Origin of the sequence: Duganella fentianensis (assembly GCF_964031615.1) — a bacterium.
Lineage (GTDB): Bacteria > Pseudomonadota > Gammaproteobacteria > Burkholderiales > Burkholderiaceae_D > Rugamonas > Rugamonas fentianensis_A.
In genome coordinates this window covers 285377-343047 of sequence record NZ_CAXIQN010000019.1, presented here as the reverse complement: position 1 = coordinate 343047, position 57671 = coordinate 285377, and the positions used below count along the sequence as shown (strand labels likewise).

47 protein-coding genes, 1 tRNA gene and 1 pseudogene (2 of these 49 running past the window's edge) are annotated in these 57671 nt (G+C 56.4%); 23 read left to right on the top strand and 26 right to left on the bottom strand.

Features of this window, described 5'->3' with window-relative positions; all coding sequences use genetic code 11:
- Nucleotides 1-346 carry the final stretch of a response regulator gene (locus ABNT42_RS14175; protein ID WP_348697959.1) on the top strand. It extends 2753 nt beyond the left edge of the window, so 346 of the gene's 3099 nt are visible here — the last part of the coding sequence; its start codon lies off the left edge, out of view; it ends in the stop codon at nt 344-346.
- An 87-nt stretch (nt 347-433) separates the two neighbouring features.
- Here ABNT42_RS14175 and ABNT42_RS14170 read toward each other — a convergent pair whose 3' ends face one another.
- Genes ABNT42_RS14170 through ABNT42_RS14155 form a run of 4 tightly spaced genes read right to left on the bottom strand, consistent with a single transcriptional unit; the run spans nt 434 to nt 6225 of the window.
- Entirely contained in the window at nt 434-1696 is a 1263-nt protein-coding gene (locus ABNT42_RS14170) for a TolC family protein (protein WP_348697958.1), read from the bottom strand.
- Entirely contained in the window at nt 1693-2013 is a 321-nt protein-coding gene (locus ABNT42_RS14165; protein ID WP_348697956.1) for a DUF3240 family protein, read from the bottom strand. Before ABNT42_RS14165 ends, ABNT42_RS14170 begins: the two co-directional genes overlap by 4 nt.
- A complete protein-coding gene (locus ABNT42_RS14160; protein WP_348697954.1) occupies nt 2003-5092 on the bottom strand; it encodes a CusA/CzcA family heavy metal efflux RND transporter in 3090 nt (1029 codons plus the stop codon). Before ABNT42_RS14160 ends, ABNT42_RS14165 begins: the two co-directional genes overlap by 11 nt.
- Nucleotides 5092-6225, bottom strand: a complete 1134-nt coding sequence (locus tag ABNT42_RS14155; RefSeq protein WP_348697952.1) for an efflux RND transporter periplasmic adaptor subunit — start codon at nt 6223-6225, stop codon at nt 5092-5094. The genes ABNT42_RS14160 and ABNT42_RS14155 overlap by 1 nt, the downstream gene beginning before the upstream one ends.
- 205 nt (nt 6226-6430) lie before the next feature.
- Between ABNT42_RS14155 and ABNT42_RS14150 the strand changes: the two genes are divergently transcribed.
- From ABNT42_RS14150 to ABNT42_RS14140, 3 genes are all read left to right on the top strand, one after another.
- Nucleotides 6431-7117 (top strand): response regulator transcription factor, encoded by a 687-nt coding sequence (locus ABNT42_RS14150; RefSeq protein ID WP_348697950.1) that lies wholly within the window; start codon nt 6431-6433, stop codon nt 7115-7117.
- The gene (locus ABNT42_RS14145) at nt 7114-8496 is read left to right on the top strand and encodes an ATP-binding protein (protein ID WP_348697949.1); all 1383 of its coding nucleotides are present in this window, start codon (nt 7114-7116) and stop codon (nt 8494-8496) included. Before ABNT42_RS14150 ends, ABNT42_RS14145 begins: the two co-directional genes overlap by 4 nt.
- A 159-nt stretch (nt 8497-8655) precedes the next feature.
- Nucleotides 8656-9288: a protein phosphatase CheZ gene (locus tag ABNT42_RS14140; protein WP_348697947.1), complete on the top strand. Its 633-nt coding sequence runs from the start codon at nt 8656-8658 to the stop codon at nt 9286-9288.
- 15 nt (nt 9289-9303) lie between these two features.
- Here the strand turns inward: ABNT42_RS14140 and ABNT42_RS14135 are convergent, their stop codons facing one another.
- Nucleotides 9304-9909 carry a helix-turn-helix domain-containing protein gene (locus ABNT42_RS14135; RefSeq protein WP_348697945.1) on the bottom strand — a complete coding sequence of 202 codons (606 nt, stop codon included), beginning with the start codon at nt 9907-9909 and terminating at the stop codon, nt 9304-9306.
- Nucleotides 9910-10005: 96 nt separating this feature from the next.
- Between ABNT42_RS14135 and ABNT42_RS14130 the strand changes: the two genes are divergently transcribed.
- The 8 genes from ABNT42_RS14130 to ABNT42_RS14095 all read left to right on the top strand — a co-directional run bounded on the left by ABNT42_RS14130 (nt 10006) and on the right by ABNT42_RS14095 (nt 17097).
- Complete coding sequence (locus ABNT42_RS14130) at nt 10006-11283, top strand: FAD-dependent oxidoreductase (protein WP_348697944.1); 1278 nt, start codon at nt 10006-10008, stop codon at nt 11281-11283.
- The gene (locus ABNT42_RS14125) at nt 11280-12083 is read left to right on the top strand and encodes a DUF1365 domain-containing protein (RefSeq protein ID WP_348697941.1); all 804 of its coding nucleotides are present in this window, start codon (nt 11280-11282) and stop codon (nt 12081-12083) included. The genes ABNT42_RS14130 and ABNT42_RS14125 overlap by 4 nt, the downstream gene beginning before the upstream one ends.
- Nucleotides 12080-13285, top strand: a complete 1206-nt coding sequence (locus ABNT42_RS14120; protein ID WP_348697940.1) for a cyclopropane-fatty-acyl-phospholipid synthase family protein — start codon at nt 12080-12082, stop codon at nt 13283-13285. Before ABNT42_RS14125 ends, ABNT42_RS14120 begins: the two co-directional genes overlap by 4 nt.
- A 14-nt stretch (nt 13286-13299) precedes the next feature.
- Nucleotides 13300-14082 (top strand): SDR family NAD(P)-dependent oxidoreductase, encoded by a 783-nt coding sequence (locus ABNT42_RS14115; protein WP_348697938.1) that lies wholly within the window; start codon nt 13300-13302, stop codon nt 14080-14082.
- A complete protein-coding gene (locus tag ABNT42_RS14110; protein ID WP_348697936.1) occupies nt 14079-14501 on the top strand; it encodes a nuclear transport factor 2 family protein in 423 nt (140 codons plus the stop codon). Before ABNT42_RS14115 ends, ABNT42_RS14110 begins: the two co-directional genes overlap by 4 nt.
- Nucleotides 14502-14568: 67 nt before the next feature.
- The gene (locus ABNT42_RS14105; protein ID WP_348697934.1) at nt 14569-15063 is read left to right on the top strand and encodes a TspO/MBR family protein; all 495 of its coding nucleotides are present in this window, start codon (nt 14569-14571) and stop codon (nt 15061-15063) included.
- Between the two features lie 2 nt (nt 15064-15065).
- The gene (locus tag ABNT42_RS14100; protein WP_348697933.1) at nt 15066-16598 is read left to right on the top strand and encodes a cryptochrome/photolyase family protein; all 1533 of its coding nucleotides are present in this window, start codon (nt 15066-15068) and stop codon (nt 16596-16598) included.
- A 94-nt stretch (nt 16599-16692) separates the two neighbouring features.
- The gene (locus ABNT42_RS14095; protein ID WP_348697931.1) at nt 16693-17097 is read left to right on the top strand and encodes a response regulator; all 405 of its coding nucleotides are present in this window, start codon (nt 16693-16695) and stop codon (nt 17095-17097) included.
- Between the two features lie 26 nt (nt 17098-17123).
- Here ABNT42_RS14095 and ABNT42_RS14090 read toward each other — a convergent pair whose 3' ends face one another.
- Nucleotides 17124-18395 (bottom strand): aminotransferase class I/II-fold pyridoxal phosphate-dependent enzyme, encoded by a 1272-nt coding sequence (locus ABNT42_RS14090; protein ID WP_348697930.1) that lies wholly within the window; start codon nt 18393-18395, stop codon nt 17124-17126.
- Nucleotides 18396-18591: 196 nt separating this feature from the next.
- Here ABNT42_RS14090 and ABNT42_RS14085 point away from each other — a divergent pair, with 196 nt between their 5' ends.
- Nucleotides 18592-19902, top strand: a complete 1311-nt coding sequence (locus tag ABNT42_RS14085; protein WP_348697928.1) for a DASH family cryptochrome — start codon at nt 18592-18594, stop codon at nt 19900-19902.
- Here the strand turns inward: ABNT42_RS14085 and ABNT42_RS14080 are convergent.
- The 6 genes from ABNT42_RS14080 to ABNT42_RS14055 form a co-directional block, all read right to left on the bottom strand.
- Nucleotides 19899-21311, bottom strand: coding sequence for a sugar porter family MFS transporter (locus ABNT42_RS14080; protein ID WP_348697926.1), 1413 nt, complete (start codon nt 21309-21311; stop codon nt 19899-19901). The genes ABNT42_RS14085 and ABNT42_RS14080 overlap by 4 nt on opposite strands.
- Nucleotides 21312-21469: 158 nt before the next feature.
- A complete protein-coding gene (locus ABNT42_RS14075; RefSeq protein ID WP_348697924.1) occupies nt 21470-22366 on the bottom strand; it encodes a TIGR01777 family oxidoreductase in 897 nt (298 codons plus the stop codon).
- A gap of 12 nt (nt 22367-22378) precedes the next feature.
- Complete coding sequence (locus ABNT42_RS14070; RefSeq protein WP_348697923.1) at nt 22379-22534, bottom strand: DUF2256 domain-containing protein; 156 nt, start codon at nt 22532-22534, stop codon at nt 22379-22381.
- A gap of 4 nt (nt 22535-22538) precedes the next feature.
- Nucleotides 22539-22964: a BLUF domain-containing protein gene (locus ABNT42_RS14065; protein WP_348697921.1), complete on the bottom strand. Its 426-nt coding sequence runs from the start codon at nt 22962-22964 to the stop codon at nt 22539-22541.
- A gap of 10 nt (nt 22965-22974) precedes the next feature.
- A complete protein-coding gene (folE, locus tag ABNT42_RS14060; RefSeq protein WP_348697919.1) occupies nt 22975-23679 on the bottom strand; it encodes a GTP cyclohydrolase I in 705 nt (234 codons plus the stop codon).
- Nucleotides 23680-23831: 152 nt separating this feature from the next.
- The gene (locus ABNT42_RS14055) at nt 23832-25037 is read right to left on the bottom strand and encodes a DUF4861 family protein (RefSeq protein WP_348697917.1); all 1206 of its coding nucleotides are present in this window, start codon (nt 25035-25037) and stop codon (nt 23832-23834) included.
- Nucleotides 25038-25296: 259 nt separating this feature from the next.
- On the opposite strand from ABNT42_RS14055, the gene ABNT42_RS14050 reads away from it, so the two are divergent.
- Complete coding sequence (locus ABNT42_RS14050; protein ID WP_348697916.1) at nt 25297-27135, top strand: glycoside hydrolase family 28 protein; 1839 nt, start codon at nt 25297-25299, stop codon at nt 27133-27135.
- Between the two features lie 15 nt (nt 27136-27150).
- Nucleotides 27151-28530 carry a glycoside hydrolase family 88 protein gene (locus ABNT42_RS14045; RefSeq protein WP_348697914.1) on the top strand — a complete coding sequence of 460 codons (1380 nt, stop codon included), beginning with the start codon at nt 27151-27153 and terminating at the stop codon, nt 28528-28530.
- A gap of 61 nt (nt 28531-28591) precedes the next feature.
- Here the strand turns inward: ABNT42_RS14045 and ABNT42_RS14040 are convergent, their stop codons facing one another.
- The 11 genes from ABNT42_RS14040 to dpdE all read right to left on the bottom strand — a co-directional run bounded on the left by ABNT42_RS14040 (nt 28592) and on the right by dpdE (nt 49694).
- Nucleotides 28592-28996 carry an SRPBCC domain-containing protein gene (locus tag ABNT42_RS14040; protein ID WP_348697913.1) on the bottom strand — a complete coding sequence of 135 codons (405 nt, stop codon included), beginning with the start codon at nt 28994-28996 and terminating at the stop codon, nt 28592-28594.
- Between the two features lie 467 nt (nt 28997-29463).
- Nucleotides 29464-30639 carry a DGQHR domain-containing protein gene (locus ABNT42_RS14035; protein ID WP_348697911.1) on the bottom strand — a complete coding sequence of 392 codons (1176 nt, stop codon included), beginning with the start codon at nt 30637-30639 and terminating at the stop codon, nt 29464-29466.
- 18 nt (nt 30640-30657) lie between these two features.
- Nucleotides 30658-31467, bottom strand: coding sequence for a hypothetical protein (locus ABNT42_RS14030; protein WP_348697909.1), 810 nt, complete (start codon nt 31465-31467; stop codon nt 30658-30660).
- 300 nt (nt 31468-31767) lie between these two features.
- Nucleotides 31768-34014 (bottom strand): protein DpdD, encoded by a 2247-nt coding sequence (dpdD, locus tag ABNT42_RS14025; protein ID WP_348697906.1) that lies wholly within the window; start codon nt 34012-34014, stop codon nt 31768-31770.
- Nucleotides 34001-34546: a phospholipase D-like domain-containing protein DpdK gene (gene dpdK / locus ABNT42_RS14020; protein ID WP_348697904.1), complete on the bottom strand. Its 546-nt coding sequence runs from the start codon at nt 34544-34546 to the stop codon at nt 34001-34003. Before dpdK ends, dpdD begins: the two co-directional genes overlap by 14 nt.
- Nucleotides 34543-39099 carry a protein DpdJ gene (gene dpdJ, locus ABNT42_RS14015; protein WP_348697902.1) on the bottom strand — a complete coding sequence of 1519 codons (4557 nt, stop codon included), beginning with the start codon at nt 39097-39099 and terminating at the stop codon, nt 34543-34545. Before dpdJ ends, dpdK begins: the two co-directional genes overlap by 4 nt.
- A 12-nt stretch (nt 39100-39111) precedes the next feature.
- Nucleotides 39112-39816: a hypothetical protein gene (locus tag ABNT42_RS14010; protein WP_348697901.1), complete on the bottom strand. Its 705-nt coding sequence runs from the start codon at nt 39814-39816 to the stop codon at nt 39112-39114.
- A complete protein-coding gene (gene dpdH / locus ABNT42_RS14005; RefSeq protein WP_348697900.1) occupies nt 39810-42938 on the bottom strand; it encodes a protein DpdH in 3129 nt (1042 codons plus the stop codon). Before dpdH ends, ABNT42_RS14010 begins: the two co-directional genes overlap by 7 nt.
- The gene (dpdG, locus tag ABNT42_RS14000) at nt 42935-43831 is read right to left on the bottom strand and encodes a protein DpdG (protein WP_348697899.1); all 897 of its coding nucleotides are present in this window, start codon (nt 43829-43831) and stop codon (nt 42935-42937) included. Before dpdG ends, dpdH begins: the two co-directional genes overlap by 4 nt.
- The gene (dpdF, locus tag ABNT42_RS13995) at nt 43828-46401 is read right to left on the bottom strand and encodes a protein DpdF (protein WP_348697897.1); all 2574 of its coding nucleotides are present in this window, start codon (nt 46399-46401) and stop codon (nt 43828-43830) included. Before dpdF ends, dpdG begins: the two co-directional genes overlap by 4 nt.
- Nucleotides 46398-49694 carry a protein DpdE gene (dpdE, locus tag ABNT42_RS13990; protein WP_348697895.1) on the bottom strand — a complete coding sequence of 1099 codons (3297 nt, stop codon included), beginning with the start codon at nt 49692-49694 and terminating at the stop codon, nt 46398-46400. The genes dpdF and dpdE overlap by 4 nt, the downstream gene beginning before the upstream one ends.
- 374 nt (nt 49695-50068) lie before the next feature.
- Here dpdE and ABNT42_RS13985 point away from each other — a divergent pair, with 374 nt between their 5' ends.
- From ABNT42_RS13985 to ABNT42_RS13950, 8 genes and pseudogenes are all read left to right on the top strand, one after another.
- Complete coding sequence (locus ABNT42_RS13985; RefSeq protein WP_348697893.1) at nt 50069-50959, top strand: DUF6884 domain-containing protein; 891 nt, start codon at nt 50069-50071, stop codon at nt 50957-50959.
- A 4-nt stretch (nt 50960-50963) separates the two neighbouring features.
- Complete coding sequence (gene dbpB, locus ABNT42_RS13980) at nt 50964-52097, top strand: DGQHR domain-containing protein DpdB (protein ID WP_348697891.1); 1134 nt, start codon at nt 50964-50966, stop codon at nt 52095-52097.
- Entirely contained in the window at nt 52094-53383 is a 1290-nt protein-coding gene (gene dpdA / locus ABNT42_RS13975; RefSeq protein WP_348697889.1) for a tRNA-guanine transglycosylase DpdA, read from the top strand. The genes dbpB (ABNT42_RS13980) and dpdA overlap by 4 nt, the downstream gene beginning before the upstream one ends.
- Nucleotides 53380-54468, top strand: a complete 1089-nt coding sequence (dbpB, locus tag ABNT42_RS13970) for a DGQHR domain-containing protein DpdB (RefSeq protein ID WP_348697887.1) — start codon at nt 53380-53382, stop codon at nt 54466-54468. The genes dpdA and dbpB (ABNT42_RS13970) overlap by 4 nt, the downstream gene beginning before the upstream one ends.
- Nucleotides 54469-54482: 14 nt before the next feature.
- Nucleotides 54483-55193, top strand: a complete 711-nt coding sequence (gene queC / locus ABNT42_RS13965; protein WP_348697885.1) for a 7-cyano-7-deazaguanine synthase QueC — start codon at nt 54483-54485, stop codon at nt 55191-55193.
- Between the two features lie 58 nt (nt 55194-55251).
- A complete protein-coding gene (locus tag ABNT42_RS13960; RefSeq protein ID WP_348697883.1) occupies nt 55252-55614 on the top strand; it encodes a 6-carboxytetrahydropterin synthase in 363 nt (120 codons plus the stop codon).
- 46 nt (nt 55615-55660) lie between these two features.
- The gene (locus ABNT42_RS13955) at nt 55661-56095 is read left to right on the top strand and encodes a hypothetical protein (protein ID WP_348697881.1); all 435 of its coding nucleotides are present in this window, start codon (nt 55661-55663) and stop codon (nt 56093-56095) included.
- A 66-nt stretch (nt 56096-56161) separates the two neighbouring features.
- Nucleotides 56162-56433 (top strand): annotated as a pseudogene (locus tag ABNT42_RS13950) (DUF1153 domain-containing protein).
- 200 nt (nt 56434-56633) lie between these two features.
- Here the strand turns inward: ABNT42_RS13950 and ABNT42_RS13945 are convergent.
- The 3 genes from ABNT42_RS13945 to rnhA all read right to left on the bottom strand — a co-directional run.
- Nucleotides 56634-56708: transfer RNA gene (locus ABNT42_RS13945), tRNA-Val, on the bottom strand.
- Between the two features lie 56 nt (nt 56709-56764).
- Entirely contained in the window at nt 56765-57484 is a 720-nt protein-coding gene (gene dnaQ / locus ABNT42_RS13940) for a DNA polymerase III subunit epsilon (RefSeq protein WP_348697879.1), read from the bottom strand.
- Nucleotides 57485-57531: 47 nt separating this feature from the next.
- Nucleotides 57532-57671, bottom strand: the end of a protein-coding gene (rnhA, locus tag ABNT42_RS13935; RefSeq protein ID WP_348698115.1) for a ribonuclease HI. Its footprint extends 301 nt past the window's final position; 140 of the gene's 441 nt are visible here — the last part of the coding sequence; its start codon lies off the right edge, out of view — the gene reads right to left on this strand; its stop codon occupies nt 57532-57534.

Sequence of the window (57671 nt, the reverse complement as noted above, 5' to 3'; positions counted from 1 at the left end):
CCATCCGCGCCCCGACGAAGCAGCCAGCTTCGACTACGCCAAGGCGCTGCGCGAAACTGAACAGGAAGTGCTGGAGATCGTCGGTGAACAGGCGCTGGAAATCTTCCCGCAGGATTTCGCTTCGCTGCGCGCAGCCGTCGCAGCCGGGGATCAAGCCACGGTTACCCGTATGGCGCACTCGATCAAGGGCAATGCGGCGATCTTCTACGCCCAGCCACTGGCCGACATGGCCAACCAGATCGAACAGGGGCTGGCGGGCAGCCAGCTGGAACCCCGTATCGACGCCATGGAGCAGGAGTTCGCGCTGCTAGCGCAGGCGCTGCGCAGCGCGCTGGGACTGCACTAGGGCGTTACCAGCAGCGGGCCGGCGGCGCCTGGGGATGGGCAGCGCACGGCAGCCGGCTAGCGTTGTGCGCGCCAGCCGAGATCCGCTTTAGCGGTGCTTGGGCTCGTCGATCGACCAGATCTCGTGCGCATCCAGCCGCACCCGGGCTTCCGCCTGTAGCGCATCGATCTGCGCACTTTGCGCTGCCAGCAGCGCCTCCAGTGCCAGCCGGCGCCCCGTCAGTGCTTCGGCCAGTGTCAGTTCACCGGCCTGATAGGCGCGCAGCATCAGGCTGGCCTGTTGCTGCGTCTGTTGCGCTACCTGTTCCAGCGTCTGCCACACGGCCACACTGCGCACACCTTCCGTCGCGGCGCGGCGCGCATCGGCGGCCACTTTGCGCTGTACCAGTGCCAGCCGCTCGCGCGCCATGCCAGCCCGCGCTACGGCCGCATCACGCTCGGCCGAACGGACGGCGCCGCCCAGCGGAATCGACAGCGATAGGCCCAGCAGACGTTCTTGCCCATCCCGCTCACGCACGGCACGCAATGACACGGTAGGGTCGGGCATACGCTCGCGCTCCTGGCGGCGCGCCCGCAACTGCGCCAGCTCGGCGCCCGCTTCCGCCAGTTCCACCTCGTGGTTGTCATCGAGTATGCGCGCCTGCAGGGTATCAATTTCGGCATTGCCATATTCCGGCACAGGCAACTGGGTCGCTTGTGGTAGCGGCAGACCACGGTAGTTCAGCTGCAACTGTCCCAGCACCTGTTCCAGTCGCAAGCGCGCCTGCTGCAACTGGGCGCTGACGCGGCCATACTCGGCTTGCGCCTGCAGCAGATCGAGCCGGGCGGCATCGCCCGCCTTGACCCGCTTTTCAACCAGCACCTGCAACTCCAGCGCCAGTTGCTGCTGTTCCTGCCAGCGCGCTACCGCAACTTGCTCGCGTAGTGCTTCGAACCAGTCGGCTAGCAGCGTACGCCCCGCCTCATGCCAGGTGTCAGCGCGCTGGGTGGCGGCGAGCGCCACCGTCTGGGCACCGATCGCTTCATCCTGTCCCGCTTTGCCAAACCAGCGTACGCTACGTTCCAGCCCCAGTTCCTGCTCCAGATAGCGTTCGCCACCCGTGATCCGGCGCTGGCTCTGGCCTGCCCGCAATATCCATTCATGCGGGCCGGCGGCCAGCTTTTTCTGTTCGGCGCGGGCCAGATCGCTCTCCAGCGTACTGGCGCGCAGTTGCGGCAGATCGGCCAGTGTCGCGCGCACTGTCGCATCGGGCGGCAGCAGACTCAGTGCCCCTGCGGCGACCCAGCTACTGTGGCCTGTCAGCCCCACGGCCAGCAGCAAGGCCGGTAAGTGTTTCAGCGCGCGCTTCATGCCAGCCTCCCGAATTCCGTCATGGGCAGCAGCCAGTAGCTGACTTCACTGCTGGGGATCTGCTGCGCCAGCGCAGCGAGCAACTGGCGCAATTGCGCGCCTTCGCCGGCGATCGCCACCTGACGGCTGCGCCGCCGCCCCTGTACCTGTTCCATGGTACTACTGAGGCGCATGCCGCGTCCCATACCTTGCGCCTCCGTTACCGTGTAACCACCGGCCCATTCAGGGTGATCCAGTAAAAAGTCCAGCACATCGTCTTCCAGTGCTGCGGGTAGCGTCAGCGTCAGCAGCGTATCAAATCTCGTCTCAGGTTTCATCGGTCACTCCGGCAGTTCGGGCTTGCGGCGCTACACCAAAGCGCCGGTACAGTATCGGTAGCAGTATCAGGGTCAGCAAAGTGGCGCTCAGCAAACCGCCGATCACCACGATCGCCAGCGGCTTCTGGATTTCCGAGCCGGGGCCCGTTGCCAGCAGCAGCGGCACCAGTCCCAGCGCCGTAATCGAGGCGGTCATCAGCACCGGACGCAAACGGCGCTGGGCGCCCTGCTGCACCACCTGTGCCAGTGCCATGCCCCGCGCCAGCAACTGGTTAAAGCAGGTAATCATCACCAGCCCGTTCAGCACCGCTATCCCCATCAGGGCAATAAAGCCCACGGAGGCCGGCACCGACAGGAACTCGCCGCACACGGCCAGCGCCATCACGCCCCCTATCAGGGCGAACGGAATGTTGACAAACACCAGTGCTGCCTGCCGTACGCTATGCAGCGTGCTAAACAGCAGCAGGAAGATCAGTGCCAGCGCCACGGGCACCACCACCGCCAACCGCGCCGCAGCGCGCTGCTGGTTCTCGAACTGGCCACCCCAGGCCATGCGGTAGCCGGAAGGCAGCTTGACGCTGGCGCCAATGCGGGCCTTGGCTTCATCGACGAAGCCTACCAGATCGCGCCCGTTCACATTGGCGCGCACCACCACCATGCGGCTGCCGTTTTCGCGCTCGACTTTGACGGGGCCATCGACCTGCTGCAAGCGGGCCAGCTGCGACAATGCCACCGCACTGCCATCGGCCAGCGGCAGCTGCAACTGGGCGAAGCGTTCCGGCGCCATGCGCAAGCCTTCCTGCCCCCGCAGCAGCAGCGGCAGGCGACGGCCGCCTTCGACCACCACGCCGGCTATCCGGCCTTCGATCAGGGTACGCAGATCGGCCTGCACCTGCTCCACATTCAGGCCCAGCCGACCGGCCGCCAGCCGGTCCACTTCCACCTGCAGATACTGCACGCCTTCGTTCTTCACGGTCAGCACATCTTCGGCGCCCTGGATAGCCTGCACCTGCTGCACGATCTGTGCCCCCAGCGCATCAAGCTGCGCGGTATCCGGGCCATACACTTTGATGGCCACGTCGCCCCGCACACCAGACAGCATTTCCGAAGTGCGCATTTCGATCGGCTGGGTAAAGCTCAGATTGATGCCGGGGAAGCTGGCCGTGGCCTTGCGCAGCGCTTCCAGCAATTCTTCCTTGTTCCGGCTGCGCCATTGCTCACGGGGCTTGAGCACCATGAAGGTATCGGTCTCATTCAACCCCATCGGGTCCAGCCCCAGTTCATCGGAACCAGCACGCGCCACGATACGCAGCACATCGGGCACCTCGGCCAGGATGGCGCGCTGGATCTCGCTATCGAGGCGCACCGATTCGGCCAGACTGACGGATGGCAGCTTTTCGATCTGCATAATGATGTCGCCTTCGTCCAGCGTCGGCATGAAGGATTTACCCACCACCATGAACAGGCCCAGTGCCACCAGCAGCGCCGCGCCAGCCGCAGCCAGCACTTTGCGTTCGGCCGCCATGGCGCGCTGCAGCCAGCGGGCATACGCCTGTTCCAGATATTGCACCAGCCGGGGCGTGGCATGCTGGTGACTGCCCATCAGCAGCGAAGCCAGTACCGGTATCACTGTCAGCGAACACAATAAGGAGGCCCCTAGCGCGAAGATGATGGTCAGCGCCACCGGCGCGAACAGCTTGCCTTCCAGTCCCTGCAACGACAGCAGCGGCAGGAAGACGATCATGATCACCAGCATACCGGCCGTCACGGGCAGCGCCACTTCGCGCACTGCGCGATAGATCACGTGCAGCCGCGCCATGCCGCGCGCGCCACCATCGCCATGCGCTTCGATATTCTCCACCACCACCACGGCCGCATCGACCAGCATACCGATGGCGATCGCCAGTCCGCCCAGCGACATCAGATTGGCACTCAGTCCATAGCTCTGCATCAGCACGAAGGTGCCCAGTGCTGCCAACGGCAGAATACAGGCCACCACCAGCGCCGAACGCACATTACCAAGGAAAACGTAGAGCAGCACGACTACCAGCACGGTCGCTTCGGCCAGCGCCTTCACGACCGTATTAACGGCGCGTGAAACCAGATTGCCACGGTCATAAAACGGGCTGATGGTGGTGCCTTTCGGCAGCGTCGGCGCCAGTTCGGCCAGCCGGCTGCGTACCTGTGCCAGCACCTGCTGGGCATTCGCGCCCCGCATGGCCAGTACCAGCCCCTGCACCGCTTCGCCGGCACCGTTCTGGCTCACCGCGCCATAACGGGTTAGCTGGCCTTCACGCACAGTGGCGACCTGCCCCAGCGTCACCACCTGCCCTTCGGTACTGCGTACCACGATGGCGCGCACGTCATCAAAAGTACGCACGCTGCCATCACTACGGATCAGCAAGGATTCTTCGCCATCATTCAGCCGGCCTGCGCCATCGCTACGGTTATTCGCTTCCAGCGCCTGCTGCAACTGGGTCAGCGAGATACGGCGTGCTGCCAGCGCAGCCAGATCCGGCACTACCTCGAAGCTGCGTGCCAGTCCGCCCAGTGCATTGACATCGGCCACGCCGGGAATATTGCGCAACTGGGGACGGATCACCCAGTCCAGCAGACTACGCTTCTCCATCTGGCTCAACGGCCCTTCGATGGTGAACATGAAGATTTCGCCCAGCGGCGTGGTGATCGGCGCCAGCCCGCCACTGACGGCAGGCGGCAAATCCTTCATCACACCGGCCAGACGTTCGCTGACCTGCTGGCGCGCCCAGAACACATCGGTCCCTTCTTCAAAGTCCAGCGTAATGTCGGCAATCGCATATTTGGACTGGGAACGCAGCATGGCCTGTTTCGGTATGCCCAGCAACTCCTGCTCGATAGGCGCGACAATCCGGGCTTCCACTTCGCCGGGAGTCATGCCCGGTGCCTTCATGATGATCTTTACCTGGGTACTGGAGACATCGGGAAAAGCGTCAATCGGCAAACCACGGAAAGCCTGCACGCCCGCCGCCATCAGCAGCACGGTCAGCACCAGTACCAGCAGCCGCTGCGCCAGCGACAGTGCAATCAGACGGGCCAGCATTATTTAGCTCCTGCGCCGGGCGCCGCTGCAGCAGCGGCCGCCGCCTCGTGCCCCAGCCCTGCCCAGCTACCCTTGAGCACCACCAGCCCCTTCACCGCCACGGCATCCCCTGCCGCCACCTTGCCCGTCAGGCGCACCAAGTCGCCACCGGCCTGCACTGCCTGTACCGGCGTCGCCATGAAGCCGGCCGCGTTCTGCACGAACACATAGGTTTCGGCACCGCGCCGCACCAGTGCGGCCGCCGGCACCAGCACCCCGGCCGGTGCCGCTGCACCGGCCTTGGCACTCGGTGCCATACGCGCTTCCACGTAGGAGTTCAGCTTCAGGCAATCGCTACTGCCTTGCTGTTCGGCGCGTACCGGCACGCTCTGGTTGGCCGTACTGACGGCAGTCCCGACGGCGATGACGCGGGCGCTACCACAACCCTGTACCATCAGCATCTCGCCCACGCGCAAGCGCTCCGCCTGCGCGCGACTGGCCTGCAACTCGATCCACAGGGGACCCGTGCGACTGATGCGCGCCAGCGGCATGCCCGCTTCGATGCGTGCGCCCGGCTCGGCTGCCAGTTCCAGCAAAGTACCGGCGCGGGGTGCGCGTAATACCAGTTCCGGCGTCAAGGCACGGCTGCGCAACAGCGCGCTGATGGCATGACTATCCCAGCCACCCGCGCGCAGGGCCTGCGCCCGTTCGTCCGCTGCCAGACGGGCCAGCATGGCGGCGCTACGGCTTTCTTCCAGCCGGGCGGCGGCGATAATGCCATCCGCATGCAGGCTGCTATCGCGCTGCGCCCTGGCTTCGGCCAGACTGGCCTGCGTGGCGGCCTGCAGGTAATCGCGCTGGACTTCCAGCCACTGCTGGCTGTACAAGGTCAGCAACGGCGCCCCCTGACGCACACCCTGCAGGCTGCTGGCATGCACCTGCTGCACCACACCGCCATACGGTGCGCTGGCGACCGCTAACAAGGCCGGCGGTGCCACCACCGTGCCAGCCAGTGCCAGATCATTGGCGCCGCCATGGCCGGCCGCTTCGGCACTGGCCGCAACGGCGGCAACCGTGCTGATACCGCTGCGACTACGCTCGGCGGCGCTGATACGGATCTGCTGGCTAGACCGGGGCTCGCTGGCCGCCAGCACGGGACTGGCCGCTAGCGTCGATAGCAGAATTGCCGCTAAGATGCTCGTAATGGTGGGCTGAGGCGATAATTCCCTGCAAAATAGGCTGGATTTCATAGTGTGGCTTAGCAGTTGGACGATGCTGGCCATAGTGAAATCCAGTTGTTAAGAAGTTCTTAACAAGCGGAAATTAGTATCTCTTCCATGATCAGAGCAGGAGTGCAAAGTGAGGATACTACTGGCAGAAGATGACCCGCAACTGGGCCGCGCCACCCAGATCGGACTGGAACAGAGCGGCTATGCGGTGGACTGGGTGCGCAACGGCGAGAGCGCGCTGACGGCAGCCCGTCTGCATCAATACGGCTGCGTGCTGCTCGATCTGGGACTACCCGACCGTGACGGCATGAGCGTGCTGGCCAGCTTGCGCGCGAGCGCCTACGAAGGCGCCATCCTGATTGTGACGGCGCGCGATCAGGTGCCGGACCGGATTGCCGGTCTGGATGGCGGCGCCGACGACTTCATCATCAAACCCTTCGATCTGGACGAACTGACGGCGCGCATCCGCAGTGCGGCCAGACGTGCCACGGGACGCAGCCGCGCCACCTTCAGCCACGGCGATATCGTGATCGACGTGGCTGACCGCCATGTGCGCAAGGCCGGCGTGGAAGTGCCGCTGACGATACGCGAATACAGCATCCTGCTCACCCTGATCGAAAACCGGGGCCGCATCCTGAGCCGGCTGCAACTGGAAGAAAGCCTCTACGGCTGGGGCGAAGAAGTGGAGAGCAATGCCATACAGGTGCATATCCACCATCTGCGCAAGAAGCTGGGGCGCGATCTGATCCGCACCGTGCATGCGATCGGCTACTGCATCGATAAACCGGACACTGCCAGCAATGGTGCCGCCGCATGAGCAGCCAGCCCGTCTGGTCGCTGCGCAATGCACTGTTCCGCTGGCTGATCGGGCTGACGCTCGCCCTATGGGCACTGAGCGCCGTAATCGTGTATGTGGAAGCCGATAACGAAAGTCAGGAACTGTTTGACCAGTCGCTGGAAGAAACGGCCCACCTGCTGCTGTCGCTGGCCGAGTACGAGGTACGCGAACATGGCAGCGCTTCGCCCATCATCGTGGCCGTACCCGCCGAGCTCAATCACCGCCAGTACCTGCTCTACCAGATCTGGGACGATCAGGGGCGCCTGCTGTATAAAAATCCCGGTGCACCCGACCAGCCTATCTGGCCCCGCGCCGATAGCGGCATGCGCTGGCTCGATAGTGCCGACGGGCGCCAGCGCGTCTACGCCAGCTGGAGCAATAGCGGCCAGTTGCAGATACAGGTGGCCGAACCCATCACCCATCGCAAAGACATTTCCCACCGTTTCGCCTACAAACTGGCCGGTTTCGCGCTGGCGCTGCTGGCGCTGGCGGCGCTGGCCATCTGGTGGAGCGTACGCCGCCTGTTCCACGGCCTGCAGCAGAGCACTGGCGAAGTGGCCAGCCGCACCCCCAACGATCTGGCCTCCGTCAGTCTGGCCGGTGTACCGCGCGAAGTCTTGCCCCTGCTGGAGGCGATCAACCGTCTGTTCGAGCGGGTACGGCGCGCCATGGAACGCGAACAGCGCTTCACGGCCGACGCAGCGCATGAACTGCGCACTCCGCTGGCTGCCATCAAGACTAACTTGCAGGTGATACAGCGGGCACGCAATGATGCTGAACGCGACGAATTTGTCAGCGCGCTAGGCATCAGCGTCGATCGGGCCAGCCGGCTGGTCGATCAGTTGCTGACCCTGTCACGACTCGATCCCCTGTATCAGCGCAATAGCACACTGGTCGCCGCCGATCTGGCCGGCCTGATCGGCGAGGCTTTGCCTGCATGGCGCGAGACGGCAGCCCGCCAGCAGCGCCAGCTGCAAGCGACACTGGCACCGGCACCCTGCCTGATCAATCCGGATGCCATGCTGATCTTGCTGCGTAATCTGCTGGAAAATGCCATGCGTTATACAGCGGAGGGTGGCCACATCGAATTGCGCTGCGGTGTGCAGCAACAGCAGGCCGTACTGGAAATCAGCGACGACGGGCCCGGCATTCCAGCAGCCATGCGCGAGCGCGTCTTCGAACGCTTTGTCCGGCTGGCCGATGCCAGTCTGCCCGGCTCCGGTCTGGGCCTGTCGATCGTGCGTCAGATCGTGGAAATGCACGGTGCCAGCATCACCTTGGGGGTGGCAGCAAACGGCCACGGCTTGCGCATACAGATCCGCTTCCCGCATCCCGACACAACTATGCAAATCAGTTAAATCCAACAAATTTATTGAATTATTTGTTGAATTGGCGCATTATTACGCCTATTGTGGTTTCCACAGGATAATATTGATGTATAGGATAGCAATTATCCCGCCTGCGCTGACACCACAACCACCAGTTCAATAAGCTGTTCGATCAATAAGGATGCTGGCATGACCGGGACTAAAACCTCCGCTGTACCAACGACCAACAACGCAGCCGTATTCAGCCGGCTGGGTCTGATTGTGCGCGACCTGCACGATGCCTTGTGCGAGCTGGGCGCCGATGAAGCGCTGGCCGATGCCGTGTGCGAACTGCCCTCGGCGCGCGAGCGACTGATACACATCGGCGAACTGACGGAGCGCGCCGCCAATACCGTGTTAAACAAGGTCGAACACGTGCAGCCGATACAGGAGGCACTGGCCAGCCAGGCCAGCGATCTGCAACAGCAATGGCAAGCCATGTCGGGCGATGCCCAGCTACCTGTCCAGATGCAGACCCTGATGGCGCAAACCCTGAGCTATCTGGCGCAAGCTCGCGCCGACCACGACACTACCCACGCAGCCCTGTCGGAAATCATGCTGTCGCAGGACTTCCAGGACCTTACGGGACAGCTAATCAAGAAAGTGGTAAGCGTACTGGAGCGGACGGAAAACGACCTGCTCAAACTGCTGATCGACGCTGCACCGCCGGGTGCGCTCACCCGTATCAACAAGGAAGAACTGCTGGCCGGCCCGGGCGCGGCAGGCGGGATTGCACTCAAGCAGGACGATGTGGACGACCTGCTGGCCGATCTGGGCTTTTAAACCGCACGGCAGCGTCTAACGCAAACCTTCGAAGCAGACTTTCAGCATATTGCTGACGATATCATCGGTCGACATCTTGCTGAATTTCTGCAGATATTCCACGGCCGGATCGCAGGTGCGGGCGTAATAGCTGAACAGAATCACATCGCTAGGCAGTTGCGCATTCAGCAGTCCCTGCTGCTGCGCCTGCTTCACAAGCCCCTCCAGCTGACGGTTCAGCTTGAGCACCTTCATCATATACTTCACGTTGCGCATCAGCATATCGCGCACATGGGCACTGGTGGACGGCAGAAACGGCAAGCCCCCTTCCAGGCGCACGCGCAAGGCCCATTCCAGCAGCGCCTGCAGTTTCTCCAGTGGACCCAGCGCCTTATCCAGCCCCGCCATGAATTCCAGCGCGCCATCGAGTAGCCGGATCAGCGCTTCACCAACCAGTTCTTCCTTCGATTTGAAGTGCTTATACAGGCTGGGTTTGGAGATGCCGACGGCACCGGCGACATCATCCATCGTCATCAGATCGTAGCCTTTGCTGCTCAAGACAGACGTCGTTGCGTCGAGAATGGCGTGCTCACGCAACTTAAATGCCTGATTTTTAAAGCTTAATTTGTTGAAGATACTCATTGGTAAAATTTCGCTACTAATCAGTAGCATTTTGGTTTGGCTAGTAGTAATATTAGCACGCCGGTAGTGAAACGGCCTACACCAACCCAAGCGACTATGACTTCGACACCACAACGCATTGCCATCATCGGCGCCGGCATCAGCGGGCTCGCCAGCGCCTACTTCCTCAACCGCCGCCATCAGGTGGTGCTGTATGAAGCGGGCAGCTATCTGGGCGGCCACACCAATACGGTGGACGTCACACTGGATGGACATACGCACGGTGTCGATACCGGCTTTTTGGTCTACAACGAACGCACCTACCCGAATCTGATCGCACTGTTCGAAGAACTGGGCGTGGCCAGCACCGCCAGCGACATGTCTTTTGCCGTGTCGATGGCGCATGGCGCGCTGGAATGGGCCGGCACCAGTTTATCGACCGTATTTGCCCAGCGCCGCAATCTGTTCAAGCCCAGCTTCCTGCGCATGGTGCGCGACATCCTGCACTTTAACGGCAACGCCACGCGCTTTCTGGCCGAGGCTGAACAGCAGCCTTTGACGCTGGGGCAACTGCTGGCACGACATGGCTATGGCGAGACTTTCCGCGATGCCTATCTGCTGCCTATGGCGGCGGCCATCTGGTCTAGTTCGCCTAGCGACATTCTGCAGTTCCCCGCCACCACCTTCCTGCGCTTCTGCCTCAATCATGCGCTGCTGCAGGTAAACAACCGGCCACAGTGGCGCACCGTACAAGGTGGCGCCCGCAACTATGTCAGCAAGATCGCGGCCACCCTGCCCGACTGCCGCCTGAATAGTCCGGTGCTGAAGGTACAACGCCATGCAGAAGGTGTGACTGTCACGACGGCGCAAGGGAGCGAAGAATATGACGCCGTGGTGTTTGCCACCCACGCCCCCACCACGCTGGCCATACTCGATGCCAGCGCCGAGGAGCGCGCGCTGCTGGGCCGCGTGCGCTACCAGCCGAACACCGCCTACCTGCATACCGATCTGGCACTGATGCCGCGCTTGCGTAAAGTCTGGTCGGCGTGGAACTACCTGTCTGCGCCGCTACAGGGTGGCCAACGCCCCGTGTGCGTGAGCTACTGGCTCAACCAGTTGCAGCAACTGCCATTCAGCACGCCCGTGATGGTAACGCTTAACCCGCCAACCCCGCCGGCCGCCCAGCACACGCTGGCCTGTTTCCACTACGAGCATCCCATCATGGACCAGCCGGCCATCGATGCCCAGCAGGGACTGGGTCAGATACAGGGCAAGGACCGTCTCTGGTTTGCCGGCGCGTGGACCGGTTACGGCTTCCACGAAGACGGCCTCAAATCGGCCCTGCGCATCGCCCGGGCGTTTGAAGTCGCACCGGCATGGACCACGCTGCCATGAATCAGCCCACCGTCCATCAGTCCCCCATCCGGCACGCCGCCCAGCTGATGCAGGGACAGGTCATGCATGCGCGCCTGCGACCTGCCCTGCACCGCTTTGTCTATCCGGTGTTCTATGTGCGCCTGAATCTGGCGCACATAGAACAGGCCGGCACGCGCTGGTTCGGCATCGACCGCTGGCGCCCACTGTCCGTGCGTACGCGCGACTACGGTCCGCGCGATGGCTCCAGTCTGGAAGCATGGATGCGCAAGCTTCTGGCCAGTCACGGCGTACAGGCCGACGGCGAGATCTGGCTGCAGACCTTTCCGCGCGTGTTCGGCTATGTCTTCAATCCCGTCAGTTTCTGGCACTGCTACGCTGCCGACGGACAGCTGCGCGCCGTACTGGCCGAAGTCAACAGCACCTTTGGCGAAACCCACCGCTATCTGCTGACGCTGGGCGCGGCCGATGGCCAGCACCGCAGCGTACAGGCCAGCAAACAGATGCACGTTTCACCGTTCTGCGCGGTCGAAGGACATTACCGTTTCCGCTTCCGGCTGGCGCAGCACGCGCATAGCACCAGCATCGACTACTACGACCGCCAAGGCCTGCTGCTGCGCACCAGCGTCAGCGGCAGGCCACAAGCGCTGGACGATCGCGCCGTACTGACTGCATTAGTGCGTTTCCCTCTACTTGGGCTAGGCATCGTTGCCCGCATCCACTGGCAAGCATTGCGCCTGTGGCTGAAACGGGTGCCTTTCTTCCGCCAGCCAGCGGCGCCGCTTCAATCGACCACCGTGCATCAGGAGTTCACGCTATGACCCATACACTGACCAATCCCGCCAGCAGCATTCCTGCCGGCGCGCGCCTGTTTCTTAGCCTGCTGGGCAAACTGCGTCATGGCCATCTGGAGCTGATTACGCCGGACGGCACCCGCATGCTGTACGGCGATGCCCACAGCGGCATCCATGCGGTCCTGCAGATCCACGACTGGCGCGGCTGTCAGCGCATGCTGCAGGCCGGCGATATCGGCTTTGCCGAAGCTTATGCTGCGGGCTGGATTAGCACGCCCGAACTGACGCCGCTGCTGCGGCTGGCGCTGCGCAATGAAGATGCGCTCGATCAGGTGCTGTTCGGCGGCGTGCTGGCACGCTGCTGGTATCGGCTGCGCCACTGGCTGCGCCCCAACACACGTAAAGGCAGCCAGCGCAATATCCATGCCCACTACGATATCGGCAATGATTTCTATCGCCTGTGGCTCGATAGCAGCTGGACTTATTCCAGTGCGCTGTTCAATGGCGACTACAGTATGACGCTGCGCGAAGCCCAGCGCCGCAAATACCAGCGCATCATCGACACACTGCAACTGCGCCCCGGTGACCGCGTACTGGAAGTGGGCTGTGGCTGGGGCGGTTTTGCCGAGCAGGCCGCGCTGCAAGGCATCCATGTACATGGCGTGACGATCTCGCCATCGCAACTGGCGATCGCCAGCCAGCGCCTGCAGGCGCTGGGGCTGCACGACCGCGCTCAGGTAGAACTGTGCGACTACCGCGACCTGCAAGGCAGTTACGATGCCATCGTTTCAATCGAAATGTTCGAGGCCGTGGGCGAACAGTACTGGCCCGAATACTTCCGCACCCTGCAAGCCAGATTAAAGCCCGGTGGACAGGCGCTGGTGCAATCGATCACCATCGCCGAACAGCATTTCGACCGCTATCGCAGTAGTACCGATTTCATACAGGAGTACATCTTCCCCGGCGGTATGCTGCCTAGCGTGGAACGCTTCGAAGCCGGTGCACTGCGTGCCGGTCTGCAGCCGCAGGGCCGCCACGCGTTCGGACGCGATTATGCCGAAACCCTGCGCCGCTGGGACCAGCAATGCCGCGCCACCCGTACCCAAATCATGGAGCAAGGATTCGACGAGCGCTTCCTGCGTATCTGGCATTTGTACTTCGCCTATTGCGAAGCGGCCTTCGATGAAGGCCGTACCGACGTGGTGCAGTTCCATCTGCGCAAAGTCTGAGCGGGAATAGCGCCATGCCCTTCCAACTCAACGCCCGCATCACCGATTGGTCGCAGCAGCGGGTCTGGCTGATCGGCGCCTCCAGCGGCATCGGCGCTGCCCTGGCGCAGGAACTGCTGGCCGCCGGTGCCCGGGTGGCCCTGTCGGCGCGCCGCGTCGACCGTCTGCAGGCAGTTGCCGCCGCCGCGCCGCAGGCACTCGTCGCGCCTTTCGACATCGTCAGTCAGGACGACTGGCAGCAGCGCTATCAGGAAGTCTGCCAGCGCTTCGGCGGGGTGGACCTGATCATCTTCTGCGCCGCCGATTACCACCCCGAACGTAGCTGGCAGGTCAGCGCCGAAGGCGCGGCCCATACGCTGGCGGTGAATCTGGGCAGCGTCTACACGGGGCTGGCCACGGTACTGCCGGATATGCTGGCACGCGGTAGCGGCGGCATTGCCATCGTCGCTAGCGTAGCCGGCTATATCGGTCTGCCGAATGCCACGGTGTATGGCCCTAGCAAGGCGGCGCTGATCAATCTGGCGGAACTGCTGTACGCCGATCTGCGTCCGCGCGGGCTGGGTGTCTACCTGATCAACCCCGGCTTCGTGCAGACCCCGCTGACGGCCAAGAACGATTTCGCCATGCCGGCCCTGCAAACCCCGCAGGCGGCTGCGCAGGCCATCCGCAAAGGCCTGAGCGCGGGCGCTTTCGAGATCCACTTCCCGCGCCGCTTCACCTTGGTGCTCAAGCTACTGCGCTGGCTGCCCTATCGCCTGCGCTTCGCCCTGATGACGCATTTTCTGGTACCCACATGACTATCGCTACTCCGCTGCTGGAATGGTATGCCAGCCTCACACCGCACACGCTGGCACAGGCGGCGCGCTATTACGCCGCCGATGCCCGCTTCCGCGATCCCTTCAACGATGTGCAAGGTGTGGCGGCGATCACTGCCATCTTCCGGCATATGTTCGCCACTACCGAACAGCCGCGCTTCGTTATTACCGGCTGCATCGTGCAGGAGCAGCAGGCGTTTGCCACGTGGATCTTCAGCTTCCGTCTGCGCGGCCAGTACTACGAGGTGGAAGGCGGCAGCCATTTGCAGTTTGACGCCGAGGGCCGCGTGACCCATCACCGCGACTACTGGGATGCCGCCGAGGAGTTGCTGCAGAAATTGCCCTTGGTTGGTGCGCCGATACGCTGGCTGCGCCGGCAGTTCCGCGTCCACACCAGTTAAAGCCGCACCAGCGCCGCGGCGGGCTTTAGTACGCCGACTTTTAATCAACCGCTCTATCCTGATTTTCATGACACTTACCACTCGCCCTAGCAAACTGCTGTCTCAACTGATCTGGTTTCCCCTCACTTTTGCCTGCGCCGCTATCGGCGCGCGCGCTTCGCTGTCCGCACCGACTTTTTACGCGGCCCTACAGCGGCCCGACTGGGCACCACCGGCATGGCTGTTTGGCCCCGTCTGGAGCGTACTCTACCTGCTGATGGCGATTGCGGCGTGGCGCATCAGCCGCCACCAGGGCGTAGGCAGCGGCAAAGCACTGCTGCTCTACGCGGCACAACTGGCACTGAATGCGCTGTGGAGCTGGCTGTTCTTCGGCTGGCATCAGGGCGCTCTGGCCTTCGTCTGCCTGCTGGCGATGTGGGCGCTGATCCTTGCCACCATCCTCCAATTTGGCCGGCTGGATCGCCTAGCCGGTATGCTGCTATGGCCTTATCTTTGCTGGGTTAGCTTTGCCGGCGCGCTGTGCTTCGCGATCTGGCAGATGAATCCTGCGCAGCTGGGTTAAGCATGGCCACCACGCTGAAACTGATACTGGGCGACCAGCTTAACTGCGAGCATAGCTGGTTCCGCACCACTGATCCTGAGGTGGTTTTCGTGCTGATGGAAGTGCGGCAGGAGACCGACTACGTGCTGCATCATGCGCAGAAAATCATCGCGATTTTCGCCGGCATGCGCGAGATGGCCAGACAGCTACAGGAGGCCGGCCACCGCGTGCATTATCTGCGTATCGATGACGTCGACAATCGGCAGTCGCTCACCGCCAATCTGGACTTTCTGATCGCGCGCTATCAGGCGGGCGCCTTGCACTGGCAGGCGCCGGACGAATACCGGCTGGACCAGCAGCTGCAGAACTATGCTGCGCAACTTTCGATAGCGGCGCAGATGGACGACAGCGAGCATTTCTATACCAGCCGCGACGAAGCGGCGCGCCACTTCGATGGCCGTGCGCGCTGGCTGATGGAGTCGTTCTACCGCCGGATGCGCAGCCACCACGGGGTGCTGATGACGGCCAGCGGCAAGCCGCTGGGCGATCAGTGGAACTTCGACCACGACAACCGCGAAGCGTGGCCCGGCACACCATGGGAGCCTGCCGATATACGCCCGCGCCACGACCACAGTGCACTGTGGCAGACCATACAGGATGCCGGCATCGCCAGCTTTGGGGCACCCAGCGCAGCAGATTTCCGCTGGCCGCTGAATCGCGCCGAAGCGCTGCGGCAGCTCGACCATTTCATCCAGCATGCGCTGCCCCACTTCGGCCGTTTTCAGGACGCCATGAGCAGCAAGGCGTGGCGGCTATTTCATTCCTTGCTGTCGTTCGCCATGAACAGCAAGATGCTGGACCCGCAGACCGTAGTCGCAAGGGTGGAAGCCGCCTATCAGGCCGGCACCGTGCCGCTGGCCTCGGCGGAAGGCTATATCCGACAGATACTGGGCTGGCGCGAATATGTACGCGGCGTGTACTGGCACCGCATGCCTGGCTACGATCAGCTCAACGCCTTCGGCCATCAGACACCACTACCGCACTGGTTCTGGGATGGCCAGACCCGCATGCGCTGTCTGGCCGCTGCCATCGGGCAGTCGCTCGAACACGCGCACAGCCACCATATCAACCGACTGATGGTGATCGGCAATTTCAGTCTGCTGGCAGGCCTCTCGCCACAAGCCCTGCACGCATGGTATCTCGGCGTCTATATCGATGCATTCGAGTGGGTGGAACTGCCTAACACACTGGGCATGAGCCAGTTTGCCGATGGCGGCCTGCTGGCCACCAAACCGTATGTGGCCAGTGCCGCCTATATCGACCGCATGAGCGACTACTGCAAGGGCTGTTTCTACCAGAAGAAACTGCGGACGGGCGAGCGGGCTTGTCCCTATAACGCGCTGTACTGGGATTTTTTCCAGCGCAATGCTGCCACGCTGGGCAAGAATCAGCGCCTGGGCATGGTCTACATGCAATTGCGTAAGATGGAACCGGGCACGCTTGCAGCACTGCAGGAACAGGCTAGCCAGAGCCGCGCCGCGCTGGAAACGCTGTAGTCTACGTACTGGCGCGTATGGGACAGAAGTAGCGGTTAATGATAAGATGCGTCCTCGCTAAATTTGCCCGGCAACGGGCGTATCAGGGTTGCACATGCTGGTGGATCTACATTTTCTGGTCGTCGATGATTTTTCAGGTATGCGTGCCGTGATCGGCAATCTACTGAAGGATCTCGGCTACGGCAAAGTGACGGAAGCAGCCGATGGCCGCGAAGCGCTGGCACGCCTGAACCACAACGATGCTGTCCCGCCTATCAACTTCATCATCACCGACCTGAACATGCCGCAGATGGACGGTCTGGAATTGCTGAAGACTGTGCGCAGCACGCGCGAATTCCGCAACATGCCGGTACTGGTCGTCACTGCCGAAGGTAAGCGCGACAATATTCTTTCGGTGGCACAGGCCGGAGCCGATGGCTACATCGTCAAGCCCTTCACCAGCGCCACCCTGAAGGACAAGATCGAGAAGATCACCCAGAAGCGCGCTGCCACCGCCTGAGCGACGGCCGCGCGCTCCTGGCCCGACTACACCGCGGCCAGCGCCTGATCCAGATCAGCCAGCAGATCGTCGATATGTTCGATGCCCACTGACAGGCGCACCGTATCCACCGTCACACCGGCTTTCTCCAGTTCCTGCTCGTTGAGCTGACGGTGCGTGGTAGAAGCGGGATGGCAGGCCAGTGACTTGGCGTCACCGATATTCACCAGACGGGTGAACAGTTTCAGCGCATCCTGGAAGCGCGCGCCCCCTTCTACTCCCCCCTGGACGCCGAAAGTGAGCAATCCGGACGAGCGCCCGCCCAGATATTTCTGTGCCAGTGCATGGTCGCGGTGGCCTTCCAGCCCCGCATAATTGACCCACTTTACCTTGCCATGCTGGCCGAGGAATTGCGCCACTTTCAGGGCATTCTCGGTGATCCGCTCCATCCGCAGTGCCAGCGTCTCGATACCCTGCAAGATCAGGAATGCGTTGAAGGGCGAGATCGCCGCGCCGGTATTGCGCAGCGGCACAACGCGCGCGCGGCCTATGTAGGCGGCCGGCCCCAGCGCCTGCGTGTAGACCACGCCATGGTAGGACACGTCCGGTTCGTTCAGGCGCTTGAAGCGCTGCGGGTGGTCAGCCCAGGGGAACTTGCCGGAATCGACAATCGCACCGCCGATGGAATTGCCATGACCGCCCAGATATTTGGTCAGCGAATGCACCACGATGTCGGCACCATGTTCGATCGGACGCAGCAGATAAGGCGAGGCCACCGTGTTATCCACGATCAGGGGCACGCCATGGCGATGGGCGATGTCGGCGATGGCCGCAATGTCGGTGATATTGCCCAAGGGGTTGCCGATCGATTCGATGAACACGGCCTTGGTATGGGCATCGATCAGCGCCTCGAACGAAGCGGGATTGCGGGCATCGGCAAAGCGCGTGCTAATGCCGAACTGCGGCAGCGTATGGGCAAACAGATTGTACGTGCCACCATACAGCGCGGAAGCGGAAACGATGTTGTCGCCCGCTTCGGCGATGGTCTGAATCGCGTAAGTAATCGCGGCCTGCCCCGACGCCAGTGCCAGTGCTGCGATGCCACCCTCCAGTGCGGCCACGCGCTGTTCCAGCACATTCTGGGTGGGGTTCATGATGCGCGTATAGATATTCCCCGGCACCTTCAGATCGAACAGGTCGGCTCCGTGCTGGGTATCATCGAAAGCATAGGCCACGGTCTGGTAGATCGGTACCGCCACCGCGCGGGTGGTCGGATCAGGTTGATAGCCGCCGTGTACGGCAAGTGTTTCCAGCTTCATTCAGTCTCCATTTTTCCAGCGGGTTAATCAAAACACCACACCAGCTTAAAAGAAAGGCTTAACTCGCTCAACGATTTTAATTGCACATCCTTATGCGAAAAATGTCGCAAGCCGCCATCCGCCGCTGCAGCGCCTGAAAATTTTCGCGCCAGCGGTTACGATACCTCCCATTAAAAACTTAGCCTCGCCTCCGCCCATGAAAACGGTGATTTACTGGTTCCGCAATGACCTGAGACTGCACGACCAGCCAGCCCTGCAGGCTGCACTGACCTCCGGTGCCGAGCGGCTAGTCACAGTCTACTGCCTGCCCGAGATGGACAGCCCGACAAGGTGGGGCTGCGCTGGCATCGGGCCGCTGCGGCGCGCGTGGCTGAGGGATGCGCTCGTGGACCTGCAGCAGCAACTACAGGCGCTCGGTCATGAGTTACAGATTTATACCTTGCCGGTCACGCAGGTGCTACCGCAACTGGCGAGCGCACTCGATGCGTCGGCCATCTACTGCGAGGAGATCGCTGCTCCCTATGAACAACAGCAGGTGGCTGATCTGCGTGCGGCAGGAATCCGCGTGCATAGCATCTGGCAAAGCAGTCTCCTCGACCCGGCCGCTTTGCCCTGGCCAGCCGACAGTCTACCGGCCAGTTTCACGCCGTTCCGACTAGCTGTAGAGCAGCGTCGCATCGCACCGCCCCCGGCGCAGCCTGCGCCCGATCGACTGCTGCCACCGCCAGCGCTTGACAGCGCGTTAGCGGCAATGCCAGCCCGCGCCACACTGTCGGCCGTGACAGCACCGTACCACAGCACAGCGCCACACGATCCGCGCTCCTCGCTGCAAGGACTGGCGGCGGGCGAACGCGCCGGGCGAGCGCAACTGCAGCACTATCTGGACAGCGCGTTGCCGGCCCACTACAAGCAGACCCGGAACCAGCTGAGCGGCCGTGACTTCTCTAGCAAGTGGTCGATCTGGCTGGCTAGTGGGGCGCTTTCGGCACGCCAGATTTATGCCGCCCTGAAGCAGCACGAAGCCCAGCAAGGCGCCAGCGAGGGCAGTTACTGGCTGTGGTTCGAACTGCTCTGGCGCGACTATTTCCGTTTCCTCCACCTGCAGCACGGCGCCAAGTTGTATCGTGCCGGTGGCCTGAGCGGCAAGCCGGTGCCCCCGCACGATAGTGCCGCCTTCCAGCGCTGGTGCCACGGCCAGACAGGCGTGCCGCTGGTGGATGCCGCCATGCGCGAGCTGCGACACAGTGGCTACCTGAGCAACCGTCTGCGCCAAGTGGTGGCCAGCTACTGGCTCAATGAAATGCAGGGCGACTGGCGCGCTGGTGCCGCCTGGTTCGAAGCCTGCCTGCTCGATTACGACGTCTACAGCAATCAGGGTAACTGGCTCTACATCGCGGGACGCGGTAGCGATCCCCGTGGCGGGCGCCACTTCAATATCGACAAACAGACGGTTGAGCATGACGCCGACGGCAGCTACCGCCAGCTATGGGGAGTTGCAGGTAACTAATCGATACCCAGCTGGCGCTGGATCTGCTCCAGCGCCACGCCCTTGGTTTCCGGCACGGCGACGCGCACCCATACCAGCTGCAGCACCATCATCAGGCAGAACAGCAGGAAGATCCACGATGCCTGCGTCGGCTGCTCGTTAGCGCCGGACAACTCCACCATCTTCGGGAACAGCGTCGTCAGCAAGGCGGCAAATACCCAGTGCGTCGCGCTACCCAGCGTCTGGCCTTGTGCGCGGTAACGGTTGGGGAAGATTTCCGAAATCAGCACCCAGATCACCGCGCCCTGCCCCACTGCATGGGCCGCAATGAAGGCAAAGATACAGGCCGGCACAATGGCAAAGTGGCTGGTCTGGAAGGCCCACGCGCACAGTCCCAGCGACAGGATATAACCTAGCGAGCCGATGTACAGCAGGCTGCGCCGTCCCAGCCGGTCGATCAGCCACAGGCCAGCGAAAGTAAACACCAGATTCGTGACGCCTATGCCCACCGACTGCAGCAGCGCCGCTTCGGCACCTAGCCCGGTAAGCTCGAAAATACGGGGCGCGAAATACAGAATCGCGTTGATGCCGGAAAGCTGATTAAAGAACGCCACCAGAAATGCCAGCGCAATCGGTTTGCGCAGGCGCCAGCTCCAGAAACCGCTACTGCTCTGCACCGGCTGGGCCGAAGCACCTTGTATGGCTTCAGCCTGCGCCTGCAGATCGGCCTCAGCGGCCCGCGGCTGGATCAGGCGCATCACGGCCAGCGCGCCCTCACGGTCACCCTTGCGTGTCAGTAGCCAGCGCGGGCTTTCCGGCAAACCCAGACAGAACAGCGTGTACAGCACGGATGGAATGGCCGCCACGCCCAGCATCCAGCGCCACGCCTGCTCGCCCGTACCGGCCAGCATGGCATTGGAGGCAAACGCCACCACGATGCCGAACACGATGTTGAACTGGAACATGCCGGCCAACCGGCCCCGCACAGCAGCCGGCGCGATCTCGGAAATATACAGCGGCGCCACGATGGTGGAAACGCCTATGCCTATGCCGCCGATAAAGCGCGCAATGATGAAGGTCGTAACATCATTGGCCAGTGCGCAGCCTAGCGCAGACAGGATGTACAGCACACCTATCCATTGCAGGGTAGCGCGTCGCCCCAGGCGGTCGGTCGGCCAGCCGCCCAGCAGCGAGCCCAGTACCGTGCCATACAGTGCCGCGCCAAGCGCCAGCCCGTGCATGCCGGCACTCAAGCCCCAGAGTTTCTGGATAGTCTGCTCGGCGCCGGAAATGACCACCGTGTCGAAACCGAACAGAAAACCTGCCAGGGCCGACGTGATGGCCCAGAACAACAATTTGCCCGTTAGTTGCTGCGGCGCGGAGCCGCTAGCACTGGCGTCGCCAGCTTCACTGCCATGATGTAGTTGCATACAAGTGATCCGTAATGTTGGATGGACGTGCAATGCAAAGCGGCATGGTTAGGGGCGCCCGCAGAAATTGATCTGTAATCGTTTTACGGGAGTATAGCGAGCTTTCTGTAGTTTTCCTACATTCGACAAAAAGTTGCCGCAGAAAAACCACACATCATTCAAGGTAGCAGATTGCGCAGCGCCTGCGGCAGTCCACCGAAACGGAAGTTGAAGCCGCTCGCCAGCGTACGCGCCGGCATGGCACGCTGCCCGCCCAGCAGCAACACCGACATCTCGCCCAGCAAGCAGCGTAGTAGCCATGCCGGCGCAGGTAGCAGCGCCGGCCGCTGCAGGATGCCGGCCAGCTGGCGACTGAATTCGGCATTCCGCACCAGTTCTGGCGCGCAGGCGTTATAGATGCCCTGACTATCGGGCTTTGCTAACAGGTGATCGCACAGCGCCAGCAGATCGTCCAGATGTATCCACGGCATCCACTGTTGTCCATGGCCGAGGCGTCCGCCCAGCCCCAGCCGGAATGGCGGCAGCAGCCGCGTCAGCATCCCGCCCTGTGCCGCCAGCACAGGGGCAATCCGCAGCACCACTACCCGGCTGCCGCTCTGCAAAGCTTGCTGGGCGGCCTGTTCCCATGCTGCGCAAAGGCGCGCACCAAAATCAGCGCCACACTGGCTGCTGTGCTCGTCGACCGTCTGCTCGCCCGCATCACCATACCAGCCCACTGCCGAAGCCGAAAGCAGCACGGGCACTGCAGCAGGCCTGCTGGCCATCCAGCGCACCAGGTCCTGCGTTGCCGTGATGCGGCTCTCCCATAGCAGGCGCTGGCGCGCTGCGCTCCAGCGCGCGTCGGCGATCGGCGCCCCCGCCAGATTCACCACCACATCCGGCACATATGCCGCATCGAGCTCGCTGAGTGCCGCGACACCGTGGGCACCGCTGCAAAGGGCAGCCACGCGATTAGGCGTGCGGCTCAGCACGGTCAACTCATGTCCGGCCACATGCCAGCGCTGGCACAGTGCGCGCCCTATCAGGCCGCTCCCTCCGGTAATCAGTATTTTCATACGGCACTAACCTCAGGTGATGGCGCCCGCAGGACGCTGGCTACGCCGGCAGCGTTCGGAGCAGTACAGCACCTGCTCCCAGTCACGCGCCCACTTCTTGCGCCAGTTGAAAGGCAGACCACAGTGCCGGCACAGCTTCTGCGGCAGGCTGAGCTTCTTGTGCGCCATGGCTTCAGGCGCGGCCCAGCACCGAGGCCGATGCGATCAACTCATCCACCAGTGCCATCGAGCTGCTACCGGGTAACTGGAACGGATCGAACACGGGCAGCGCCGAATAGCGCAGCAGCGTGGCCGGATTCAGTCTATCCAGATTGGTCTGGCCCATGGTCCAGCCGGCATAGCGCCGTTCGGTGATTTCGGCATAGTGCAGCACTACCACATCGGTATGCCGGCTATCGCGCTGGATGCGCGAGAACAGACGGTTGACCTGCTCCCGCCCCCCTTCCAGCAATTGCAGGAAGAACCGGTCACCATGACAGAGCACCCCGGTGATACCCTCGGCCGGGTTATGCAAACGAGCTTGCTGCAAAATCACACTGACGGTGGCTGCGGTGGTATCGGATGCTGCCCGGCTGGCGTACAGAAGTTGAACTAGCATGGTGACTCCGTTAGCGTTTGATAAGAGACAGGAATTCGCGGCGCAAGGCGGGATCTTTGAGGAAGGAGCCATGCATCACACTATTAACCATCAGGGCATCGGTATCCTTGACGCCGCGCCAGTGCATGCAGAAATGTTCGGCTTCCATGATGACGGCAAGACCGTCCGGCTGCATCTTTTCTTGCAGCAATTCGGCCAGCTGAACCACGGCCTCCTCCTGTATCTGGGGACGATTCATGACCCAGGCTGCCAGGCGGGCATACTTGGACAGGCCGATCAGGTTGGAATGCTGGTTAGGCATCACCCCTATCCAGACTTTGCCCATGATAGGACAGAGGTGGTGCGAACAGGCACTACGCACCGTGATCGGACCAATAATCATCAACTCATTGAGATGGGCCGCATTGGGAAACTCGGTAACCGGCGGCGGCGGGGTGTAGCGCCCGCCAAAAATCTCCTGCAGGTACATTTTCGCCACACGCCGCGCCGTGCCCTGGGTGTTGTGATCGCTGGCCGTATCGATGACCAGGCTTTCCAGCACACCCTGCATGCGTGCGCTGACCTCATCGAGTAGCTGGTCCATCTCGCCCGGTTCGATAAATGCCGCGATATTATCGTTGGCATGGAAACGCGTACCGCTGGCGGTGAGACGGGCGCGGATACGCTCGGAAACACTGGAGTTCTGCTGCTCGGCAGGAATAGGCTGGTAGTTCATGTGGCCACTTTCATTAAATAGCACTGGCAGGCAAGCCGCCGCACAGCACACTGTGCACATGATACTACTAGCTGGTAATTTCTGCTACCAATCAGTAACTAACCCGCCAGGCAGCGCAGGGCGCGCTTGTCTGGCGGGCTGACAAGCACGGATCAGTGCTGCGCTTCCGTACTAATCTGCAATGGGTTACGTTCACGCGCAATGAATGCGGCCGCGGCCGCTTGCCAGTCTGCCATGCTTTGATAAGGCGCGGCCTTATTCCACGCCGCCCCTGACAGATAATGCAGCGGCTCGCCCGACTTCACATGCGCCAGTAGCAGCTGATTCTTGTCATCCTCGGCGAAGCTGACGGGCACCGAAGGCAGCGCGATCATACTACCGTATTCGCCCTTGGTCTTTTGTTCAAACCATAGCAACACTGCATGGTTATCGCTATCCCTACGCAGCGTGATCCTGGGATCCTGGCCCTTGTCGCTGGTGGCCTTGCCCAATCCTACAGCCACCTGCAACTCAGGGCGTACGCTGGAGGTGAAAGTACTGGTAACGCGGTTGAACTGCTGGCCCGCATCGAGCGCAATCCGCTTGGTTTCCGCCACCGGGAAACCACCGCCATCCCACGTATCATAAGTAACTTCGAACACCACCCGCACCGGTCCGTTAGCCAGCACCTTCCAGCTTGCATAGTTGCGGCTGACATTCAGACGCTGACCGTCCCAGACACCCGTGCCACCGAGGCCGCGTGACGTGCCGACGCTGTACATATCCATCCCCTCGCCTTCATCGACGTGGTAATGGTCATGGCCTTTGTTGTACCAGCGGTCGATGATGGGGTATGACACCCGTTTGAACCAGACATCGATGCCACTGGTCACCAGCACTTCCTTGTTCGAACCGGGCACAGTAGCCGCGAGCGCAGGACCATACATGCGGTGCGCAACCAGATCGTTCTCCCAAGCAAAGTCATCCAGCCGTTCCTGCACATAGCGGCCATAGGCTTTGACGGGGAACACGGGCGCCACATCATCTATCTTTTCTACGCTGAAACGGGCACTACGCTCACCCTGTGCAAACGAATACTGGAATAGCAATTCACCGTAGGCGGCGCCAGTGTTCTTGGGATCTTTAATTAGCGGCGCCACATTGGTCACCTGATAGGCCAGCGCACGGCCCTGACCGTCTTTCACCACCAGTTGTTGCAGGCGCGCGCCCGGCAAGGCATGCGCCACGGCCGACCAGGGCACAGAGATCGTCTCCGCTGGCCGCGCCGCGTCGAGCGCGTGACTAGCCGTGATGGAAAGCCGTTCTGCGCCTAGCGCACACAGCGGTAAAGCAGACAACATAAATAAGATGCGACGCATTGCTCACTCCAAGGTAAAGATAGATGCAGCTTTAAGCGCTACGGGCCAACCCTGATCCAGTCCTATCCGGCACCAGCGGGGTTATGTTTTAGTGAACTTAGTATGGCTCAAAGACATCAATTTGGCTAGTCCAGATTGCACATTTGGCCTGACCGCTTTAGAATTGCTCCAACCACTCTTGCGGCAGCAGCGTACTGCCTCGCCTCAAAAAATAGCGCAGCAAGCAGGTTCCCGACTACCAGAACAACTTAGGAGACCTATGTTCAAGACCGCGATTTCCCGCCGCCATCTACTCAAAGGTGTAGCCAGTGCCAGCGCTGCCTATGCCCTGCCCGCCAGTGCCGGCCTGTCAGGTGACCCTTGGCTGGTGGCAGATGCCATCGTCGCCCGGTTGCAGCGACCTTTGCGCTTCCCGCAGCGTGACTTTAGCGTCATCACCTACGGTGCTGCCACCTGCCAGACCCGCAAAGTACAGGCATGGGCGTCGCACGATGATCAGGAACTGCTAGCCACGCCGGTAGAGGGTGCGCACGACTGCTACGCCGCCTTCAAAGCAGCGATCGAAGCGTGCAGCAAAGCTGGCGGTGGTCGCGTCATCATCCCTAAAGGCAACTGGTATTGCGCCGGCCCCATCGTGCTGCGCTCGAATGTGCACCTGCACCTCAAGTCCGGTGCGCACATCTTCTTCTCGCAGAAACCGGAACACTATGCCAAGTATGGTGATCATGACTGCGGCGCCAACGGCAAGCTGACGCTGTCGCGCTGGCAGAGCAACGATTGCCTGAATTACTCGTCGATGATCTATGCCTATAACGAGCACAACATCGCGCTGACCGGTGAAGACTGGAGTGCCGTGCTCGATGGCCAGGGTGGCATGCCATTCGATCGGGAAGGCGAATGCTGGTGGTCGTGGAAGGGTAAGAATCGCACCATCAACGCAGTTTCGCAGAATACCGTGCCCGGCACACGTGCCGGCCAGCTATCGCAAGTCACCCCAAATCCTCTCAACCGGCCGCTGGCACAGGTAGCACCATGGCTGACGGAGGATGAGCGCAAGCTGATCGAAGGTAGCGGCAGCAAATGGAGCCACGACGAGAATTACCTGCCCGCCTTATCCGAAGCCAATGTGCCACTGCATCAGCGCGTCTTCGGCAAGGGCCACTACCTGCGTCCATCGATGATCCATCTGGTGGGCTGCACCAATGTGCTGCTGGAAGGCTACCACGTCATCAACACGCCATTCTGGCAGCACCACCCCGTACATTGCCGTAATCTGGTGATCCGCAAAGTCCATGCTGAAAGTCTGGGGCCCAACAGTGACGGCTTTGACCCGGAAGGTTGTGACCACGTGCTGGTGGACCAGTGTACCTTTGACACGGGCGACGACTGCATCGCGATTAAAGCCGGCAAGAATCGCGACACCCAGTTTGGCCCTTCGCAGAATATCGTGATCCAGAACTGCATCATGCAAAGCGGCCATGGCGCTGTTACGCTGGGTTCGGAAATGGCGGGCGGAATCGAGAACGTGTTCGCCCGCGATCTGGTATTCGAGAACGCTCACTGGCAGGACAATCCGCTGAATACGGCGATCCGCCTGAAGACCAATATGAACCGTGGTGGCTACCTGCGCCATTTCTACCTGAAGAACATCAGCATTCCCAATGGTGTGCAGATTAGCCCCTCGTTCTATGCCTCGCTGCCCGGTTCACCTATCGCCTCACGCACGGTCGCCACAGCGGCAGGTGCGGTCGTTACCTTTGATTGCGACTACACGCCCACGGCAGATACGGTGCGGATCCGTCCGCCACAAGTCTCGGATGTGCATATCTCCAACGTCAAAGTAGGCAATATCAGCAAAGGCGGCAAAAACGGCTCGTGCTATCAGGCCATCGTGATTTTAGGCCCCGTGGCGTCCGACTATAACGGTGCACAGCCCATGCCGGCCGTGCTGCCCGTGCGCCGTGTCACCATCAAGGATTGCGACTTCGGCAATCCGGTCCACGCCGAGCAGCCGATCTACCTGTACAACGTGGAGGGACTCAAACTGGAAAACGTCCACATCGGCGGCCAGCGCCACGACGCCAACCTGTCAGCCTAAATCAACGAGGACAATGTGAAATTACAAGCTAACCGTATCGCGCTGGGCGTGGCCTTGCTGCTGGCGCTAGGTGCCTCCCGCGCCGAAGGCCCTTACCGTAATCCCGACAACAAAAATAGCAACGATGTAGGCGAAGGCAGCTATCCCATCCCCTACAAGCTGCCACAGGTGAACGAGATTAACGCAGCCTTGCAGCGTATCCGCAGCTATATGGACAAAGTCACGCCGACCCGCGTGATCGATAAAAAGACGGGACAGGAAATCACCGACCTGAGCACGCCGACTGCGCAAGCCATCATCGCGCCCGCGCAAGGCGATTTCGGCATACTGGTATATGAAATGGGCGTGGTGCATTCGGGCCTGATCAAAGCGCGCCAGATTACGGGCGACGCCAGCTATGCGGCCATGACTGAGCGTCACCTGAATTTTATCAAGACCGTGCAGCCCTATTTCGCCAAGCAGGAAGCGCTGTTCAAACTGGAGCGCAACAACAGCTTTGCCCGTCAGCTCGATCCCCGAGCGCTGGACGATGCGGGCTCCATGTGTGCCGCCATGATGCGTGCACGCAAAAATCAGATCGGCCCCGATCTATCAGCCAATATCGCCAAGTGCAGCGACTGGGTAGCCAATAAGCAAGTTCGACTGGCCGATGGTACGCTGGCCCGTAACCGCCCTCAGGCATGGTCGCTATGGGGTGACGACGCTTACATGGGCATCCCGGCACTGGCGGAAGCGGGCCGCTACGATGATGCGGTGCTCAACGCGCTGAATATGGCGAAATACCTGTTCGATGCCCAGAAAGGCATCTACCAGCATGGCTGGAACAAGGATCATGCCGATGCGCCACGCTTCTACTGGGCACGCGCCAATGGCTGGATAGTGCTGGCAATGTCGGATCTGCTGGACGTCCTGCCCAAGAACCACCCTGGCTACCCCAAGGTGCTGGCACAGTTGCGCGTCTCCCTGAAAGCCATCGCCGAATTACAGTCGGGTGCGGGCTTATGGCACCAGATGCTGGATCGACCGGACTCCTATCTGGAAACCTCGGCCAGCGCCATGTTCACCTATGTGATTGCGCACGCCATCAACGAAGGCTGGATACCGCCGAGTAGCTATGGTTCCATTGCCCAGGCGGGCTGGAACGGGCTTGCGGCCAAGATCAATGCCGAAGGACAGGTGGAAGGAACTTGCGTGGGCACCACCTACGCCAACGATCAGGCCTACTACTACAACCGCCCTACCAGCGTCCACGCACTGCATGGTTACGGTCCTATGCTACTGGCTGGCGCGGAAATGATACGCTTACTGCAAAATCCCAAGATCGCGATCGAGTACAAAGTCCGCACCTATCACTACATGGACAAGGGCAGCAAAACCGACTACCGCGAGCACTGAGCCGCAGCGGAGCAGCAACTGAATCGCCTGACCACGGCCGTGGTCAGGCTAAAGAGATGAGCTAACGGCCCGTTACGTAACGGCGGAAATTGTCGAGTATGGACTGCCACCCAGCCTGCTGCTGCTCGACCGGATACACGGTTTCCGCATCAAACGTCTCGCGCACCGTTACGCCATCCGCGCCGGGCAAGAATTCCACGAGCAAGAAGCGATCGCCAAACTGGCACTCAATCAGGCGTTGTGGCTCGATACGGGTATAGGTACCGGCAAAATCAAAACCGTGGCTCCCGTCTTTGGCCTCCATGCGCGAGGAAAAGCTCCCTCCCACCCGCAATTCCACTTGCGCAGCCGTGGTATGCCAGTCTGGCGATGCGGTGTTCCACTGCACGATGTCCTGCGGTGTCGTCCACGCTTGCCAGATGGTCGGCAGCGGCGCAGCGATGGTAGTCTCTACAGTAATTTTCATATCTCGGGCTCCAGCGTTAGCGTGCAGCTATTCTACCCTGTACAGGCAAGCAGCTAGCGCCCATCACGTCGGGTTCTATACTACGCGGCATCGATACGTACGAATTAGGAGGGGGCAACTATTATGCGGGGATATAGCCGGGCTTTGGCAATCCAGTCTGGAATGCGGCGGCAGCACTTGCGCCGCATGTTCTGTCATTAGCTAGGTGCTTAGAGGACGGTTGTTGTAAGAATAAAAGAAGCCTGCGATTAACGCAGGCTTTGTATAAATTCTTGGTGGGAAGTGCAAGTTTCGAATCTGTTTTTTTAGCGACGTCAGATTAGCTCAGCAACCGTCAGTAAAGGCACGGTGTTGCAGAGCTTGACTGAATATGCGCGCTGAAATGCGCTAAAACGCGCTTCCATTGCCCCAAATTTGCCCCAAATTTACAGCCTGAATTTACTCATCAGTACCGCAACTGCTCAAGATCACTTTGCAGCCAAGGCACGATCAATAATATCTATTTCTGAATACCAAGGTAAATCTCTTTTCCCGTTGCGGTAGAGTTGCGTGATCGCCAATAAAACTCGATCACGTCCTTGATTTGTGTCGAAGCCACCATGTGCCTTTTCAGCCCAAGGTGTGATCCAAAAACGTGGATCCATGTGTTTAATAATTTTATTGGTTTGAGACTCAATAACATCCAAATCTGTGATATTTATATCTAAATCATCGCTATCTGCCCAATTAGTGATTCGATCAATAATAAAACGCGTCAAGCAAACAATGCCGACCTTTGAGATCAGTCGGGATTCCTTAACCCAATAGTCCGAGTAAGAAAATCGAATACTTTTCCACACTGTTAAAAAGACACTTCGACGAACATCCCGGTCATCAAACTCGCTTAAACCAAGCCCACCAAGATAATCAAGTGAAAGTTCAATTGCCGTCGCTGGTACCATACGCTTGTCCGAAGGCGTTTTTGTCCAATCAATTGTTTCATAAAATGGGCTATCGAGGTCAGAATTTACCAAATCGATATCATTGATTCCCTCAGCATCAAAGGCAACACGCGCACCCTTTAAGCGCTCAGCTAGTTTTGTTCCCTTCATTTCAGCCAAAAGAGCCTTGGTATGGGTAGCCGGCACTTTGCTCGATTTATTATTAATCACCAAAAACTGGAATGCTCTTTCAACCGGATCCGAATCCAAAATACCCACAATAGGTACGCTCATATTAGGATCAAATTCATAAATACCATATATACGGTGCTGTCCATCAACAATAGAGCCAGAGTTCTTGTCACCGACTATCTCAAGAATTCCACACTCCCCTTTCCCATTTTGCGTGGATGCATTGAATTTCGTCGCACCTACTGAGAATGCAACAATCACTGCTGACGGAATTGTATTAGATGTATCAGAACGAAGAAACTTAGCTATTGCTTCGACACGAGCTTCCTTTCTTTCGCGTTGATGTCCACTATTTTTGTGACCTAAGGCATCAACATTTGCCCACTTCAACACTTCTTTAACGGGGGCGAAAAATAAGACACAACTAGGACCGAAATTGCCACGCTGCCTAAAAAAGTGTGCGTCGTAATTAAAGTTTTCTGCAGAAAGGTCATTTAACGCGTCTAAATTTTGAATTTTATCGTCAGACATATATATATTAATTAAATTTTAGAAATCAGTCACAGTCTTTAAATCGAAAAATGTAACCGGCATCCCAGTTTTAACGTAACTAAGCTCCTGTTGCCGAGGGCCTATTCTTAGTAGAGCATTTTTCAATGTAATTTTCTCTTCAGTTGCAATTTTGATTGCATGCTCAAAATGTTTAGCAACGCGAGTCTTTCTGGAAATAGACTTCAAAGCCTGCTCTGTTGGCTCTGGAGGCAAGACTAAATTATGAATATTCAACCATTCCCATGATAATGTATCTTTAGTGTCATTTTGACACGCAGGGCACGCAGGAACCAGATTTGCTTCAATACTATCTCCGCCCATTGATTGAGGCCACAAATGTTCCAAGGTTAATAAATCTGGATCTTGATCAGATCGATCATCAAAAATCTGCTTATCACATAAATAGCAGTTCGCAGTTCCACGTAAGCCAATAACATTCTTGCGCACAGTTGGAGATATCGACCGGAACGAAGAATCAGATGCAGCAATTAAATGTCGTGCTAACCTTCCTTTTAAATCATCACTTAACCAGGGAAAGACTTCTGATCCAATTATTTTTTTTGCTTTTTTAATGTATTGACTTTCGTCGTTTAGCTGCTGCTTTTCTTCCGCCCAATAACGAAGAAGTCTTCTCATAGCATGAATGGCTATTGCCCCCCGCACATAAAAAGCGAAACGTTCGGTGCCTGCTACCTCAGCTAAGAATTCATTAACAGTGGGCCAATCTAGCCCTGACGCGTCATTCGCAATAAGAACAACATCTCGTATTAAAAAATAGAGCTTTTCACCACTTGTGGCTGGTTTCATCAGACATATATATCTAAAATAAAAGACATGAATCAAGAAAATTTTGATAAAAATATTGAATTCATCAACGAGTCATATTTCTGCAAGATCTTCCAGTTATATCAGAAGGCCTATGAATCGAAGCGTTATCTAAATTTACCATACATTTACAAAAAGACATGGAAATATTCTACTATGGAAATAAAACGTAAATCAAATGGATTATGTTGGAGAAGAATCGTAGCTTCCGGCAAATCATTCAGCTTCTGCGACGAACTCACCTACTTATTGATAAATCCAAAGTTTGCATCCTTCGTGTAATTAGTTAGGTAAAAGCGCCTCAATCGCTACCAAGGCAGCCTGGACTATACTTGCGGCACCTTTGCCAAGGGGCATACTCAACAAGCGATCGCCGCGGTTTTCTTTTACGCAATAATAGGCTTGGTGTTTACTACTGCGCCAAGCAAAAACAAACACATCGGCTTTGGAAGACAAATGACGCAGACGGTTGGTAGCGACTGTATCTGCGACAATCTCGATTTCGGCGTTAGGCGTAATACTACGCAGGACCTCGCGTGCACGCTGCGCAGCTGGTTCGGTAAGCGTGTAGAGTGCGATGAGTCCTTCGAATGTTGAGAACTGGCTAGTTTCAGACAATGCAGGCTCTGACAACCCAACTAGTAGATTCTCGCAACCGTAGTCATGCGCAAGCAATTGAAGCAAGCGGCGCTGTGCAACACTGATGCGGTGACCATTGGCATTCAGCAGGTCGAGCACCGCCATAAAAAAGCGCAACCGTGTTTCAGAGTCAGGAGTTGGGTGGATCGCAAGGAGTTCGGCAATATTGAGTGCCCAGTCGATTTGCGTAACAGAGCGGTTCGCGGCAAGAATCTCGCCGAGGTCATCCACCGTATCTGTATAGGTTTGTTTATCTGGTACTGCCCCTAGGAAGTTAAACGACAGTGCAGCCACCAATTCAAGCTCGTCCGTTGAGGCGCCACCATTCCACGCCACCATCTTTATGAGCATTGAGTACAGCGGCACGAAGCCGCGTACAGAATTTGCGGTGCGATTGACGAAAAACTCGACAAAAGGAGCGAACGCATGCCGGAAGACAATATCAGCCTTACCATCCGCACTGGTAACAATCACAGCGAGGTCTTGACACTTAACGGGGTCATCGATGTAATCCTCGATGGTCCACTTAGGTACTGAATCGTTGAGAACGACTAGATCTCTACCGGCGTAGCGATGCGCGGCAACATCCCGTGCCCATGCCAGCCAATTTGGCGCTGACGTTGACTCAAGTGCAGGTGAACTTAAAGATGCAAGTCGCTTGCGATCACGCTCACTTAGTTGTTCCAAAAGTGTTACTGGCAAAGCGGATAGTTGACTACGCACGGCCACGATAAGATTAGGGTCGTCCAACTGGGAGAAGCAGCGCAGCAAACCGCTGTAGGCCGAAAGCGCCGGCAACATCTGCAGGAAGAGCCTTGCAGCGGTATCAAATTCGTCATCCAGAATTGCCTGACCTGCCGCCGCTAATTGATCAGGTTCTACCGACGCGGGTTTGTCTAATGGCAAAAGTCGTTCGCGCCATTGCTGTAGTAGTAGCTTGCCTTGGGGTTCGTCTGGATATGCCGACTCAATCACACTTAGACGCGTCCTGTCAGGCTCGTCGCGCGTTACTTCGTACAGGAAGAAAGCCTTCAACACACTGGGCTGGCGCAGGCCTTTACGTTCCTTAAACAGAGGACCGTAGTGCTGGCCTATCTGCCGTTTGAAAACTACAGCTATTTCTTCTGCCGACAAACTTTCAATAGAGCCTACAAAAGTCTCGTAGAGCGCACCGATCAAGTCAGCAATGGTTTGCGGTGGCAACGCCAATTCCATCACCGCTTTGAGTAGCGATGTGTTGTGGGCCAATTCTTGTTGACGCCCCAAACCAGCGAACTGTCGAATCTCAAGAAACTTGCGCTGCTCTGCATTGACACGCCCGGTGGCATGCAACGACTCTAGCAACTGCGAAGCGGAGGCTTCGTTCCCAGCCAACAAAGCTCGGTCGAAATCCGCGCGAATCTTGCCAAAAGGCTGCTGAGTGCGGTCAGGGATGGGTGGACGGCGACGCAACAGCCCAAAGTACAAGTTTAGTCTCCGCGGGATATCCAAACGCGCCGGTTCGTCCCGAGGCACGATACAGTACACATGTTCCCCAAAGCGTTTCAATAATGCCGCTTCAATAGGGTGATCTGGGTCGCAGTGGTGAGGGCGGCCTAGAGAATCACTGTAACTCGGTCCAATAAAACTGTATAGCTCTTCACCCAGAGCCGCCGCCTGATGGGCGTCCGCTGCGCACGCATACCACATATACGGTCCCTGCTCGTTAAACACCGGAAGCACAATGGGCACACGATCCGCACGCTGGATGAACAACTCTAACCAGGGCGTGACGTATGTAAGCCAAACAGGCGCAACTGAACGGTCGCAAAAGGCCTCCCACGTCAAGGCATTGGGGCTAGAGAAAAACCGCTCTAACCACGAGAGTTCAACCGCCTCAATGCCCCGCATGTGCACTCCTTAAATATTGTTCGAATTCCAGTTTTGTGCGGGCCAAATCTTCCAAGTCCAGCGAAAATTCAATCCATTCGTCATTGATTTCCATGCCGTTGTAGGTCAAGTTCATCGAACCCATTAATAGGCTGTTTGAAAGCAGCACCCCCTTGGTATGCAATTTCTCACGCAACGTGATCGACAATTGGTCTTCCAGAGCCAACTGTTCGGCCACTTCTCGCATTTTGTTGATAAAAGGCCGATTGGTCTCGTCGTTGCGGGTAACTATGCGAACCACGGTGCCACGAGTCATGAGCGCCACCAGGACGTCCACCAACCGGACCTCACGGCGGCCCCACTCCGGGTTTAAAGCATCGAAGTTGCCAGAACGATTGTCGATCAAGATGACATTGCTAATCCAAGGAGAGACGAGCCATAATTCCTTCTTCGAGATGAGCAACTCGGCAACGAACATCGTCTGCAAAAGTTCTTGGATAGTGACGACGCCGGTCGCTTGGGTCTTAAAAATGCGTCGATATAACTGCTTCACTGTGTAGCCTCTATGAGTTCGATATCGGCCTCAATATGGCCGCCATTTTGGCGAACCCCTTGAAGGCGTGCATAAGCTCGAATGTAACCTGCATCAATCGGATTGGTAATCAAGACATTTAATGCCAAGCCGAGACAATCGCGCCGCGTCTCAGGGCAGACAAGCGTTACTAACTGCCCCCGCGCAAGTTGCTCGGCAGCAATCGATAACCAGTCGGCATCAAGCACCGAGACCCGTAAACGATCGTCGACCAAAACGTCTGCGACAAGCAAGCGTTCCACTGGAGGCAACTCGCAGAAAGGATTGCGCACTTCGAGACCCGATTGCCTGACGGCGCGCCCCCGCGCCCAGAGCAGGCCGTACACCGTACTCATCCGCCATACCCGGCGGTCACCGGAGACGGCGGCGCTCAATTCTGGGATAACTCGGTCGATGTCGCTAGATTGACTGAGGAAATAACTCATCACTCGCAAATCGATTTCAATCCCTAACGTCGCCTCAAGTGCGTTCCAGCGCTTAAGGGCATTGCTAAGGTACTGGTCACTAGCCGGCCCTGAACCATAGCGGATAACGCGGTTCCCCATCGATGCTAAAAAACCATGGAAAGGTGCAAATCCCGCTTTAACCATTTCCACGCGGATCTGGCGAATTCGCCCTGACAACTCGCGCTGGCTACGGGCGCCGCGAAACGCCCGCACTTGCTCGCTTAGTGCTGAATCAGTATTGTTTGCCAAACAATCAACAAGTGATTGCAGTTGATGGTCGATCAACTCAAACTCGCCCATCTGCAAGTTGGCACGCACTATTGAGAAGAAGCGCCTTGGGTCTTCGGCGTAGCGGCGCATGAATTCCTCAATGAGGCCGCTACCGCCCGGACCACGTTCGCTAATCCAAACCTCCTCACAGCCATTGTGCACCCCTACTGCACACGCGGAATCGATCGGGCCACGTCCCAAATCAACGTGCAGATCGTCAGCATCAATAGTCGGGCACAAGTCTGTTATTGACCGCAGCAATGCCGATGCGCAAGTCGCCCGGTACACGCCGCGTAACCAAGGCTCCCATTCTTCATTAACCTCCTCCCACAATACAATCGCCATGCGTAGGAGTTCATCAAGGACGTCGCCACGTTGCAAACAGACTTCCAAGTCTTCTCGCAAACGATCTTGCGGAACGTCCTCGGCCTCATCGCCGTGTGCTTCGACAAGGTTCGAGTGGAACAGGAAGCGAAGAACATCGAGCAGCGAAATGCTAGCCGTGCCAGTGATCAAGCGCTGGGCAGCAGCCTCAAGCCCAACGTTTCCATCGATAGCATCGAAAGTAACCGCCGACAGAAAGATTTGTGCAAGCCATTCACGCATGAAGGGACTTGGTACCATCGCCAGGGAATGACCTCGCCAGGCGGTATCCAAAAATCGCGTTGTCCGTAGAGCGCGCCATTTCGTTTCGGTGCCATCCCCATCGCGCGTCCACAACCGATCGGGTACGCGCAATTGGATTAGTACGGCATCCGCCAAAAAACTTGCGCCCAAGCCGGTACGTGCGCCGTCCATGGAGAATTCTGTATCAACCCGAATACGCTCTTGACCGACACCAATCTCGGCGCTGGCACCCACAGCAAAACGACGCACTTCAAGTGGCGCGTGGCGCGCGTGCGTAAAGAAACCCAACCGCTCGACCAGGTCGCGCCATACGCCCCCTTCGGGTGGTCGCAGCCAAACCGGTTCGGCGCATGCGACAAATTGGCTATGCCAGTGAAGCGACGCATTGGAAGAATCTTTTACGCTGCTTGGCGGTTCGGTCGGTAGCAAAGCCACGGGGCGCCATACCGGCAAGGTACAAACCTTCTCGCCATCGTGTATCTGAAACTGCCCAATCGAAACATGCGAGCCAATCCGGTTAATCTCTAGGTACGTCGCGCCAGAAACAATGTTGGCGGCTGTTTGCATCTCTGGTGCTGGCAGCAGCCAATGGCGTTCACCTCGATGCCGAATACCATACCGGCGACTAACGCGCCCTGGCGCGAACTCTCGCAAGGCTGAAAACACGGACATTACTCGCCGATCGCGTAGATTATTTGCGTGGGTGCCAGTTAAGCGAATCTCCACTTCCGCTAAACTTAGGTCTGCAAACAAGTTACCAGGCACAAATTCAGGTAAAGGATTATTGGCAATCGCATAGTCCATGTTGGTCTCACCATGTGCCTGCCAGTTTGAGTCGATCCTACGTAAAGCGGTCGGCAACACCATTGTCATCAACGGACGTGGAAATTCCCAAAGGAGCGAAGTAATATCCTCGGCTTTGAGGCGGAGTGCCTGTTGCAAATAATGGGTTAAGCGTGCGGTTGCATTCTCGGATTCGAGAATATTGCGTAATTCTTGCAGCAAATGCTTACGGCGCAACTTATCTGTCACGGGACCACTGAGATCCGTCCAAACGCTGCCAACTGGCGCATCTTGCAAGCGACCACCGAGATAATCCAACGTCGCGTAGACTGCCTGCATGCGGGTCAGGTGGCGGTTTGATAGTGGCAACGTACGTACTGGTAACTCAGGGTCAAACAACAGGTCGTAGGACTGATACGCCGCGCGATCACGACCGTAATCAGACAGAACTACGGTAGTCCAAGGGCGCATCCCACGAGTACGTCCGGCGCGCCCCTTGCGCTGCAGGAAGCTTGCCATCCCGCGCGGCGCTTTGTGCTGAACGACCGCACCAACCCATGGGTCGTCAAAGCCAACCTCCAAGACAGCGGTCGCGACGACCACCTCGGCTTCTGGGTCTACGCCCCGGTCTTGGGAACTGACGCGTTTGATTGAAAGTCGCTCTCGCAAACTATCGGGTCGGATCGCCTCGGCGAAGCGCCAGTCCTGCCCGTTCGCATAGCGCAGTTGTGAGTTGCCTCTGGCACGCAACAGCGCTAAGCCGCCGTTGGGGGCGCTCCGTGTATCAGGGGCACCGGAACTGTTCCGGCCTTCTGCGCTGAGTAAGTCGAAGTACAGACGGTTAATAACGTCGAGATTGTCGGTGAATACAAATGTCTTACGCCCGAACGCGCCGTGGCTAACAGAATTTCTAGTTGTAACCAAGGGATCCAAGCTGCGCTGGAGCAGCATTGTGGTCTGAATTGTGGTCGACAGCAGAGCGGTGCGCGAAACTGGATCACCGCGTAGTGCGATTAGATACTCGGCGCCTTCCGACTCAATCTCAGTTGGCCGCGGCGAGATCTCTTCCACCAGTTTGTGTCGACTTCCTGTGAGGGTGGCGAAGAACTCACTGGCTTCGCGCAGAGTAGCCGATAAGCCTACGAAGCGTAATTCGCAATTGAGCATGCGTTGCCAGCGCCGCATTAGGTAAGCGACTTGAGCACCGTGTCTCCCATCATACGTGTGGACTTCGTCCATCAATACTAATTCAGGTGGACGAATTGCCGATGGTCCAATACCAAACAAGTGCGCCATGCTGTTATCCGCCATGCGCTGATTAAGCATCTCAGTGGTCGTAAACAGCAGATCTGGAGGACGCTTTTTGATCGCTTGACGGGTTAATGGAAATATCTCGCCATCGAGTTCGTACGTACAGTTGGCGCAAATTAAACGCTCACGTCCAGTACTACGATCCGCTTCGAGCCAACGTAGTTCGCCGGAACATTTAAGACAAGATACAACTGGACATACGCAATCGCCGCCGCGCATAGGCCAATCGCAAAAGCGCGCAGACGAAGGGATATCGCCATATAACGCGCCAACGCGAATATTCACCCGGGCGGCCGGCGGCAATACTTGCGCAAGCGCTATTGAGCGCATTAGCACGTCGCGCAACTGATCTTTTAACAATTCCGTACGCGGATAAAGGGCCACTGCCTTAACCCATGGACCGTCGCTTGCCGCCATCATCAGGTGACGCGCGATCGAAGCTAACGCTGGCAAATAGAACGCCAAAGTTTTGCCACTACCAGTACCAGCGCAGACAATGGTGCTAAGGGCGAGATCTTGTTCGATGGCACCCAAGATCCGCAGTGCGGCACGGAGTTGAAACCCAGACAAAGTTAAAGGCTTACCAAACGGGATTAGCAGTGCTTCTGCTGCGGTGAGCACCGCCTCGTTTGAAGTCACCTCGCGCAATTCCTGCAACGCTTGGTGTGCGGCAAGATCGCGCCGCGGATACTCACGGCGTCGCCGGAGGAAGCGGAAGTCTGCAACGAGAGTAGGGGCTTGCTGCCAGGCGGATGGGCCAGCATGTTTGGGAAATAATTGGCGTAATCGTTGCAACAGGCGAACAGTCTCGGCCATACGCGATCGATATGCAATCGATCCATCCTCGCGTTCAACCTGAGCTACCCAGCACCGCCTGAGCATAACCTCGATGACCTCATACGGATCCAAAAATGCATCGAAGCCGTTGTCTATCGCCTCATCAAGGATTGGTTCGATTAACGCGTTAATCTCACTCTGCGCAAGGACGCCATCTACGATGCCCCACGTCAGCAAGCGTGCTTCACCTTGCTCTATTTGGTCGAGCACTCTCAATAACAACTGTTCGCCTTGATCCACTATTTTTTCCTATTAGACGCGCGCACGCACCACATAACTATCAAGGAGATCTTGCTTACTTAGCCAGTCGAGAACCTCCGGAGTTAACAAGCGCAGACTTGCACCATTATTGATTGAATTGACGAAAGCCTCCACAGACTCCGGTAAGTTTTCTTCGAACGTTATCCGCCCAAGTTCTTGGGATAACGCATGTACTTCGTCTATCACTTCCTTGCTAGCAGGGACCGTGTTTCGATAGCGAGCGAATTTCTCGTACGACCTAGTGTATGTATCGAGAGCGATTTTATTGTCCGGGGTTTGTGCGAGCCCAATGCGGCGCCGTTCAGGAGGTAGCCCTGCGAACAATTGGCCAGCGAAATACTGGCTCCAATCTCGGCGCAGAGTAATCTCCAATGTTGCAATAGCTGCCTCCAAAGCTTCGAAAAGTCCGCTCAAATGTTTGCCCTGGGTGAGCGTACTGGCTTTCGGTCGCGCATTAAAGCGGTCAAGCAATTGCGCGATAAGTTTGCGTGCAGAATGAAAATCTAGCCTGTCCGAAAGCGGCACACCAGCCTTACGCAGCATCGAGCTACGCGCCGCCACAGCGTGCAGTTTGAGTTGTTTGTCGACCAGCGATTTATGCAGGTCTATTAAGCTACGGACCTCCTCAACGTTGGCCTGTGCGTCTTGTGCGAGCAGCAAGCGCTCAAGTGCGGCTTTAGCGTCTGTTATTAGCATTCCTGCTCTCCTTCCGCTTCTAATACATCCATATCACCGAGCAAATCTTCGAACGTGCTACGGATCGCGTTGCCAGCAGCTTCTACATCGATTTCTTTCGTCGCCCCATGCAAAGTATTGGCCCGCACTTTGACAACATTGACCAATTTCCGTGCCGTTAGTACAAAACGGTGCGCTACGATCAATGGGTTGATATCCAGTTGCGCGATCCTACTGAGGCCCTTGCCATCAACTTTATCCTCATTTGATTGCATCTCAGCCAATTGTAACGTTGCCTGCGCTTCCTTTAGGGCGCTGTCACGGAACTCTTCGCTTAGTCGTTTAAACGCGGCGCTGCTCATCCCCATCTGCTCATTTGACCAATGACCAGCCATGCTATCGACGAGCTCCTTGAGAGCATAAACGACTTGGTTTTTATCGAAAGTATCGCCCAATTCATCCTGTAAAATCTGCTGCAGACGCCGCGCTTCGGTAAGCACACGTCTAGCGCGGCCGTTTAGGGTCGTCTCGCGCATCTGGCGCAATACGTTGGTGAAGCTCGAATCAATGTCGCCTAAGCTCTCAAGGGCCATTGTATCCACCTCCGCCGGAGGGCCTTCAAGTAGACGGGTGATATCGACGCCGTAAGCTATGCGACCATCATTTTGGAAGCAGCCACTGTAATCCAATAAGAGGTCGGTGAGTTTCATCCGGATGTCAAGCGCCTCTTGCTGAAGTTGACGCCAATCATGGAAAGCTTGCGCTACCTCTACCGGTAAAGCGCTTGGCAACTTGGGTTCGGCAAATAGGAAATCCGATAGTCCAAGTGGCGTTTGTCCACGCTCAAGAACTCCAAGTAAGCGACTGTTCGTACTTAAAAGTCTAGTAACCAGTTGTGCTCGCGCTTTAACTAGATTGCGGATGGTCGCCAGCGCTTGTGGCATTAGGCGTTGTACGAGATTGGCAATACGCGCCAGATCATCATCCACATCCTCATAATCGGCTTTTCGTTTATAGAACTGATAGTATCTAACCAAAGCAATAAGCTCGGTGCGAAGTCGACCATCCAGATCATGGTGGTCTGGCGCGATTTTTATCGCATCGGAAGACAAAGTAATCTCGCCGGCAGCGTTTGGGATCGAAATTTTGTTAGCCCCCAAAGCAAAACTCGAGCATCGCTCTGCGTTCCAGTCAATGCGATCACTAATCGCGCTTTCAAGCGCTTTGCGAATTACATTCGCGACACCTTGTTCGAGGCGAACGTCGTTTTGCACCCAGTTTTCGAGAGTAAGACGCAGGTCCGCAACTAACTTGTCTTCTGGACGTGCAACTGGAGTTGTCGTTCGAATGACGTCCGTACCCGTGTTCATCGCTTCCGAGCGCCGTACATCAGCAGAGGTCACTTTGGGAACTGACGTACTTCTAGTTGGTAATGCAGGGATGCCGGGCGACTCCAAACCAAACGCATGATAGACCTGCGAGGGAATACGTCCTAATTCGGCGCGCGTCGCCGGCGAATCGCCCCAAATTGTCACCAGGCGGGCATATCTCTGGCGATGATCAGCGGATACGGGCAGTGTGGAGAGCCATTCGGCCACTTCTGCCGATGGTGCTGGCGCGAGCAGACTCGGTGGGGGAAACTGCTGGTTTGCATAGGCATCGCGGCCAATCAAAAGCAGATTACGCAGAACATGGTCGATTACGAAACGCGGGGTAAAGACCAGCGTTCCGGCCCGCAGCAAGGCTGAGCGAGCAAGTCGTTCAATGGCTAACTCAGTAAATGGAAATAAGGGAATACCGTCGATGTCCCCAAACGCCGACAAGTCGGCATCAGTGGTTTCCTCATCGATAAAAGGCTCGATCCACGCTCGATGACTCGACCAATCAGGGCCGCGCTGTTTGTACCGGCGAACCAATTCTTCAAAACCCCAACGAGCGGCATTAAGATAAGAAGCTACCAGACGCTTAGTCCGCTGTAAAACCTCCTCTTCGCTGTTCAAATCACTCTCAACGACCCATTGGCGCTTAGCGCGAGTCGCAATCGTGTCCTGACCGGCCAGATAGCCGTCGGTGACTGCAATCGCCGAGCGCATAGTTGCATACTTACGCTCGTTGTCACGGACTCCTTCTTGGATCAGCACGTTCAACAAAGTCTCTTGAATTCCGGTAAGCGCCTTGAAGTCTTCCACAAGGATCACCAATTCACGATTGTCGATGAGAAGCAAACGGCGAATTTCCAGGATTACATCCTGCAACGTCATGCCGCCGATCGCTTCGTGCAGCTTAAAGAGTTGGCGCACGGCTTGATCGACGACCTTACCATTGAGCACATCAACGGCAACTTTCATGCCTACTCTGTTATTGGTAAGTAGAACGGATTCATAGTAGCTCTGAGTCGACTCAGCTGCCTTACCTAATTCGATCGACTCCGGCAATTCAAGATCAGCGACGGTAAAATCTTCAACCGAATCCACCTGCTGCGATCCGTCCTGGCCGGCAATAGCACGTTTTACAATGCGCGGGAACACTTGCTCACGGAAGTGTTCGACCACAATTGGGTCCCCCATGAAGCGCGCCAACTTTTCAGCGTGACCAAGCCGCTGTCTAAGTACACTATTGCTTGGATTAGCCTTAGCTTGCAGACGCAGTTCACTTGCCATCGCCTTAAGCGCGATCTCAAGTTGTCCCTGAAAACTAATAGTGGCATCAGCAATGTCAACGCCGGTCATTGCTTTCGCAAACTCGTCCTTGACGTTCGCGTATCGCTCGTCTGGTAGCGGTTCAAGGATGAGTTCGACAACAGTTCGCAAGCTCGCACTCTTCGGAATGCGAATGACTACATACTTGCCTTCGAGATCGTCTGCCTGCAAGCGCGCCGCTAGAATGCGCACCATATGCGACTTACCGACACCTGAAGCACCAGTAATCGGCATCACGTGAACGCCCATAGGCACGTCCGGCGTCGTGAAATAGCTGTACAACTCATCTTCCGTAGCGGCTACATTAGGACCGTTCTCGATCCGATAGCTGAGCGGCGAAGGCTGGTGGACGGCCAACAACACAGCATCGTGTGCGCCTTCCGCCTCCGGCTTAATGCAGTCGTTTACGGCGTCTTTAGCCGGCCAATATTTCATCAGGTTCATGCTCGCCCTCCGCTCATACGCACATGAGTAAACGAAGTCCATGTACGGTAATTTCGTCCCGTTAGCTTGACGACACTGCCGGAGTCGGACTTTGTTTCTAATGCAATACTGCCGTTCAATTCGAGGCGGCGCAGGGCGATAGACAAGGACATCGACAGATGACCTTCCGCAGGCTTACGCCAAGTTTCCTGGCGCAAGTTGGCCTCCACTTCTTGACGGTAAGTGCCGCCATCCAGAACAGGAATCTTGTCGCTCAACTCATCAAGGAATACCGTCGCAGCCATCGACTCCCCTACGCCTAGTATCGTCGACAATTCGCTGCGCACGGCTTCGGTTGGGTCAAACAAAAAGTCCTTCTCGCCAGTAGCAAATCCTAAATAGCGAGCCCATGGCCGCAGGCCCGGCCAACGCGTGTCATTTTGGAAGATCGCTAGATCACCGTTCACCTGCGGCCCCTCCAGGGCTTCAATGCCTTTAGCGCTGTCTGGCAAATTATAGATATCTTGAGCGAGCGCCCAAGACAAGCCTCTTGCGAAATCGGCCGCGCGACCGCCGCCTTTCTCGGTGATCGCTTCACCTGTCACCGTCAGAGGTAGACAATGCTGCTCTTGCAGCACCAAACGACGACATATAGTTGGCAAGGTATCGAGCACCGCCTCAAGCGGCGCCCCACGCTTACGCTCGATATTGAGCTTGATCTTCCCACTCTCCTCAGTGAAAAGGCCAAATTCTAGCCAACGCGCGAGAGCGGCGCGCAGTCGCCCCATATTTCCATGCACCGAACAGGCCGTAAGCAACTCGGTTTTATCAATTGGTCCGTATTTTGCGGCCACAGCAGCAAGAGCGATGACTTGCCCATGCATACCATCACTTTCACGATTTAAGATTGTCATTGGCTAATAATTGGTAGCAACTGTTGAAGGAAGGCGGCGTGTTCGATGATATCTGCCAGTTTTCGTAAAGGATTGCTCGGATCTGGTTGGCTACGAGGCAAAAGCACTATGTGGTAAGGCCTCTCTAGCGATTCCATCTTGTCGAGCATGCTGGCGGCTGATTCAGCGTCGAGCACCGTCACCCGCGCGAGCGGCGTATAAGGCTCGAGTTCACCTAACCGCCGATGTAGTACAATCCCCTCCGCGGAACGACGATACAGTCGCCGCCACTCCGGCAACCGTGCGAGTGGACCTTGCTCAGATGTGACGACCTCACGCACACCGCACTCCTGGACCAACCAATTGACGAAGCGGACCAAATCGCGGGAAACGTCAACGGCCGGGCGATCGTCCTCATAAAATACGTAAACAAAGGTTGGGTCGACCCACGGAAAACAACGTATCCATTCACTAAATTCGGCGCTGTCGACGTTCTTTATATGGATCGGCGTCGGCATGCGATAACGACGTCGCACCGCAGAATCAAACCGGTCTTGGGGGCAACCACCGCATACCCGAGTCACTGATACGGGCCAAGGGCCGCTATTGACACGATAAAGTTCAGCCAGAGTTTTACCTACCTCGCAGTTTCCTTTAAGCAGACCCCGCATTAAGCTTAAGTTACGATCGGACGCCTGCAATGTGGTACTACGCGAATCAGCAACTCGTTTTTGCCAAACCTCTTGCCGCAGGTGGCCACCGTCCAGAATCCGAACGCGGATCTTTGCCAGCGCAGACAACAAAGATGATGCCTCATCGTGTTCCGGGTAGGCAGTAGGCGACACGCCCTCAATTACTCCAACATCAAGCGCAATCAAGCCAGCTCGAACCATCAAAATTAAGGTCCGCATATTCCAGTCGACGTTGTATTCGCTGGAACTGCGCAATTTAGAGTGACGCGCCTCGATATCAATTTCATAGACGTCTTCCTGACCAGTATGGCGACGTGTGTCGAACATGGCCTTCCAACGACTGATACCAAGTTCCTCCGAGATAATCGCTGGTCGGGCTAGGCGTTCAGGCAGTGTCCAATCACGGTCTTCATACACAAGTAAGGATACGCAAGGCCGACCGTCGCGTCCGCCACGCCCCACTTCTTGGTAATACCGGTCCAATGTTTCAGGGATAGTGGCATGGATTACGGTACGGACATCGCCCTTATCGATACCAACTCCGAACGCCGAAGTCGCAACGATTCCGTCGAGGCGATTGTCAACCCAGTCCTTGATAATCACGGCGCGCTCTCGCGTCGCCGTTGAACCGTCAAAACAGGCCAAGCGTCGCAAGCCTGCGATATTTTTGAGGACATGTTCCCAATGACGGATTTCGGCACGCGTAGTGACATACAAAATAAAAGGGCGCGGTGCATGCCGTAGAGCCTCGAGAACTCGTTCCTGCTTTTCATTCGAATCCGAGGCGTAGTAAAACCAGTATTGGGGCTCGGGCCGTAAGTGAACGGCAGACACCATCTGCACTTTATCGACCGGTCCAAACAATGTAGCCAAAGTCTCGATTGTCTCTTGGGTATAGGTCGCACTCAACAAAACAGTACGAAAGCCGCGTGGCGAAACCTGCAACAATCCGTGGCGCAGGCCGGCCAGCAATTGGAAGGCTGGGCGAAAGGCGTCGCCCCAACCAGTGACAAGGTGCGCTTCGTCGATCACAAGGTATTGAAGCATACCGGCATGCGCCGCTTCGGTCACGGCGCTCAGAAGCGAGGTAGTCAAGGCCTCTGGGGAAGTGAACAGTATACGTTGTGTACCATCGCGCAAACGTGTACGAATTTCAGCACGTCTGACGTCATCCAAACCGCTATGCCAAGCCAATGGCCATTCCTTGCTGACTCCCTCTGCCTTTTGAATAAAAGCGCGCATAGCGCGCTCTTGGTCGAGCGCCAGCGCCACGGTGGGTACAACAAAAATAGTAAGGGCTCCTGCGAGTTTACGAACCAAGGCTGGCGCTTGTCCAACTAAACTTTTCCCTGACCCTGTCGGCAGATTCACCAATAAGGTTTCCCCTTGCCGCATAAGAAATACGGCGCGCACAGCATCCCGCTGCCCCTGTGACGAATAGGTAGTGAAACCTGTAGCGTCCGTAATGAACGGATCGGCAGGACATGCTCCCTCGGTACGCACCCTCTTGTCGGTGAAAGCATCATGAAATACACCGCCAGAAGCGCTGCTCAGCCAACTTGGATCCCACTCCTGCGCGGAGATGACGAATGCACCGTCTTTCGTGGGCATAGCCTGCACCGAGTGCATCGCCCAATCTTGCGCGCTCGGCCAACCACTCGTCGCCGGCACCCACAAAACCTCTGTCTGTTCAGTACGTGCACTCTCGGCCAGCAAGCAATGACGGACCAGAGGTTGCAGATCCGCACACAACAAAGCCATTGTTTGTTGCTGACGAGCCATTAGCAGGATCTGGCAAAGGCGTTCGTAAATTCCGTCTTGAAAATCACCTTCAAAAATCTCAGAATTGCCATCCCAGTCTCGAATAAGCGCTTGGAGACCAATGAAATCAAACGTCATGCTTCCGTCCCTGACAAACCGTCGAGAATGGAAACTGGCAAATCGGAAAGGAATACGACACCGGCCACGTCAGACTTGAGTTCAGGGTTGGTGATCCCCTCATATAAGGCGGAATTAAGTCGCTGTTCCAACTCGAATTGAGCAATTTCCGACTGTGCCTCCATGCCCGTCAAGGAATGGATGCGACTACGCCATTGCGCGTGGCGCACCTCGTCTTCCGAACGTGCGCGTAAGATCGCAGCGCTTTTACGCTCAGCCAGCTCCGGGCGTTCAAGTACCAAGGATCGCGCCCGTTCATGCATACGCAAACAGAGCGCATGCCAATTACCGAAGTTATCGGGTGCAAAGCGCTTGAGCGCCCGGAAGTGCTCCCCCCCTAGATTTTTGTCGATGTATCCCGCACCGCCATCCTTTGCATAGCTCATAGAGAGTACCTCATCCACGAGTTCGGTAGGAATCTCATCGCCCTCTTCGTCCAACCAAATTCGAACGATGAACGGAGCGAGCAACGTATCACCGCGGCGACTCAGAACGGCACTAGCGGCCTCACTATCTTTACTGCGCATACTGCGCAGTACTGCCTCAGCCTTTTCCAGGCGAGCTTGGATCAGGAAGTCAAAACGGAAGCACATCTTGAATTGATTTGGCGCCAAACCACTATCCAGTTGGCGCCACATCGCATAACTGCGGCCTCGATCATCCAGATCCGAGAACGCACGAATAGCCTCGACAAATTCGTCGCCATAACGAAGCGGTTGCACGCTACGCTTGACCGCGCTGGTCCGATGCGCCATGTGGGGGAAGGATTGTGGTTCACGGGCACGACTGCCGGGAGCCTCGTAGTCGATAGCCCCTAAAAAATCATCTAGGAAACCGGCCATTGGAATTAGGGTGGCCCTACTATTCGAGTCGGGCGGATGATAATGAAAGCGCAATGGCTGCTCAATCCCACTCGCGGCACCATTTCTGTTCATCGGAACAGCGCTAAATAACAATGTGTCCGAAATCCAGTACAGCATCGCCTCACGGATGTTCCGCCAATCGTCATCGACCTCAAACAACTGATCAAGTTCTGTCTCGGGCACCGGCGACAATTCATCCAATGCGTCTTGTTGGTCAATCAATTTAAATTCGCAAGCTACGAGACCGTTCGGCCCCCTTAATTGCGCAGTCAACTCGTGCAATGCCTCAGTTCCACCGGCAAATAGACTCGCCCTTAATTTCCCCAGTTCGTCTTCAACGAGATATTGCAGGCTGGAGATCGACTGATTAAAGATGCCCAACCCCTCTTGCAACAGGTCGGCCCAGGCATGCTGTAAAGGGGAGCCTTGGTCAAGCAGCAACAAGGTGCGAATCTGACTGCCAGCGCCATAGCGGTCGACTCGCCCCATGCGTTGTTCGATCCGATTTGGCTCTATCGGCAAGTCGAAGTGAATAACCGTCTTGTTGCCGCCTTGTAGATTCAATCCCTCCTCAGCGCTGCGATCGCAAACTAGAACGTTTATGGATGGGTCAGAAAGAAATGCCGTCCAAGACTCGGGCTTATCAATCTCGTCCTCATCATCCAATTCGATCATGTGTCGCACGACGCTGATATGTCCCCGTTTAATTTGTTGCTGCACGAAATCAGCAATCTCGGAGTTAGAGCAAAACACTACAACCTTCCCTGAATTCGGCAAAGTCCGCAGGAAATCAATCAATTTTTCACATCGCAAATCAAGCCAACGTTCGCTGTCACATACTCGAGCGATGCGCTCAAGCAAAACATCTTCCTCCTCAAAGCGCCCGTACGCTTGGCCTTTCGGCCAAGCGGGTAAGGCACGACGAGTTGCGCACAACTGCGACAACTCTCGAGGATTCTCGAGATAAGCCAACACAAATTCCCAGTAAAAGCGCGATAGCACCTCCTGAACTTGCTGCGCCAAATCGTTGCCTAAAGCAACGCAGGCAGCAATCCGCCAAGCTTCGAGAGCAGACTCAAGACGCGACAGCGGCGAGTCCATGACAAAGCTACGTTGAGCACCGCTACGATTAGGGGTGAGACCGGTCACTTGCTTGCGGCGGTTACGCAGAATCCGTCGATTCAACCGATATGTTTCAGAGATATGCGCACGCAGTTGCTGGATCCCAACGATGAGATCCTCGTCGTCCTCATCTGGCATGTCTAACAATCGGATCTTGAGGTCGCTAACCATCCGTTGCAAGCGCTCGTCATCGGGAACACGTGCCGCGAGATCGTCCAAGGGATCGTCAAGAAACAAGGCGTTATTGGGGGCCAGCATCGCGACCACCTCGGCAAGCGCTTGGCGATGCGCGATCTTCCGCCTAAATCCTTCCAAGTCCTCAAGTGGGTAAACCACTGGATCAAGCAAGTGGAGCATGCGCAGAAAACCTTCCTCGTTGCGCAGGATCGGTGTCGCCGACAACAGCAACAAGCGCTCGGCGCGCCGCGCCGCACATCGCAGCATCTCGTACATCTTGCGACTATTAGGGTCACTTGTGGGCGCAGCGGCGTGGTGAGCTTCGTCCACAACGAGCATAGTGACGCGCTCCAACTCCTGGGCTTGTCTCGCCCCGGGTTCCTGCGGCATTACAAGTACGGATTCGCCGAGATAGACCCGCAGTCCAAAACGCTGCGCCAGTTCGTGGCGCCATTGAATCACAAGCGCCTCGGGTACCAAAATCACAATGTGATGGTGCGGATCATCAAGTACGGCCTGTCGAATTACAATACCAGCCTCGATCGTCTTGCCCAACCCAACTTCATCGGCAAGCAAGTAGCGTTGCGAAGGGTCGTTCAAGATGCGCCTGGCGACGTCAATTTGGTGTGGATTTAGTTCAACGGAAGAAGACAGCAAAGACTGGATACCAAATGCGGCGCCGCGCTGGTTAGTGTAATTTTGCATGAAGCCAGAACGTGCTTCAGCATACTGCGGCGTTTCGGTGATGAACCTGGCGAGAAATTGTGCGGGGTTGTTAATCGGACGCTTCCAACGCACAAATGCGTCTGCATAGGGAACATAGCTCTCTTCGTTGTGGCTGAACCGGACGTAAAGGCCTTCACCGTCGTCCTCTTGCACACGACCGACACGCCATTTGCTTCCCAGTTCTGGGCTAACATAAACCCTAGTGTTGCGACCGAGTTTAACAGGCGCAATTGCCACCTTAGGCACCTGACAGATCTCTAGCCCGCCTTCTGCAGGAGAATCAAAATACTCAACGAAACATTCCGAACCGACAGCAACCAACTTACCAAAACCGAAGCGCTCGCGCCCTTTCACCACGCAAAACATCCCTTATCCTTTCAACTCCTATTAATGCAACCGCATATGCGTACAGCTAACGACGCAGCGAAATAAGGGTCGGGCATTCGGATCGATGCACAGGCCAATACTGTACGTAGCAAACTGACAAAATTCTAATAAACTTAGTTCCGCAAAGCAAGTGAATTTTTGTCAAATGGAAAGTTAAATGGAAAACAATCCAAAATGCAGTCCACCTTACACCGAATCCACAAAAATACTGCAGTAGGGTTAAATCAACTCTGGAAAATAACTGCACAAAATGAGAAAATCCAAGGAAAATTACTGGCACGCTCATCATGCTCTCGTCACATCCCCCTATACTCGTTACAAGTTGCACAAATCGCAAAAAGGCAACTGGCGAAGTGGTCAAACTGTTCCCAGGTGATAAGGCAAAAACAATTGAATCACTGGCTAAACTGTGGGTAACACGGGTAAATGAGGCAAAGCATCGTGAACCAGTAAAAACACTCTATCAAGGCCGAGCATTCTCGGAAGCAAAGCGTACCGCTAGAGCAGTCAACGCGCCACTGTTCGTGGTTTCGGCCGGACATGGCATCGTCAGTTGCGACGAATTACTGCCAGCTTACGATCTTACTGCAACCCCCTCGACAGACAACCCTCTGCATTCAATGCTGGGGCAAATGAATAAGAACGCTATCGACTGGTGGGAAGCATTGACTCAAAGCTTTGCCTTGCCCAGGTCATTACTGGAACTATTCAACAAGCATGCAACCAATAACTGCATTGTAGTACTTGCCGTACCTTCAACATATTTATCGATGCTTCACGGTGATCTATTATCGTTATCAGATGAGCAAATCTGCCGCATCCGGATCATTACATCGGAATTCGGCGCCGAAAAGCTCACAGGTAAGCTGCGCGAGATGGTATTGCCCTACGATGAGCGACTAGAAGGAAATGCCGCGTACGCCGGTACCCGAAACGACTTCCCCCAGCGCGCGCTCAGGCATTTCGTCCAAGAACTGAGTGGGCACGAACTTCCAATTGATAGAGCTCGTGAACGAGTAATTTCCGCAATGCAGTCACTGACCAGACGCAATTTGCCAACGAGAGGCAGAAAAAGTGATGCGGAAATCGAGGATTTGGTTTTGCAGGTTTGGCATCGTCATCGTGGGTCTCAATCGGTTCTGTTACGCTGGCTTCGAGATGAACAACTAGTATCGTGTGAGCAAAGTCGTTTTCGTAAATTATGGCATCGCGTGAAACTGAAAATTGAAGATAGTGATAGGTGAGTAAATGGCGAAGAATGAAATTGTTGTGCGAGCACTCCACGCTACACAGGGGGAAGGTCAGGACTTGTATGCATTCTTCATCCGCGGCGAAGACATCATCAAGGTGGCGGACATTTCACGCATCTCACGTGACGACGATGACACCCTCAAAGGTTTTCAGCGCCCGGAAATTCAACACCATGTAAAGGGCATCATTGAATATCTAAATCAAGGTAACGTGCTTTTTCCAAATTCAATTATTTTAGCGATGTCACCAGATGTTCGATTTAGCGCGTCTCGCGGGACAAAACCAAGCGGCGACGAGGGACTCGGGCAGATAGGCACGCTAACGATCCCCATTTACGATGAAGGTGAACGCGTCGCTTGGATTGTGGATGGCCAGCAACGTTCCCTAGCACTTGCACAGTCAAACAATAAGAAATTGGCGGTGCCAGTGATCGCGTTCATTTCTGACAGTTTGGAGGTCCAGCGCGAGCAATTCATCATCGTTAACAAGGCGAAGCCTCTTCCTACAAGGCTAATTAACGAATTGCTTCCGGAAACCCGCAGCGTACTGCTACCGCGCGATCTTAATTTGCGCAAGGTCCCTTATGAGATCTGCAACCTGCTCAACCGCGACCTTAAATCACCGTTCTACAAGCTGATCAAACGTAGTTCGGACAGCAAGCAGTCGAATAAGGAATCCGTTGCAGTAATTATCGACTCGGCAGTGACAAAGATGATCCGCAACAGCATGAATAATCCTCTTGGAGCGCTGTACCCATATAAACCTAATGGAACAGACTCCGGGGATATCCAAACAATGTACAACATCGTAGTGGCATTCTGGTCTGCTGTGCGAGATGTCTTCCCTGATGCATGGGGCAAAGACCCACGCCACAGTCGCTTGATGCACTCTGCCGGCATCGAAGCAATGGGACTATTAATGGATCGCATCTATGCACGTATCTCCGGTTCGGGCGACGAATACAAGGCTGTGCGCAAGGAACTGGAGAAGATGGCCCCGTCCTGCCGTTGGACGGCCGGCACATGGGAAACAATTGGCGTCGCTTGGAATGAACTGCAGAACACCAACCGCGACATCAAAAAATTACAAGATGCACTAGTGCGCGCTTACACAACAGAAGTAAAGAAATGAAATTTTTATATTCGGACACACAGGATTACGTCGATCCTGACTATGACTTTGCAGCAGATCGAAACGCACCTAATCGTCGGCGTTACTGGGATGACGTGTACGCGCACGAACTCATGTCGCCTACCCCCTATGATGGATTATTAGTTGCAATGAGCGCCGTACGTTCTGCTCCAGGTGTCGCAACATCGAAAGTCCGATACTCAACGTCTGAAGAACAACGCCTGTTGCGCGACGGAGTACGCCGCTTTCTACGTTTTGACGGCCCCAAGTATAAGGACGCAATGATGATGGGCGATTGTGGCTCCTTTGCTTATGTTGACCAAGAAAAGCCTGCTTACAGTCCCGAGGAAGTATATGAATTCTATGCGGATGGCTGTTTTACGCATGGCGTTTCGCCCGATCACATCATCTTTGCATGCGATACGACGAACCCTCCGCGCGAGGCAATGGGCGAAGATATCCACTATCGATATGATCTGACGCTAGAGAACGCCCGAGAATTCATGCGCATTTGCGAATCCGAAGGTTTTCCTTTCGAACCTATGGGCGCCGTGCAAGGGTGGTCCCCCCTCAGCATTGCGCAAGCGGCGGTTGAGATGGAGAAGATGGGCTACCGCTACTTGGCCATTGGGGGGCTAGTTCCGCTGAAAGTCGACGTGATTCATCAGGTCCTTAAAACTTTACGTTTACATATTCGACCTGAAACAAAAATCCATCTTTTAGGATTTGCCAAAGCCGACTCCATTCAAGACTTCACAAATTACGGCATCACCAGCTTCGACTCGACGTCCCCCCTGATCCGTGCCTTCATGGACGAGAAGGCCAACTATTACATGCCGAATGGTCAAGCTGGGTTAGATTATTACGCCGCGATCAGGATTCCCCAGGCAACGGAAAATCCACGTCTGATGCAAGGCATCAAGCGCGGCATCTTTAACCCAGAAGATCTACAACGCCGGGAAGAACGCGCACTAACTGCACTGCGCCAATTCGACCAAGGAAAACAGTCGATGGACGCGGCCGTTGAAGCCATTATGGACTATCAACATTTTGCGACCATCAGTGGCGATCAGCAGAAGATAGCCAAGACATTGGCCAAAGTCCGGCAAAGGCTCGAACACACGCTGACCGACGCTCCCTGGAAGCGATGCAATTGCGATGTCTGTGCAAAAGTCGGCGTAGAAGTAATCATCTTCCGATCCGCAAATCGAAACCGCCGACGCGGCTTCCATAACCTCGGCATCTATCATCAACACGTACAAAGAATCTTGGAGAAGTCCCGTTGAAAACCTATCGATTTAAAGCGATACGCGCAAACCAGGCCGCAGGGCACGATGTATTTTGCTTTGCAGCTGCCCCAACTGACGTACTCGCGTTTTCCGAAATCGAACGCGTTGGACGCCAAGATAATGGGGAACTACGAGGCTTCCAGCGCCATCAGATTGCACCGCATATCAAAGAAATTCGCGACTACCTGAAGCGCGACGATGCTCTGCTGCCCAACGCGGTCATCGTCGCATTCCTTGGCAACGCAACAGTCCATGATCAAGGTGAAGGCATCGTCGAAGTCACCATTACCGTGCATGACGATCAGCCGCGGCCTGGCTTCGTTGTCGACGGCCAGCAGCGTCTAACAGCGTTGTCGGGCCTAAGCAAAGCCAATTTCCAAGTCTTTGTGTCAGCATTGATCTGCAAAGACTACAACGAACTTCGTCAGCAATTCGTCTTAATCAACAATACACGTCCACTTCCAAAGACGCTAATTTATGAATTGCTGCCAACTGTAGAAGGATTGCCTGAGCGCTTTACCTCACGCAAACTGGCAGCGCGGTTGGTTGATCGTCTTAATTTCCGACCCAACTCGGTTCTGCATGGGGAGATTCGCCAGCACACCAATCCACAGGGAATTTTGAGTGACACCGCCATGCAAAAGATTGTGATGAACTCCACATCGGATGGCGCGATACGCCACCTCATCAAAGAAGATAACTTTGAAGAGTTGGCATTCGAGTTACTGAACTCCTTCTTTAAGGCACTTATCGAAGTATTTGGTAACGAGTGGGTTGGAATGAGCCCGAAAACCTCCCGTCTTCGCCACGGGGCTGGCTTAGTCGCCATGGGATTTGTGATGGAACTGCTGTACTCAGCCGAAATTGAAAACTGCGACACCACTTATCAAAAATTTGTCATCGGCCTGACAGAGCTAAAGCCTTACACGGCTTGGACCAGCGGCACATGGCATCTTTCCGACGCCGATCAACGAGCATGGAACGGTATCCAAAATACACCTTCCGACATTGACATATTGTCGAATTTCTTAGTTCGCTCCTTAAAAAGAAGTCTGCGCCGACTCAACCGTAGCGCTGCCTAACCGGAGATTAAAAAATGAAAAAGACAGCATTGGTTCTGTTTTCTGGCGGCCAAGACTCGACCACTTGCCTTGCTTGGGCATTGGAACACTTCGATCACGTAGAAACCGTCGGTTTCGACTATGGCCAACGCCATATTGTAGAACTCGCGTGTAGGCAAGAAGTCCTCACCGCAATTCGCGAGCGCTTCCCTACTTGGGCATCCCGGCTTGGCGGCGATCACATGCTCGACATGGCGCTACTTTCGAAGATTAGTGATACCGCAATGACGTCCAATAAAGCGATCGAATTAGCCAATAATGGATTACCCAATACCTTTGTGCCTGGGCGCAATCTGTTGTTCTTTACCTTTGCCGCTGCTGTTGCTTATCGACGTGAACTAAAAACGCTAGTCGGTGGTATGTGTGAGACAGACTACTCTGGCTATCCTGACTGCCGCGATAACACTCTCAAGTCTTTACAAGTATCCCTGAGTCTGGGAATGGACATGCCACTGGTGATCGAGACGCCATTGATGTGGCTCGATAAACAGCAAACGTGGGAGCTCGCACGCAAATTGGGCGGCGATTCTTTGCTCGAGATTGTTCGCGAAAATTCGCACACCTGCTATCTCGGAAATCGACAAACCCGCAACATTTGGGGATACGGTTGCGGTAACTGCCCTGCGTGTGAGTTACGCAAGGTCGGCTACGAGAAGTTTTTGCAAGCAGAAGGCGCCTCGGCGTGAACCAAATTTCACAGCAATATAGATATAGACAACTACACTTACCGTTCTTAGGCATTCAATGAAATATGAACTTAGCCAAAAATTCTACTTTGAAGCGGCGCATACACTAGACCGTGCAGTTGACGCTGAGGGAAGCAGGAGAATTCATGGCCATACCTACCATTGCCAAATATCCTTGGTGGGAGATCCGTCCCCACAGACGGGCATGCTGACCGATCTTGGCTTTGTACGACGCGAAATTGAACGTGTCCGGGACAAACTCGATCATCGCTTTCTTGATGAAGTAGAGGGACTTGGCCCTGCAACAATTGAGAACTTATGCAAGTTTGTCTTTCACGAATTAATAGGGGTAATGCCAACATTGATAAGAGTTACAATCGAACGACAGGCCAGCGGCGACAGTTGTAGCCTTAGCATTTGAACTGCGCAAGCGCGAGAACAACTACTTGCAACGAATCGGAGAATACATGGCAAACGAGACCCTACCGAAAGCACTGGGATCTGAACAGGACGTGCGTGACATCGCATTAATGCTGGTTAGGTTATGTGGTGAAATTCATGAAGCCCTAAGGCGATCAACATGCGGCAAAGAGGAAAATACATCTACGCTACCGTATGCGCTCCTTACAGAGGAATACGCACTTCGTAGCCGAGCTAATACGCTCTTGATTGAAGCCAAGCGATTTGCACGACAAGATTTGTCCTGCCCTCAACAAAACATCTTGGATACACTGCAAGCAACGCATGCGCGTTTTGAAACTGTCACTTCGTTGCAGCAACTGGCCGATCTCATAAATTGTGTAATGCTGTTCGCCAACTCGCTAATGTCAAGGAATGGCAAAGTAACGATGTATCTCTTAGACGAATTGAATCAAACAGTCCACGCAAATAAGTTCGGCTAACATCTACAAGCCTGCGACAGCATGAATACGCGACCGCGCAAAAAACGCCGTTTAATCGCCACGAGCTTGCTAGAGGTCAGTCAGCCTCTGAAAGTATTGCGCAAAGATGTATTTGCCACTGAGATCATTCAAGGCAAAACCACGGCGGCAAAGGCCAGTCAAACATTCGATATGCCCCATCAGAGATAGATGAATGGAACGACGAGGCCAAGCCGCAGGAAGTTCGCGAGCAGAACGAGGGCTAGTTCAAGCAGTTTCAAGATGCGTATGGCGAAGCAATGCTAGAGTTGCGTGCCCGAAAAAAGCTGCCGTCGCCGCTAGGCGAGGAAGAAAAGTGATCGAAACGATCCACAAAAAAACCGGAAGAAATTGGATGAGCAATCCCAAGGAGGTCTTGATAATCTAACGCAATTTAAATGGATAAAAAATGCAAAAACCGGCCTAAGCCGGTTTCTCGTCATTCGGGGCAGCGCATTGCCCCAGATCTTGCAAAAACTGATCACTAAATCTCTAAGCTTTTGATTTAGGACGATATTCTTGGTGGGAAGTGCAAGTTTCGAACTTGCGACCCCTGCAGTGTGAATGCAGTGCTCTACCCCTGAGCTAACCTCCCGAAGCGGGGCGTATTATGCCACACATTCAACTGCTGTGGAAGAGAGTTTTCGCTAATCAAGCAACCGGTGCAGTTGGCGTCGTCAATGCTGTCCAGATGCATTGCCCTTTCACGGCCTTATCCAGTCCCGCCAAAGTCTCCTGATGGGCAGCCACTTCCTCTTCCGATGCGGGCTGGAGGATCACTTGCGCTAGTGGCACTACCGCCAGTTCCTCACCGGCCACGGCGACTTCTTCTTCCACATCCATACCCAGGCTGTTCTGACCACGCGTCATGGCCAGATATACGTCGGCCAGCAGTTCCGAGTCCAGCAGTGCGCCGTGCAGCTTGCGGTGGGCGTTCGAAATACCGTAACGATCGCACAGCGCATCTAGCGAATTACGCTTGCCCGGATGCAGTTCCTTGGCATGCACCAGCGTATCGATCACGCCGTGGATATGCGTGCTGAAATCAGGCAATCCCAGCAACTGGAACTCGTGATTCAGAAAGCCCAGATCGAACGGTGCATTATGAATAATGACTTCGGCGCCCTGTATGTATTCGCGCAGATCATCGACGATCTGGGCAAACTTCGGCTTATCACTAAGGAACTCGGTAGTCAGGCCGTGGACGTTCAATGCGCCCTCTTCCGAATCGCGTTCCGGATTGATATAGACGTGGAAGTTATTCCCCGTCAGCATACGGTTGACCAGTTCCACACAACCGATCTCGATGATGCGGTTGCCTAACTTGGGGTTGATACCGGTAGTTTCAGTATCGAGTACGATTTGACGCATAGTGTTCCGTGGTGACGACTGCTTGAACAGGAAGTATAACAGGCGGCCTAACGGGCACGCGCCAGTTCCACCCCGCGATTGGCCAGCATGTCGGCACGCTCGTTACCGGGATGACCGTTGTGGCCGCGCACCCAGCGCCACTCCACCGTATGCAGTGCCTGTGCTGCGTCGAGCGCCTTCCACAGAT

What these genes read in the sequence shown, in the direction of transcription:
- ABNT42_RS14170 (WP_348697958.1), bottom strand. Translation starts at nt 1,696, where the DNA reads ATGAAGCGCGCGCTGAAACACTTACCGGCCTTGCTGCTGGCCGTGGGG.
- ABNT42_RS14165 (WP_348697956.1), bottom strand. Translation starts at nt 2,013, where the DNA reads ATGAAACCTGAGACGAGATTTGATACGCTGCTGACGCTGACGCTACCC.
- ABNT42_RS14160 (WP_348697954.1), bottom strand. Translation starts at nt 5,092, where the DNA reads ATGCTGGCCCGTCTGATTGCACTGTCGCTGGCGCAGCGGCTGCTGGTA.
- ABNT42_RS14145 (WP_348697949.1), top strand. Translation starts at nt 7,114, where the DNA reads ATGAGCAGCCAGCCCGTCTGGTCGCTGCGCAATGCACTGTTCCGCTGG.
- ABNT42_RS14140 (WP_348697947.1), top strand. Translation starts at nt 8,656, where the DNA reads ATGACCGGGACTAAAACCTCCGCTGTACCAACGACCAACAACGCAGCC.
- ABNT42_RS14135 (WP_348697945.1), bottom strand. Translation starts at nt 9,909, where the DNA reads ATGAGTATCTTCAACAAATTAAGCTTTAAAAATCAGGCATTTAAGTTG.
- ABNT42_RS14130 (WP_348697944.1), top strand. Translation starts at nt 10,006, where the DNA reads ATGACTTCGACACCACAACGCATTGCCATCATCGGCGCCGGCATCAGC.
- ABNT42_RS14125 (WP_348697941.1), top strand. Translation starts at nt 11,280, where the DNA reads ATGAATCAGCCCACCGTCCATCAGTCCCCCATCCGGCACGCCGCCCAG.
- ABNT42_RS14120 (WP_348697940.1), top strand. Translation starts at nt 12,080, where the DNA reads ATGACCCATACACTGACCAATCCCGCCAGCAGCATTCCTGCCGGCGCG.
- ABNT42_RS14115 (WP_348697938.1), top strand. Translation starts at nt 13,300, where the DNA reads ATGCCCTTCCAACTCAACGCCCGCATCACCGATTGGTCGCAGCAGCGG.
- ABNT42_RS14110 (WP_348697936.1), top strand. Translation starts at nt 14,079, where the DNA reads ATGACTATCGCTACTCCGCTGCTGGAATGGTATGCCAGCCTCACACCG.
- ABNT42_RS14105 (WP_348697934.1), top strand. Translation starts at nt 14,569, where the DNA reads ATGACACTTACCACTCGCCCTAGCAAACTGCTGTCTCAACTGATCTGG.
- ABNT42_RS14100 (WP_348697933.1), top strand. Translation starts at nt 15,066, where the DNA reads ATGGCCACCACGCTGAAACTGATACTGGGCGACCAGCTTAACTGCGAG.
- ABNT42_RS14095 (WP_348697931.1), top strand. Translation starts at nt 16,693, where the DNA reads ATGCTGGTGGATCTACATTTTCTGGTCGTCGATGATTTTTCAGGTATG.
- ABNT42_RS14090 (WP_348697930.1), bottom strand. Translation starts at nt 18,395, where the DNA reads ATGAAGCTGGAAACACTTGCCGTACACGGCGGCTATCAACCTGATCCG.
- ABNT42_RS14085 (WP_348697928.1), top strand. Translation starts at nt 18,592, where the DNA reads ATGAAAACGGTGATTTACTGGTTCCGCAATGACCTGAGACTGCACGAC.
- ABNT42_RS14080 (WP_348697926.1), bottom strand. Translation starts at nt 21,311, where the DNA reads ATGCAACTACATCATGGCAGTGAAGCTGGCGACGCCAGTGCTAGCGGC.
- ABNT42_RS14075 (WP_348697924.1), bottom strand. Translation starts at nt 22,366, where the DNA reads ATGAAAATACTGATTACCGGAGGGAGCGGCCTGATAGGGCGCGCACTG.
- ABNT42_RS14070 (WP_348697923.1), bottom strand. Translation starts at nt 22,534, where the DNA reads ATGGCGCACAAGAAGCTCAGCCTGCCGCAGAAGCTGTGCCGGCACTGT.
- ABNT42_RS14065 (WP_348697921.1), bottom strand. Translation starts at nt 22,964, where the DNA reads ATGCTAGTTCAACTTCTGTACGCCAGCCGGGCAGCATCCGATACCACC.
- folE (WP_348697919.1), bottom strand. Translation starts at nt 23,679, where the DNA reads ATGAACTACCAGCCTATTCCTGCCGAGCAGCAGAACTCCAGTGTTTCC.
- ABNT42_RS14055 (WP_348697917.1), bottom strand. Translation starts at nt 25,037, where the DNA reads ATGCGTCGCATCTTATTTATGTTGTCTGCTTTACCGCTGTGTGCGCTA.
- ABNT42_RS14050 (WP_348697916.1), top strand. Translation starts at nt 25,297, where the DNA reads ATGTTCAAGACCGCGATTTCCCGCCGCCATCTACTCAAAGGTGTAGCC.
- ABNT42_RS14040 (WP_348697913.1), bottom strand. Translation starts at nt 28,996, where the DNA reads ATGAAAATTACTGTAGAGACTACCATCGCTGCGCCGCTGCCGACCATC.
- ABNT42_RS14035 (WP_348697911.1), bottom strand. Translation starts at nt 30,639, where the DNA reads ATGTCTGACGATAAAATTCAAAATTTAGACGCGTTAAATGACCTTTCT.
- ABNT42_RS14030 (WP_348697909.1), bottom strand. Translation starts at nt 31,467, where the DNA reads ATGAAACCAGCCACAAGTGGTGAAAAGCTCTATTTTTTAATACGAGAT.
- dpdD (WP_348697906.1), bottom strand. Translation starts at nt 34,014, where the DNA reads ATGCGGGGCATTGAGGCGGTTGAACTCTCGTGGTTAGAGCGGTTTTTC.
- ABNT42_RS14010 (WP_348697901.1), bottom strand. Translation starts at nt 39,816, where the DNA reads ATGCTAATAACAGACGCTAAAGCCGCACTTGAGCGCTTGCTGCTCGCA.
- dpdH (WP_348697900.1), bottom strand. Translation starts at nt 42,938, where the DNA reads ATGAACCTGATGAAATATTGGCCGGCTAAAGACGCCGTAAACGACTGC.
- dpdG (WP_348697899.1), bottom strand. Translation starts at nt 43,831, where the DNA reads ATGACAATCTTAAATCGTGAAAGTGATGGTATGCATGGGCAAGTCATC.
- dpdF (WP_348697897.1), bottom strand. Translation starts at nt 46,401, where the DNA reads ATGACGTTTGATTTCATTGGTCTCCAAGCGCTTATTCGAGACTGGGAT.
- dpdE (WP_348697895.1), bottom strand. Translation starts at nt 49,694, where the DNA reads ATGTTTTGCGTGGTGAAAGGGCGCGAGCGCTTCGGTTTTGGTAAGTTG.
- dbpB (WP_348697891.1), top strand. Translation starts at nt 50,964, where the DNA reads ATGGCGAAGAATGAAATTGTTGTGCGAGCACTCCACGCTACACAGGGG.
- dpdA (WP_348697889.1), top strand. Translation starts at nt 52,094, where the DNA reads ATGAAATTTTTATATTCGGACACACAGGATTACGTCGATCCTGACTAT.
- queC (WP_348697885.1), top strand. Translation starts at nt 54,483, where the DNA reads ATGAAAAAGACAGCATTGGTTCTGTTTTCTGGCGGCCAAGACTCGACC.
- ABNT42_RS13960 (WP_348697883.1), top strand. Translation starts at nt 55,252, where the DNA reads ATGAAATATGAACTTAGCCAAAAATTCTACTTTGAAGCGGCGCATACA.
- ABNT42_RS13955 (WP_348697881.1), top strand. Translation starts at nt 55,661, where the DNA reads ATGGCAAACGAGACCCTACCGAAAGCACTGGGATCTGAACAGGACGTG.
- dnaQ (WP_348697879.1), bottom strand. Translation starts at nt 57,484, where the DNA reads ATGCGTCAAATCGTACTCGATACTGAAACTACCGGTATCAACCCCAAG.